This window comes from Bartonella sp. P0282, assembly GCF_048452985.1.
Classification (GTDB): domain Bacteria; phylum Pseudomonadota; class Alphaproteobacteria; order Rhizobiales; family Rhizobiaceae; genus Bartonella; species Bartonella choladocola.
Map to the genome: position 1 here is coordinate 230687 of NZ_WTFO01000003.1, position 57671 is coordinate 288357.

Consider the following 57671-nt stretch of genomic DNA (forward strand, 5'->3'; position numbering starts at 1 on the left):
CTTAATGTCATCCTTGGGCTTTGAGGCTGGGTCACTCCATTTATCGGATCCGGTAAAAGCTGTCTGGTTGTTTGGTTTGTAATTGGCCGGATCACGCACCATGTTGGCTATTTCGACTTCGCGACCAAGTCCAATAATATCCTGCACACTTTCAATCGACGTTTTGGCAAGATCAATGCCCGGAACCTTTCCTGCATCTTCCTGCAACTCGTACGGCACCTGTGCCTCAAGCGATTCCTGGCGCAAAGAAACCGGATCACTTTCATAGCCGAATTGAATACGGCGTGTTTGTGAACCGGGGGCGCGACGCGTGTCAATGTAACGGCGAAACGCATCCTTTCCAAAACGGATTACCTTCATGGAGCGGTTGGCAATATCGACATAGGGCAAAAGCTGCGTGCCGATAAACTCGTCATTGGTATAGCCCCGCGCATGATTGCTCAAAATCGGATCAATTGCCTGTGCCTGTCGGCTTGTCATCTGTCCCATAAAAAAGACCTTTCAAATTGGATTTCATGAATTAACGGATAAGAACGCTTACTCGGCCGCCAACAGCGGCGTCATTCAGCGCTATGCCAAAACTGGCGGCACCGGCGGCAATGGCGACGGGTTTTGCCGTGTCATTGGCGGCAAGCTTTTGCCCCTTGGCAATGGTGGCACCGGCAACCAGATCAACCAAACCGGAAGCAGTAATGCGCAAGGCTTCGCCCTTCTTCGCATCATGCATTGCCACGCCTTGCACTTCGTCTGTGCTTTTGGCCGCTGCATCGGCAAAGTTGACAAGCTGCCCTTCTTGTATGTCGGCGGCGGCGGCAATGGTATAAGTCAAAACGGCGACAGTGGATTTCAGCATGTTGGTGTCTCCTTTATTCACCGCGCTCAATGGCTGCGGCGGCTTCAATGTAGGTGAGATTGGGGTTGGCACGCATCCGCGCCATTGCCTTTGCATGAAGGGCGAGGCGATCAGGATCAACGCTATAGCCATCCGGCGCGGCAAAACTGACGCTTTTATCTAGCCCGCCATCTTTAGTAACAGAGTCACCTAACGGAACGACGGGCGGCTGTTTCATGAGTGCTTCGCGCAAGGACTTGGCCGGATCGCTTCCATCCGAGAAGCTGATAGAGGCGGCATCAATATCAATTGCATCAAGAATGCCGACAAGTGCCTGGCGCGACACCGGCAACCACTTGCCTTCCTTGATAAGATTATCGGCAAAACTGACGTTGGCATCATGCGCTATTGCGCGCTCGCGCTCACGAATGGTTGCCTCCCGCTTTGCCAGTTCTTTTTCTTTCTCGAGAACAGCAAAAGCGGCATCAGGCCTTTTTTTCTTCTTCGCGTCTCCACCATCGACACCGTTCGATGCTTCATCTGTCTTTTCTGTGGCATCCGGTTTTTCTTCCGGCGCAATCGTGGCGGCTGGCTTACCTGTTTTCACATTGCTGTCGACCTCTTCGCCAAAAAGCTTGTCGGCTTCTTCGTCGCTCATGAGCGACTTAGCTTCATCAGCGCCGAATTTATCGGCAAGCCACGCCATAATGCGGGCGCGTAAAGTTTGGGTTTCTTGTGGCATATCTGCAAAATCCATCGTTTCCAAAGTGATTGATTGTTGATCGTCATCCCCGGCAAAGCTAACAGACTTCAAGCCTGTAACCGCCGGGGATGCTGCACCCAAAAATCCCACGTGCCGTAAATAGTAATGTCCGGGTTTTGGGTTTGCGGGATGCTCCGGCGTAAAGAGGCGCACGGATATTTTTTTGTAGCGCTTTGATTTCACGTCATCGGCAAAGGCGGCATCAAGATCACCGACCTTGGCAACAAGACGATTGGTTTGCTCGTTAAATTCTAGCGATTTCACCCAGCCCTTGGCCGGATCATCGGTACGGGGATGCCCGACAACAATCGGCGCATCTGCAAAATCGGCATCATAGATTCGCGCTATGTCGCGCAAAGTCTCTTTTGTAAAAAAGAGAGGAGCATTTCCACCTAACGGACGAAAAGTACCGGGCCGGAAAACCTCTATATCAATTGTGGGCGCATCTTTTTTCATGCCGCCAGATTAGCGACAGCACATATCGACCGGCACGGGAACCTTGCCCGTGTTGTGCATTTTTTTCGAAAATTTTTAGATGGGGGGGGTATCGGATTTATGCCATTATAAGACGTTTAACGTCAACCGTGCCAAAGATTTATTTTTACAATCGAATCTAACGCCTATCTAACGCGCATACACGCGCTTTAACAGTGCAACCCGTGAGATTGTGCGCTATGGGATTAAAAAACGCATTGGCGGGCAAATTTAAAGTTTCTTACTCAGGGTCGCTTTCCACATCAAACCAATCCTCAATTGCATCCATGGCCGCTTGTTCGTCTTTTACACCAAAGCCGATATAAGGGCGGGCTGGAATCTTCGCACTTTTTGCAAAGATTGCTTTGTTACCAGCCGGAATGCGCAAGGCCTTTTTATCTTTAGGAACAATGGTTGCACCGAATTGGTGAACCGCCGCATCAACCGTGTTCGGTCCCAATTGTAAAACATCGCCATTGACCTGATAGACAATAGAACCTTTCAAGCGCCCCGTGCGGTTCAATATTGGCCCGGCCGAACCGCGCAATTTTTTTGTGAGTTCACTTAACGGCTGCCATTTATTGCCTTGCGGGTCTGTCTGTGTCTGGAAACGCTCGAATGTGGTTTCCAGTAATGCCTCACCGACATTTGCCAAGGCGCCACTCACATCCTTGGCTTTTTCCAACAAGTGATCAAGGACACGATCGACACGTTGCTGTTCGCCGTCGGTTAAAACCAGCTTGATCTCGACTGCCATTTGATTTTCCGTCCATTTTATATTATCTTAAAAGGTGGAAAGGCCATGCTGCGTAACCGGCCACCAAGGCCAGACCTTAAGGGCAATTGTTACGAATTGCCCTTTTTTGTTGGCCGCCGGTAAAGTAACTGGCCGTGTCGTTGATTTTCTATGTATTTTTCACGCTTGCCTGATGAGACGTCATCGATGGGAAAAAGCGTAGTGCCCGACCACCCGTCCTGGCCCCATTCAAAAACACCGACTGCCGGTGTCTTTTCCTCAAAACGCAAATAACGGCGGCGCAAAACTTGCCTGCCCGTTGTCTTCATATTCTCAAAGTCAACCCAAATTTCATCCGGATCTATTAACGCTTGAAAAGCCTTCAAGAGGTTCTGCGCGCGGCCTCTTTTTAATGACTTCCATTTACCTGTCGCTGTCTTAAACATCGCTTCGCCGACAGGAATGGCATATCCAGCTTTGTCACGTATCAGAACAGCGCCATTCTCTCCACGTTTTGCGCCAACAAGTGCAAGGATCGCATCAACATAATATTCCGCTGGCTTTCCATCTGGCAGCGAGCCAACATTTGACGGCTGTGCAATATCACGGAGCGGGCGGCGTTGCAGGGGATCCGATGCACTGCGCAATGGATTGAGTTCGTCTTGCAATTCCGGCGGTACGAGCCCTGAAGACCAATCCGCACCGGGGGCATGATCCCATCCGAAACTGATGCCATTCGGTACTTCAAGCGTTTCACCTGTTTTTGGATCTTTTACTTTTCGATACGTCAACACCGGCGTTTCATCTGGCACTGTCTTGCCCAAGCGTTCAAGCTGACGGCGTGATAGCGGCTGCACACCGCACGAACACCCCCAGCCGTTTGGCGGGTAAATGACCCGCCAAATCGGATTGTTCCAGTCAAGCACTATCCCGTCGAGCGCAACATGGTCTTGGCGTGGCATCTTTGGAGATCTTAAAAAGCCATGCTTATATTGCCAAAAAGGCCGCACCTTTACCATTTTCGGATCAGTCATTTGTTTCCAACGGCCGGCAGCATATGCAGTGCGAATATTTGTTTCAAAAATCACACGGGCGCGCCATGCACGGCCTTTCGGTGTTTTTTCGCCAGTCCAGCCGGTCCAGCCGTGTTTGGCTACAATGGCTTCAAATTGATTGGCAAATTCTTCCAACCTTTTTCCGTTTTTTAATGCATCAATAAGTGCGTCCTTCATGTCGTTCAAAAATGCATCTTTTGTAGCACCGGCTATAACAAATGCACGGTCATGCGCACGGCCTTCGAGATCACGCCAATGTTTTGTCGGCTGCCTGACCTTTTGGCGGAAATAGTCAATGGCTTCTTTGAAGGGCGTTAGAAAACTCATTCGTCTGCGCTTTCTTCTAACAAATCCGCCCGGCCTTTTGCATCGGCGGCAAGCATGGCTTGCCCCAGAACGTCGGCAAAAGGCGTTAAGGCAAATTCAGGGTAAAGCGTTAAAAGCCGTTGCGCAAACGCCGCAAGATCTTCGCCGGCGTCAACCGACTTTTTCAATTCCTTTTTTATAAGATCAATCCAGCCGGTAAAAATCGGTTGTGCGGCTTCTTCCAGTTGATCAACCAATGCCGTCAAGCCATGATCGTCATGGGGGTGATCTGAGTTATCGGGTGCGGCGAAGCTTGTGTCCGTTTGCCCCTCATTATTTGAAGCAATAGGAGTTGCAATCATTTCCCTATCGAAAATCTCGCTATAGGTTTTTGCTATGCCGACAGCCGGAACAAAGCCCGCTTGTTTAGCTGCTTGCAAATTATCCATCTCGGCCTTTTGACGTTCAGCGCGCTTCTTTTTCAATTCTTCGATTGCCGTCTCGTTTTTGGTACGCGGACGCCAAACAGTGGGGTATGGCGCCCCCGGCAAATTATAGTCAATAATCCATTTAACAATTGTAGCGTTCAAAGTCTCGCAAAGTGCATCGGCGTCACTGTCTGCCACACCGTCAGACACTTCCATATGCCCCTCGACAGCGGCGCGGCTACCCACACCATCAAGGGCGGTTGATAAGGTTTCTCCCAGAACTGTGACGCTTGTTTCCTCATTCCAGAACCGGCACCATTTTTCATAAGACGTCGTATCGCTTTTATTGACCTCCATAAAGTCAACTTCGGTACCGATTGGAACAACAATGACACCGGCCTGCACCATATCGGCCAACAATGTGGTTAATCGGTTTACCTCGTCCGGAGGTGTGCCGTATGGATATTTCCCAATAGGTGTTGGGGCGGCAAATTTTTCAAGAAAATGTGCCCAAAGCGCTACGCCTTCTCTTTTAAAAAGGACATTCCAGAACAATATGCGACCAAGGCCACGGCCATAGGGATCGGAACCGTCATCATCATGGCGATAGACAATGAATTTGCGTTCAGGAAGCTCTATCCCCTCAAACGGAGCTTCGGGTGTCAAAAGCCGCAATTTCCAATCACGATCAAAAGCAAAACGCGCCTGCCTTTGTTTCTTGATTGTCTCCGGCAAAATTAAACCGGAGCGAACATGCCAGACAATCTCGCCGACGCTATAACCGAACAACGTTCCGCTTAAGGCATCCTTGCAAGCACGGTCAAAAGAAAATCGCTTCAAAGCATATTCGACCAGCTCAGCCGCCTCTTGTGCCTGCGGATCATCATCTTCGGCAGGCATTACCACCCACTCACGTGATATAACTTTTGCAATCCGCTTTTCCAGAACCGACTTGGCGTGTCCGTCGCGTTCAACTTCCTCATAAAGCCGAATACCTTTGCCGCCACCTTTTGCGATCAATGTTTCATCTTGCGGGCGCAAAACAGTTGTATAGTTCGGCACAGTTATATCATTGGAAACTGTTGCAATAAGCCGCATGGTTTCCTTGCTTAATGTTATTTGCTGACTGGCTGTTGTGGTCTGTCTTTTATTCTTGCGCTTTGTCATAGGCGCCACCCTTTCGTCAGATCGTTATAATGGCCCGTCGCCGCAACATGAATGTCATCAAGATTAGTAACGGCACCACGGCCTATTGCCTCTTTAAAAAGCATCTCCAAAGCATCCGGTCCGTCATCATGATCGGCGGCTGGCCAATGCGTCAATTGCTCAATCAATGTCGTTTGGCTGGAATGGAATAGAATGGAACCGTTTGTTATGGCAGGCTCCAGACTTTCAATACGCATTTTCTTGTCGCTTGTGTGATTGATGGCAATTGCGGAAATATAGACGCCTTCTGCAAGGCCCTGTTCCATCGCTACCGTTCGAAAAAATTCCTGAAACTGCACGGCCTCGAAAAACCAAAGCTGGCATTTATATTGTTTTTGAAAACGTATGACATCGGCAATAATAAGGCTTGGCAAACGCTTTTTGATTGAGGCTTCGACAACGTAAAGCTTCGGCGCACGCCCAGAACGGTCTAACGCACCAATCAAAATAGCCGATGGGTCACGACTTTTACCCGCTTTTCCCAGGCTTGGGTCAACTGCACCAAAATAGAGAAGCCCCTCCGGCAAATGTGCCCAATAGGTTAAATCTTTGAAGGGCGCGTCTTCGCTCACCGGCTCGCCTTGTTGTTCACTCGCAAAGGCAATCCGGCTTTCAGCGCGTTGCATCATTAACTGCTCAAGTGACTGCATAGCAGGCCAATTTAAAACCGCACCTTCGTCCATTGCGGCCTTGTGCTGCAAATAAAAACGATGCGCGGCGGCTTGGTCTTCATTGCGAAAGACTTCTTCCCACCTATCCCAAAGCGCCAAATCATCCGGAAACTGCATCAATGCTTTAAACCGCGTCACATGCCAACCGGGTTTTTTTGACATGCGGATAATGACGGCATCGTGATGCAACACAGTACCTATGTAAAACAGCTTCATAGATCCGTCAGCTTGACCCAATTTCGAGACAGCCTTTAAAATCCATTGTTCGAGTTTGTCGCGTTGCTCCGGTGAGCGCACATTCTCGTCGTTTTCAATGTCATCCAGCACCACAAAATCCGGTCGTTTTGCGCCATGGCGGCGACCACGTAATTTCATGCCCGCGCCAACAGATTCTATACGCACGCCATTACGTAAAGTGATCTCGCCTTCTCGCCACAATCGGCCCTTGCCAACCAGATCGGGAAAGTCATAGGCAAGGCGCGGATTTTCTTCCAATTCCGCCTTTATTGCTTCCAGCGCAAGCGCGGCCTGCGCATAAGCATCCATCGCAATAATCGTATAACCGGTCAGCCCAACCAATGCTAACCAGATCGGCGCTGCCATCGAGATCAGTGTCGACTTTGCCGAGCCACGCGGGGCGATTAACAGCTCTTTTGCTCCCTTTGTTTGCTGTGCAACTTGCGGTACCAGCTTGAAAATTTCATTATGCAAAAGGCTTGGGGCTTTCGTCAGATAATGAGGAAAGTAAGTTTCGGCAAAAAATTTAAAACCTGTTTCGAGATCGAGTGCTTTTTTTATGCGCTGCGCCTTGGCCTGTTCATCCGGATCAAAACCCGCCACTTCCACCTCAATGCGCGCGCGCATTGCCTCGGCCAGTTTTTCAAGTTCATCCTTGAAACCTTTGGCGCTGAATTTACGCGTGCTATTGGGCAAAAGATTATCGGCCATCATAGACCTCGGCCAAATAGTCACCAAACGGCCCCAATATTTCAAGAATGACGTCGGCTTGTTCCGGATTTTTCCGAGAAACAAATTCTGCCAAACGCTTTAGAACATCATAGGCAACGCCCAGCTCTGACAGTTTCGGCGCGCTGCGGCTGGCGGCTGCAACCGTTTTGTTGAAAGCGTCTGATAGCGTCGCCATCAGTTTGACGCGCTCACTTGCTGATAGATCACGATCATCTTTCAATGCTTCCATCGTGCTTTGGAATTGAAGCGCAAATTCTTCCAAACTAGCAGCAATCAAAACGGCATAGCCATCACCCGTAACCAATGCGTTGGCACGCACCTTGTCCCAATCATCGCCGTCCTCTTTAGCTTCGCGCTTCCATCTGTTTATGGTTGGCAAAGAAACGCCGGTCAGCGCGGCAATATTGGTCAAAGCCAAACGCTTATGAACAAAGAGATTGCGGGCTTCACGTTTGGTGGCATCATCATGCGCCATGGTTCAAAACTCCGGACGCGGAATTTTGACCCCGTCGAGAAAAGCTTTTCGCTCTATATGATCGAAACCAGCGCGGGTCAGTGTGGCAACAAGAACGTTTCCCGGTTCATCCAGAGTAACCGCGCCCATCTCGGCAAGCCACTTCAATTGCTGGCGTACCCATTCGCGCGACCGGTTATGACCGCAACGTTGCAAGGCTTCATCAAGCAAGGTTTCATTCAATTGGCCGCTAGGCTGCATATTCAAGGCTTCAAGAATGTTAAGGCGGGCATCCTCATTGACGATTTGTGCGAAACGCGATTTATCAAGACTCATAGGTTTTTCCTCGCTTGATCCAGCAATAGTTCATTCAATCGGTTGGTGGTCGAAGAGATTGGTTTTAGGCGTTCGTCCAGAACACCTATCTGGCTACCCATCTTTTCAAGTGCAATTTCTATCCGGTGGACGGCATCACGATCAGGCAAATTTGCTAAGGCATTTTCCAGATAGTCGACCCGCTTTACCAGTTCGTTTTCTTGCGTTTGTAAAAGCTGGATTTCTTTTTCATTTTTGCGGCTTCCAGAGGTCAATAAATTATATATTGTCGTGCCGAGGCTTAATGCCGCGACACCAATGGCAAACCATACCTGAATTTCCGAGGGTTCCATCTCACTGCCTTGCACTGTTATTTATAAGAGCGGCAATGTCATCAGGCATTCCCTTTTCTTGAAGCTTGGCCGCCAGCATATCGGCAACATCGACCGGCCTTAGTTTGAAGTGGGCTAGGGCATCCGGTACGCGGGCTTGAACATAAGAAAGGCCAGTTTTTATAAGCAATGACCGCACATCAATGGTTGTTGCACCTTTTACACGAATATGTTCGCGTAAATTGTCAAACGCATAATTTACCCCGCGTTCAACCGCCCCCATCACAACTGCCCGTTGTGCGTCGTCGATTTTTATACCGACAAAATTCCGCAAACCATTGGTGATACGAGTGACAGCCCAACCAATGATGCCTGCTACCGCAACAGCGGCATAGTCAATCAATGTATTGGTTATTGGTGCCAGCGATAGAGTCGTGTCAGCGGCAAAAGCTGCGGCTGGAAACAGCAAAACCAAAAGGAAAATGAAAAAACGCATATTAAGCTCCATGTTTTTCGGCTTGACGGGCAACTGATTTTGTTGCCCACATGATTGCTGTCTCGAGATTTGTTAACGCGACCGCTGTTTCGCGGCTTTCCCCAAGGTCTTTGATTTGCCCCCACAGAACGGTTGCCGTGCGCTTGATCTTTGCAATCTTGGCAAAATCGTCGCTTGACAATGAAATACTATTCATTCCCATCACATTGCCATTTTGGGCGGTAACAATATTAGCAGCCAAGGTCATGACAGCATCAATCGGTAGGTCTGGCAAAGGCTGTACTTGTTCGGATTGTTCAGTTCCCGGTTTATTTTCCTGGCCGATAGTCGGGTCAGCCTTGAGACGTTCAGTCTGCAAAGCAATCTGCACCTCATTGCGCATCGCGCTATCATAAACGCCATCATTCGGAAGGCCGTACAGTGCTTTAAAACGGTTCACTGCTTTTTCAGTCGCGTCTCCGAATACACCATCAACATTGATATTTTCGCCAAGTTCTACAAGTTGCGCTTGTAAAAGCGCCACATCCAGCCCTTTAGAACCATGTTCCAACAATCTTATTTTCATACGACCGGGGGCAAGAATTTCAAAAGCACGTTCAGTGGCAATCTCGCGCTCTTCTAGGCCATTGGTACCGCCATTGACTGCAATCGTCACTGTTTCAACACTGGCCGTCTCAGCAGACTTTCCAATATGGCGCTGAAAATATGAGAGCGCGGTCAAAAACGCCATATCGGGCTTTGCAACTTCGTCAGGGTTGCCGATCAGGTCAACCCCTAAGGCCTTGCCTTCAGCTTCATAATTGTCATGACCTGTTAGCTGTTTCAGCCCGCGACCGCGATAACGCCAGCCATCGCCTTCCTTGGTGTTGCCCATACGCCCGCCATATACTTTATTCGCAAGCGCTTGCGGATTGTTGGCATAGGGCTGTGCGTCTTCCAGTGTTTTAAAACGTTTTGGCCACACCTGGCATAGTCTTTTCGCGGTATAGTTCAGATTTTCCAACAGCCGCGTTAAACCAGCACTCTCAACTTTAATCTGCCCCATAAATTTTGCTTGAGCAATCGGGCTTGTAATGCCAAAGCGTTCCCAAAGTCCTTTATAACCGCCTGCGACCATTGCATCGACAATGTGGGCTTTGGCATTTGGGCAAATTGCTAGAATATCAGCTTTGTATAGCATGGTTGCGACCTTTCGTTTGGTCGATCATGCCAAAAGCTAGTTCTTATGAGCACGGGCAACATGCCCGTGTCAGGCCGATTTTTTTAGATAATCTTCAAGGTCAATTTGTCGTGGGTCTTTTGTTACAATCTTTTGACCCAACCGCGCGTTGTTCAGCATGGGTTGCGTTTTAATACATCGCACCGCACGCATTGTTATATTCAAAGCCTGCGCAATTTCTCGCTGCGACTTGCCTGTCTTTATCAACTTATTTACAAGCTTATGCAAGCCCCAACTTGTAAAAGGACGAATTGGTATACTGAGTTCATCCCCGCCCAGCCGCGCAATCAAAAGCTTGGCGTTGGCTTCGCCTATGACATTCAGATCATGATCTTCACGCCATTTTTGTGGCACCCAAAACCGGCAGCCGCCAAAGTATTCAACCAGCCGCAAAGCCGTTTCCATATCGCAAATTGATGCCACTTCCTCGACAGAGGGCGCAAGACAATCCAGCGGTATGTCAAGGCTGCGGTCAATCATATCTTCACCGTAAAGCTAGTATTAATACCAACATAATCAACGAATAGGGTTTGTTGCTTTATTGTAAGACGAGTCAAAACGGATTTTTCTTCAATCAATGTCTCATCTTTTTTTACATAAAAAAATCTGCAAGAAATGCCGTTATCTTTTCTCACCCAAAACCGTGTTTTCTTTGCAGCAAAAGAAAAACCGTCTGCCACGAGATCCTTGTGAATTTTATCAAGCAACATCGCATGTTTTCGGATAATCCAATCATGATCATCATCGCTAACACTTGGGCGCGTATTTTTCTTTTTCCTTGCCATCACGCCGCCGCCTTTTGTTTCTCGCGCACCAACACGCCCAGCCGCGCAATTTCAGCATTCAGATCACCATTGGTTGTAAAGTGCGCATCAAGTCCGAGCTTGCGCCGTTGCGCGGCAATAATACGTACTTGCAAGAAAGAAAGTTCGGTCATGCCGTCTCGTGCTGGATAGCTGGATGGATTAAGATCAAGACCGGCACGCACCATCATTGTCTTGATCGCATCTATGACCTTAGCTGCATCACTGCCATGCGTTAGAAATTGTGTATGATCTACGCCCGTCTGACGCTTGGCAAATTTAATCAATGCACGATCGTCGGGATTCTTGATTACGCCAAGGTGATAGGCCGACAGCCACATAGCTTGCAGTTTTTTACCATATTTTCCGCTGACAGACGCACTGCGTGGCCGCTTTGCCGTACGATTGCCCGGTAAACGCTTCATTGCAAGAATAACCTTTTGTGCTTCTGCCTCAGTCATGTTTTTGCTGGATTGTTGGCCGACCTCTCGCAACATAAACGACCGGCGCATATCCTCATCCATGCCGATTCTACGGGCCTCGGCATGGATCGCTCTAATTTGTTGTGCGTTCGCGCTCATCATGCCGCTCTCGGAAAATTATCAAGGAAGCGCGATTGGCCGGGGAACGCCCACCGATGCCAAATCCTAAAGCCGCTTAAGTCACCCTCCGGCAGACCAGGGCAAAGATAAGTGCGGCCGTTATAAGCCAATCGACACCTCGTTTCTACAGTGTTCTTAAAGGTCCGTCCTTCACCTTCTGCAAAAATTAAAGCACCCTCGGGAACCGTTGACAGCATTTGGCTAAATCCGACAACGCCGTCTCGAAAACAATATGCATAATAATGTGCCATTCACACTGCTCCTTTTTTCAGTTCGAGTGGTTCAATTATAAAATCTTCGCCACCCGATTTGATTGTAACGCCGGGCACGGTCATCGCCTTGTCCGGCTCGGCTAGCATGGCATCCTTGTTGACTTCTTCCTTGACGCGAATAAACTTTTCCAAACCAGCAAGTTTACAACCCTCAATGATTGCCTCCACACGGCGTAGGCTCACACTTGGCGGCCGCGTGCGCCACGATACTGTGCCGGTTGAAAAGCTCGCAAATTTTACTTTCCCATTATTGGTGAGCTCATTCCGGTGCGCTTCGCAATATGCCTGCACGCCAGCGGTCAAACTTGCGAGCTCTTCATTCAGGGGCGCCGCTAGTTCGTCAAAGGATTTGCCGATTTCCCGCACGCGCTCGTCATGCTGCGCTTTAATTACATCCCGTTGACTGTGCAGATCCCCAATTCTCGCGATTTTAGCGACCACGTCATCACGACTTTGCGGCACGGCGATCAAAGCCGCGTTTTTTGTTTTCTTTGCCATCGTTCAAACTCCTTTAAGCTTTAAGCGGCTTCATTGCCGAACGCATTGGCATTGGCAGGTGTTGCTTGGTTAAGTGGGAAAGGAAGCGGTACAACCTTTTCATTTGGGTTCATTGCCATTTCATAGATCAACTGGATTGCTATACGTCTGCAATCGCTGGACGTCAGAAACACGCCGCCATGGCGGGCAAGTTCAAGAAACTCGTCATGCAATTTCATCAATCCGTCTGGCACTCTGTAATCTGTGTTTAAATGTTTCATGATGCTTTCCTCTCATTTTTGGCAGGGTTGAATTCGCAAATCTGGCAGGCTTGCCAATGTTTTACCTCGGCGCGGCTGCTCGTTGGTATCGGCCGGTTGCGGTATTGGTTGCAATCAGCTGCGGTCAGTTCTTTTTGAAGGTATGGACAGGCAACAAGGCCGGTCAGGTTTTCCATAATGGCAATGCGCAACTTGTGTGTATCGCCGGGATATTTACCGGCTCGTGCCAACGAAAGACTGGACCGTTTATAACCGATCTTATCCGCAACGGCCTTGATTGACCCCAAGCGATCAATCGCTGTTTCCAAAAGTGCAGTAGCATGGGCATCAAGCTGCGAATAAGTCATTGTTCCCCCTCCGTTTGCTTATTGCGGTCAATCATCTTGCCTTTCGACCAGATTGGCGCAAACGGCCCTGTATTCTTTATCAGCCGATAAACTTTGAAGCCGTTGGACGTTTCGGCCGTACCTTTCTCTCGAGAGCCGAGCTCTACAAGATAACAAGCGTTAAGCAGCAATCGAAAATAGGTTTGCAGATTGTGTTCCGGAGCTTTGTCCTTGGCGGTCTTTGCAACCATACTAATGCTTGGCACTGTAAAGCGACCTTGAAAGCGCATGGCATTCCATGCTCTTTGGCGCAATGTATTTGACGGCTGCTTTGCCAACATATGACGAGGCTTATTCGGCCCACTTGTGATGCTGCGCCCCTCATTCAAAAAGTCACGCCCCTCGCCCGTTAGCTGAAACCGGCCGCGCTCGAGGCGTTCAATCAATAATTTTTCAATCAATTTGCTGGCGGCCTTGCTGATTTCCGATCGGACAATCGGCAAGTGTGTGTCCAATTCATCAAGGGTTTTAAAGCCCTTTCCGATCGCGCCCAGTATGGCGATTTGTGTTGTTCCTTGACCTGCCATCATACAATCTCCGGCACAAAAATTGGCTTGCCGGTGCGGCGGTCATTAACCAGCAACTTACCAGCCATATCAGACAGCGTCATCGGATTATCCTTGCTAAATTCACCGCGTTTCCCGGCGCGTTCAATATTGGCAATCGCTTCCTTGACCTCACGGTTAAAACCACGCGTGACTTGATGGACAAAATTGACAAGATTGTCTGCCACTGGCACTTCGCAAATGGTATCCATGAATAAACGCACGTCACGCGGGCTTGACACATCAAAACTGACATATTGCGCGATGCGGCTTGCAACCTGTGGCAACGCCGTCAGATTGTCACGCAACTTGCCCATCCCCACCAGAATGAAAACAATGTCACCAAGATCGCTAAAATCACGGATGCTTTCCATAATGCGGGAATTGCGCGATATGTGGTCAGCTTCATCAATAACAACTGCAAAAGTCTGCCGTTGTTGTGCCATGAATGACTGGCGTTGCAACATGGCTTCCATTGCTTGGCTAAAACGCTTTGCATAAGAGTGCATTGGTGTCACATTCATTTCACCCAAAAGATCATTCAAAAACCAGCCGGGCGTCCATTCCTTTTTGGCGCGCACATAGATTGCATCATTCTGGATTGCCCAGCGATGCAGGGCTGTCGTTTTCCCAAGTCCCGGCAAGCCATCGACCGCCATCAAGCAAGCCTCTTGTGCGCCGCGCCGTTCCAATGCCGACAAGGCACTGTAAAAACGCTGTATATTTTCGGTTTCGACAAATTCGTTTTTCATTTATAGTCTTTCTGTCTCTATGACTTCCGGCGTCAGGCGGCAGATCGGGCAAGCTTTACGAGGGCATCCAGATCAACGCCTTGGCGACCGAGAAAATCAGCATTGTGTTTTGTTGCCAAAAGATCATCACGAATATTCGATTGATCTTGCGGCGTCACTTTTTCAGGGTTATCCAAAAGCCAACGCGCATACTCGGCGTCGTCCCTGAAATTCGGACGCTTGCTGGCTGTGGTGGAATTGTTTTGCTGCACTATTGGCGCATCATTGCTTGCGACCAGAACGGGGCGCGGCGCTTCAATCGGTTGCATTGGCATAACGGGGTCGCTATAAGCGTCCAAAGTGATTGCGTGCAATTCTGCATCAATCGCATCAACTTTGCGCATGGCGCGAGCCTTGCGGCCCTTGTGGCGTTTTTCCATTGCCGCTTGTTCTGCACTATAGGGCACAAAGCGGGTCTTGTGACCTTCAAATTGCGCAACGGCGATCAGCTTACCGGGCTTGCGTTCACCGTCGATCAAGACAATCTCGCGCACAACGACCTTTTGTGCGTCGTGTATGTCATAAGCAACGATCACCTCTTTCCCGTGATACTTTTCCAGTTCAATTGCAAAATAACTATTGCCCAACCATTCGACCAAAGCACGGCGGGTCTTACGAATGACCCAAGGCTGCAAGAGATCACGAGCCTCCTCGTCATCAATGAGATCAGGCGTGAAACCATTGGCAACAGACCGCGCCCAGACTTCATTCGGTGTCATATGGCGCCGCTTGCCACTGACTGGATCAATCATCTTGTCCAGACCTCTATGTGGCCGGTCATTATACCGATCAATCAAATTCTGGCAGGCTTCCAAAAATTCGGACCATGACGGCAACAAAGATGAAATACCGCTTGTTTGAATATCTTTTCGTGTTGTCTTGTGAACAACTTTTGAAGCCTCTCGATCCATATCGCGGCCAATGTAGGTTGGAAACTCACGAGCTAAGACCGTCCAACGCTTGTTAAAGTTTTCAATGACACCTTTGGCTTGGCTATTGTACGCAATGGCATGCGTCGGCGTTGTGCCTAGCCGTGACAAAAAGCCGGTCAAGTCATCTTCCATTTTTTTATTTTTGTATCCACGCCCATTGTCCGAATAGAACAAGGCGGGAATTGCGCAAGTGCGTGCAGCCATCAAAAGTGCGTCAATGACGGCATTGGCATTTTCATCCAGCGCAGCCGACCAGCCTACAATCTTGCGGCTATGCGCATCAATGATTGTGGTGATTTCCGGCTTGAATGGTTGGCCATGCAACGGGTGTGCGATTTCCGCGTCGAACGTTTTTCCGTCGGCCACATAAACCGACGCGGCCAAAAGATCAGACACATCGCGGCTCTTGTATGCTTTTAGTGTTTTTAATTCATGCGGTCCCATCCGGCCGCGCTGTTTTTCAATTTCTGGCAGCTTATCGAGCGCGTGTCGCACTTGCCGCAAGCTGGGCATTGTCTGGCCCTGGTTATCCAAGCACCAGCGTTCGTAGGACTGCGCAACGCTTGGCTTTTGTGGATGGCGATAATACTTCAAGAAAGCTTTGAGCCAAACCGGCACGGATTGTTTCTCGCGGGTTTTTTTGGGTGCAAGTGCTATCAACCCGCCATCTTCGCGCATTGCAAACCAACGCGCAATTGTGCCACGTGATAGGCCACGCCCTTTATCATTGGCATGTATAGCTAGCGCCGCTAATTCTGGAGCTAGCCGACCGGCTTGCAGATCAGCCAAGAATGCCAAGATTGCACTGCGCTGAGAGTCACCCTTATCAAACATACGCATACTGATATGATGCAAGACACCAGCGCGCGCATTCATCACGTCCTTTTGTCGAGCTGTCAGATCAGTCATTTGCACTTGATCGGCCTTGACCAGATCACGACTTTTTTGTTTCGCAACCTCATTGCGACGGAACGGCATTGTGTATTCAACCATCAACGCTGTTTGCAATGCTACAGGAAGCAAAGAAACATGATATTCCATTCCACCCGAACGTCCGCATCTTTTACGGGCTAAAGGTGAATTGTCCCAGCCTTCACGGTTTATAGCAATCTGGACGCCGCGCTTGGTGCCGGGCATTACTTTCAGCCCATGACGGACAATTGCGTCTGCGATTTCTTGCGGCGAATAAAATGATTGAAACATTCAACGCCCCTTCACTTTTGCCAGAAGCTGGTCACGGCGACGGCTGATTTTCTCTAATTGCTGTTCGGCTTGCCAGACTTCAATAATATCCGCATAGCGTTCCGGCACCGCCACAAACCCCACAAATTGGCATATAAAGGCCAATAAACCGGCGCATTCAGTTGCATCTAACAGCGCTATGAACCGTTCTAATGTTATTTTATGGTTTTCACGCGCTGGGCTCGCATAAGCATCCAGCATATTGACTGTGATTGTTTGATCCAAAAACTCCGACATTTCTTGAGCTATTTTTTCGCGTGTTTTGCCCGATTGTTGGCACGCATGGGCAACCACGCGCGCAATTTTTACGTTTAAAGTCCCCCCTTTTGTAATTTCAGACGCAAGCTTGGCCGCGACTTCTTCCGGTTGATAGTCACGGAAAAGATCAAGCGTGTTTATGTCGCGGCGCTTGCTCATTATGCCAGCCCCTTGGCTTTCACCCACGCAACAATTCTTTCAGCTTGCGGGGTCAGCACAACGTCAAGTTCATCATCTTTCAGTTTTGAAAGGCCTGTTGATAACGCTTTAAATTTGCGCTCGATGGCGGACGGAAGACAGCCATTGGTGAGAAGCATCAAAGCTTCCGTAACATTAGAGGCCTTGGGCGGTGTCGCCAAAATCAGATTGAGTATGGCCTCTTGTTGTTTCGCTGTTTGCTCGGATAATATTTTCAGATTAGCCATATGATCGGCTAGCCATGTGCCAACCAAACGGCGCCGGCTTTTGTCTGATAGGCCTTTCCAAACAGACACGGCCAGTTCAATCGAACGTTTGGATATGCCCAAAACTTCAGCCGTCTTTTGTGCAAACGAAAAAATTTCGTTTGCAGAACCGTGGCGTGCTTTTGCACCAGCCACACCCGCCTTTGTTTCGGGATGCAACTGCTCATAAGCAAGCTTCATTTCATAAAGATGTTGGCAGCGATCAAGTCCCTTAGGCTCGTTACGTATAAGGTTTTCAGTGACTTCTTCAAGCCGCGCCTCATGCTCATTCTTTGCGGTCGAAAGCAACGCCGGAATGCGTTCTTCACCGTTAAGAATAAAGGCTTCAAGGCGATGACGGCCGGATACAAGCACCGGCTTGCCTTCCTGTTCACGCACCTTGATCGGATATTGCAAGCCTTGTTCTCTAATCGAACCGGCCAACGCATCAACATAGGCTGGGTTCACATGCCTAGCACGATTTTCTGGCACCACAATTTTTTTGATTTCCAGATCAAGCACGAGGCGATCAGATAGAACCTTGTCAGGCTCTATTGATTTTGTTGACATAGGGGCGTTCATGCGGCCTTCTCCATGTCAATCAAAGCGTTAGATTTTTTACTTTCTAAAATCGCTTTATATCTGTTAGATAGAACACGAGGTTTTTTAATGAGGTAACGATCTGGCCAAAGGAGGCAGGGATCTTGGTCTATACAAGCCGCAATTATTGATTGTGCTTTATAGTGACACTTGTTTTTCACCTGAACGAACGTAGACGGGTGATAGCCGTTTTCACGGGCAAGTTCGGATAAACTAAAGCCCCGCCGTTTTATTTCGGCAATAATGCCTGGCCAGTCTAACTTAGGCTTACTCATTACTTAATCTCCCAAAAAGCGGTTGTAGCAGCACCCGCTTTTTTTCTGGTAGTTGGATTATAAATACAGACCGTAATCACGGTTTATAATAAAGGAGGTTAAGGCAAATTTTGGGTTTTGTAAACCTATTTTTTGCTTTTTGACATGGCGCGCCCAGAACGAATAAAAACTGTTTTAGGTCAACGGCTTAGATTAATTCGTCAACGAAACGGTAATCTAGACAGAGATGTATTTGCTAAAAATTTGGGTATAAATGCAAAAACTCTCGCAAATTATGAAAGGGGTGATTCTGCGCCGGACGCTCCAACCTTGGCACAATATCAAAAATTATATGGAATAAATATCAACTGGCTTTTGTCTGGTGCCGGCGACATGACGTTAAATGGTGCTGATACAATGATTGATAACGAACGCTTAACTATGGCTATTTCAGCGGTCGAGGAAGGATTGCAAAGAGTAAAAAAGACGTTACAGCCCAATTCCAAAGCAGAATTAATAGCGATTGCTTATAAAATTCTTGGAAGCGGTGAAAAATATGATGCTACAGATGCCGATAATATTATTCGGCTTATAGCCGCAAAATAAAACAATTCTTGACCAAATGATATCATGATTTCCCAGATTAAAGTAGGGAGACCAAAAATGAACGGTTGGGATGAATTACACGAGAAACTCGCAAAAGCTTTTGAACACCACACTGATGAGACGAATAATGAAACTGTAACTGGAACTGTGATTCAAATCATTGTCGGCAATATTAATACCTTCAATATTAATAAAAATGAAGAAAATTTGAAAAGAGATACCAGAGAGAAATAAATAGGAAACTGAGGGATAAAATGCGTGGAGTGAGAATTTTTATAGCAATATCTATTTTGACTGTAGGCATAGCTTCAGCCGATGAACTCAAAACGATGTCTGCTTTTGATTATCTTCTGGAATGTGAAAATTTGATCGGTCAGTCTGTCCAGATCGACGATTGTGAAGCAAGCAACGTTTCGATTGATGGCTTTCTTTGCCGTGTTAAAACAGAGACAGGGAATGCTGGGGCTATTACCATATTGCCGAACAAACTTCCAAAAAAAGAAATGTCTTATGGTTTACAAAAGTGCGGCAATTCCCGTCCGAAAGATAATTGCGTGGCTGTCATAAATGGCATCGCAAAAAAAAGCGCATCAGGTATGGCTCAAATTGAAGCTACCGAAATTATCTGGCAAGCTGAAAAAAAGTGAATTCTTCTGTTCCCACCTCAATAAAATCGAGGCATTAAAGATTTTCACCTTAACGCCTTGTTATTATTGTATATATTTTAGGTGGGAACAACGTCGCGTAACTTCATTCAAAATTTCCCACCTTAAACAGTTATTTGTCTCAAATATCGTGTCACATTCTAACGGCGTAATCAGTGCAAGGCCTTGCTACACTTGACGTTCCGTTTGATAGCACTTTGATTGAAAATGATATTAAAATGATAGCGAATTGATCGAAAATGATAGTCTGTCAGATCATGACGATTTTTTCCGCGTTTTCAGCCGCAATCGGGTTTTTATAATATTTTTCAAGCAATTGCGGTTTTTTTCGGTCAGTTCTTCATGACTCAAATATTCTGGAAATCTGTCTCAAATAACACAGTCCCCTACAGCGCCCGTTCGGAATGGCCGTGCTTGACCGCTTTTTCTAGTCTGATAAACTGTAACGCGTAAACTAGTGATTGACACTTTGTTGCGGCTTGACCGCATTTTTTAATCTGTCGTGTTCAGGCTGCAATATTGGCTTTATTGACCAAGCTTGCAGCCTGATCGCGTTTTATAGGCTGATATAATTGGCCAAGTTCTGATCTCTGAAATCGTTTGTTGCGGCTTGACCGCATTTTCTAATCTGTTACAACTCCGGTGTGTGGTCAACACTGCTCGATGAAGCAAAGGAAAAATCCAAACACTTATCACGTGAAGAAGCGGTAAAAATAGGCGTTCTACTAACACTTTTCACCGGTAGGCGTGTTGTCGAGATTTTTTGCCAAGGAGATTTTTCTCCAGCACAATTGATTGTCGATAAGAAACCTGTACAAAATGCATATGATTCTTGGCATGTAAATTTATACGGCCAAGCCAAGACGCGGGGTGCGGACGGGACGAATTTCGACAAAACTTATGTAATCCCGACACTGACGCAGTCGAAAAATGTCATTTACGCACACTGGCTTATGCGTAATAGCTCGTTTGGCAAAGAATGGGCGGAAATGACACCGGACGAATTTAAAAACGATCTTTTGCGAACACCTTCTCCAAAGTGTATTGCTTCAATCATTAGAAACCAGCTTTTTAGTGAATCTTGGCCAGAAGGCCTAAAAATAAAATTTTCCGATATAAGGACAATCTATGTAGAAATTACAAATGCTTTCTTCCGTCCGAATAATCTGACAAAAGCTGGATTTATTACTAAAATACTCGGACATTCGACCGAATATCTACAGACGGAAAATAGCTATATGAAATTTTATCTGCCAGACGTGACAAAGGCCGGTGTTTCTCAAGGCATAAAAACACGTTTTTTACATCGGTTGAAAAATTACTACAGCGAGATGAAAGAAAAATATCCAAATTCCTACGCTTGAGTATTAAGGTTCTGGATAGAAAACCAAACAAACAAAAGCCCCTATCAAAAGGGGCTTTAATTTTTTGCTGAATTTAAAAAATATTAGCAATCAGGAATATGTGTGGCTAACAGCTTATTATACCGATTGGTATCACCAGAACTAATAGCTTGATTAAGGCAATATCTGTACCTTTCTTCCTTCCACTCTTCCAACTCTGCCCACTTTTCAAGCCGCTCTTCAACTGTCCATTTTACTGCCAGTGCAATCATTGAAGTAAGTTTCATTTTGGTGCCTCTTGTAACTCTTGCCAAAATTCTCTCTTAAGAAGAAGATATGAAACATTTTTATTATTGTAAATTATTTTTATTATAAATTTAATATTTTTTATTGTTAATGAATAATTTTCTCAACTGTAACGCCCGTTTTACGCTTTACGTCTACAATGGCCGCAGTAAAGTTTCTTGCTTGTTTTCTATTTTCTGTTTTTTGTTCAAGCCATGAATTTATCAAATCGCGTGTGCATTCAAGATGATATTCTTTCATCCAATCTGATGAGTACTCATTAGAAATACCGTTTGATACCAATTTGATAATATCGCGTTTGATGTCTTCATCTTCCGCACATTGCCACGTGATGCGGGACATGCTTTGAACGAAAAGGGCAAACAATCCACGGCACAACACTGATGAAACCAAAACATATTCTACAGCCGCTTGACCGCATTTTCTAATCTGTTACAACGAGGCAGCATATTACAGGCTGCTCGCGGGTGTTGCGGCTTGACCGCATTTTCTAATCTGTTACAACTCATTCGACCCGCGCTTTCCGGAAGATTTGGTTGCGGCTTGACCGCATTTTCTAATCTGTTACAACAGTTGCAAAAAACAAATGAAGATTATGTAAGTTGCGGCTTGACCGCATTTTCTAATCTGTTACAACCGATGTCCACTTAACTCCTTGTTTTATAAGGTTTAAGTGGACATTTTTTTAAAAAAAATGCTGTTTTTCGTTAAAATAACACCAGTTGAGCGGGATTTTTTTGACGTTTCCTACGTGCTTGATCGGAAAATCTTACGATATTTTCATATTGCTTGTCGGTAAATTGGAAAATATAGACGTTTCCTCGTTCAGGCAAGGAGCATTCGATCTTCGTGACATAAGATTCAAATTGTTCTTTTCCGTTACAGAAACGCAGATAGTTCGAGAACTCGCTCATCTCGAAGCCAATATCCAACAAAAATTGTCTGAATTTCGTTGCGTCGTGGCGCTGTTTTCTTGTGTCTACCGGTAAGTCGAAAGTAACTCATATCCACATTAATCGATACCCGCTTAAATGTTTAGGACCCGATGTTGCACGTTCAAGATAGGCTGTCATAATTGTCATCTTCTCCCCACGCCTCATCAATTTGAACCGAACTGTTTTCCAAAGAAAAAATTGAACGCTCATCAGGTAAAGCCAACTTGACCTTGCCCTTTTCAAAACTTTCCGCAACCGAATGTACAAAGTATTGAACTTGCTGGTTGACAGGCGAAGTTCCAACATGACTTTTCAAATCAAGTGTTGAAAGTGAAGCAAGATAAGTTTTTACCCCGGCATCAACTTTTGTTTTTCCTTGAGTAAGCAGGTGGAAGACCATGCGATCAACAAAAGGACGATAAGGTTCCATCAAATCATCAGCAAGCGCGAAGGCATTGGCACGATGTGAATGAAAAACGCCCAATGTTGGATGACCGCACAAATGGCGCGTGAAACAAGTGCACGTAGAACGATGTAACCATAATTTAAAAGGCTGTTGACACCTCCTTGTGCTATGTCACGCTTGAAGGCGGTTCCGAATAATGCTTTCCAATATTTTCGGGCGGCCTGTGCTTCCTTATTTTCCGGGTCACCGCTACGCACCTGACGGGCAATGGAGACCGAAACCTTGCGCTCGTTCGCCAGCCAGGACAGAAATGCCTCGACTTCGCTGCTGCCCAAGGTTGCCGGGTGACGCACACCGTGGAAACGGATGAAGGCACGAACCCAGTGGACATAAGCCTGTTCGGTTGGTAAGCTGTAATGCAAGTAGCGTATGCGCTCACGCAACTGGTCCAGAACCTTGACCGAACGCAGCGGTGGTAACGGCGCAGTGGCGGTTTTCATGGCTTGTTATGACTGTTTTTTTGTACAGTCTATGCCTCGGGCATCCAAGCAGCAAGCGCGTTACGCCGTGGGTCGATGTTTGATGTTATGGAGCAGCAACGATGTTACGCAGCAGGGTGACGGTGTTCGGCATTCTGAATCTCACCGAGGACTCCTTCTTCGATGAGAGCCGGCGGCTAGACCCCGCCGGCGCTGTCACCGCGGCGATCGAAATGCTGCGAGTCGGATCAGACGTCGTGGATGTCGGACCGGCCGCCAGCCATCCGGACGCGAGGCCTGTATCGCCGGCCGATGAGATCAGACGTATTGCGCCGCTCTTAGACGCCCTGTCCGATCAGATGCACCGTGTTTCAATCGACAGCTTCCAACCGGAAACCCAGCGCTATGCGCTCAAGCGCGGCGTGGGCTACCTGAACGATATCCAAGGATTTCCTGACCCTGCGCTCTATCCCGATATTGCTGAGGCGGACTGCAGGCTGGTGGTTATGCACTCAGCGCAGCGGGATGGCATCGCCACCCGCACCGGTCACCTTCGACCCGAAGACGCGCTCGACGAGATTGTGCGGTTCTTCGAGGCGCGGGTTTCCGCCTTGCGACGGAGCGGGGTCGCTGCCGACCGGCTCATCCTCGATCCGGGGATGGACCGGCGATTGGTCCATGGCGAAACGGCCGACCTTGCGCCGACCGGCTTCGGGCAACAGGTCCGCGAAGCCATGGACCAGCGCCGCGAGCATCATATCGAACAGCGCGACGCCACGCGCAACAGGGACGGCCGAATCTTCTACCGGCGCAATCTTCTCGCCACCCTGCGCGAGCGGGAAGTTGCGCGCGCCGGTGCGGAGATGGCCGAGGGCAAGGCGCTGCCGTTCCGCGCCGCCAAGGATGGTGAGAGTGTCAGCGGCAAGTTCACCGGGACTGTCCAGCTAACGAGCGGCAAGTTCGCCATCGTGGAAAAGAGCCACGAGTTCACCCTTGTCCCGTGGCGGCCGATCATCGACCGCCAGCTCGGCCGCGAGGTCGCGGGTATCATGCAGGGCGGTTCGGTGTCGTGGCAGTTAGGGCGGCAGCGGGGGTTGGGGCTATAGGAGCCAACGATACCGCATTGCAACGCAACAACTAATTCGATAAGAGCTGCTATTCAATTTCGTAATCGTGGAGCCATCAGCATGGGAAATTCCAAGTCAGCAGACAAGTAAGCCGCAACATCAGAATTGTTGTTGCGGCGCTCTGTAAGACCAATCCCATCTGATTGCTGACGAGCAGACGCTGCCCGGTATCCTTAATCGAGAGGTTGATTCGTCATGACCACCACACGCCCCGCGTGGGCCTATACGCTGCCGGCAGCCTTGCTGCTTATGGCTCCCTTCGACATCCTCGCCTCGCTGGCGATGGATATTTATCTTCCAGTCGTTCCGGCGATGCCGGGCGTCCTGAACACGACTCCATCCATAATCCAACTCACGTTGAGCCTCTACATGGTGATGCTCGGTGTGGGCCAAGTGATCTTTGGGCCACTCTCCGATCGCGTCGGGCGACGGCCGATCCTGCTTGTAGGCGCAACGGCTTTCGTTGCTGCGTCTCTGGGAGCGGCTTGTTCTTCAACTGCATTAGCCTTTGTTGCGTTTCGTCTGGTTCAGGCTGTTGGAGCATCGGCCATGCTGGTGGCCACCTTCGCGACCGTGCGCGACGTATATGCCAATCGTCCCGAAGGTGCCGTCATCTACGGCCTTTTCAGTTCGATGCTGGCGTTCGTGCCTGCGCTCGGCCCTATAGCCGGTGCGCTGATCGGCGAGTTTTGGGGATGGCAGGCGATCTTCATCACACTGGCTGCACTGGCTTCGCTCGCACTCTTAAACGCCAGTTTCAGGTGGCATGAAACCCGACCGTTGGATCAGGCCAGAACGCAACGATCTGTTTTGCCGATCTTCGCGAGTCCGGCCTTTTGGGTTTACACGGTCGGATTTAGTGCCGGCATGGGCACATTCTTCGTTTTCTTCTCGACAGCCCCCCGTGTTCTCATAGGCCAAGCCGGCTATTCCGAGATCGGATTTAGCTTGGCCTTCGCGACTGTCGCGCTGGTCATGGTCACGACAACCCGCTTCGCAAAGTCCTTCGTTGCCAAATGGGGTATCGCGGGATGCGTAGCGCGCGGGATGGCGTTGCTCGTTTCCGGCGCGATCCTGTTGGGGATCGGCCAACTTTTCGGATCGCCGTCATTTTTCAGCTTCATCCTGCCGATGTGGGTTGTCGCGGTCGGCATTGTCTTCACGGTGTCCGTTACCGCCAACGGCGCACTTGCGCAGTTCGACGACATCGCTGGATCAGCGGTTGCGTTCTACTTCTGCATCCAAAGCCTGATAGTCAGTATCGTCGGGACATTGGCGGTGACGCTGTTAAACGGCGATACAGCGTGGCCCGTGATTTGTTACGCCACGGCAATGGCAGTGCTGGTGTCGTTGGGGCTGGCGCTCCTTCGATCCCGTGATGCTGCCACCGAGAAGTCGCCAGTCGTCTAGCCGACGACTGGAAGCAAGCCCGCTCCGATGCGGCGCAATAATCTTCGAAACCTCGTGAATGGCGGTATCCTGTCTGGCAAGATACCGCTCATTTCCCTTGTCCCGTGGCGGCCGGTCATCGACCGCCAGCTCGGCCGTGAGGTCATGGGCATCGTGCAAAGCGGATCGGTGTCGTGGCAGTTGGGGCGGCAAAGGGGCATAAGCCTCTAATCTGTTGTAGATGAACGCAGCCGCTCGAAACCAGCGATGAGGCTGTCGAGTCCGAAGTTGAACGCAGCATCCATGCCGTCTGTTTCCAACTCGTGAAACAGATCGTGCAGGAAGGACGACGGTGCTTGCTCGGACACATCTGGCCTGTCCGGAACTCTCTCATCGGCATCAGATGCCTGCTGCTCGAGAACGGAACCGACCACATAGTGACTGACCGCCCGGAGCGCCCAAACGGCGCGCTTCGGACAAAAGCCCTCCGCGCAGAGAAAGCGTATTTGCGTCTCGGCGGTGCCAAAATTCGGTTCTGTCGGTCGAGTGCCGGCATGGATACGCGCGCCGTCCCGATAAGAGAGCAACGCCGTTCTGAAGCTCAGGGCATTCTCTTTCAGGAACACCCGCCAGTCCTCATTCTCTTCGGGTAGCGAGCGGGTATGGCGTTCCGCCAGCATCGCCTCGGCGAGCGCATCAAGCAGCGCTCGCTTGTTCTGGAAATGCCAGTAAAGCGCAGGCTGCTGAACCTTGAGGCGTTCAGCGAGCTTCCGCGTCGTCAGGCTGTCCATGCCAACCTCGTTCAACAGCTCTAGCGCCGCCGCGATCACGGTGCCCTTGTCCAGTTTGGTCATTCACGTTCCTTCGCCAGTGCTTGACAATTTATCACCGATAAGTTATATTTCCATCTCCTTATCGTTGATAAAGTCGCTCCATTGAGCGGCGCTGGAGTTTCAGGTGCGCAGCTCTGCCATCATTGCCCTGCTGATCGTGGGTCTTGACGCCATGGGTCTCGGCCTCATCATGCCCGTCCTTCCGACGCTTCTGCGTGAGCTTGTGCCAGCAGAGCAGGTCGCTGGACACTATGGTGCCTTGCTGTCGCTCTATGCATTGATGCAGGTCGTCTTCGCGCCCATGCTTGGACAGCTTTCGGATTCTTACGGTCGGCGTCCGGTACTTCTGGCTTCTCTTGCAGGAGCCGCAGTCGATTACACGATTATGGCATCAGCGCCGGTCTTATGGGTGCTCTATATCGGCCGACTCGTGTCCGGCGTCACGGGCGCAACCGGAGCTGTAGCAGCCTCAACCATTGCCGATTCGACGGGGGAAGGTTCTCGCGCACGCTGGTTCGGCTACATGGGGGCCTGTTATGGGGCGGGCATGATTGCCGGGCCAGCACTTGGTGGCATGCTCGGTGGTATCTCTGCTCATGCCCCGTTTATCGCCGCCGCCCTTCTCAACGGGTTCGCGTTCCTGCTTGCCTGCATTTTCCTCAAGGAGACTCATCACAGCCATGGCGGGACCGGAAAGCCGGTTCGCATCAAACCATTCGTTCTGTTACGGCTGGATGATGCATTGCGCGGGCTAGGTGCGCTTTTCGCAGTTTTCTTCATTATTCAACTGATCGGCCAAGTGCCTGCAGCCCTATGGGTCATATATGGCGAGGACCGTTTTCAGTGGAACACCGCGACCGTTGGTTTGTCGCTCGCGGCGTTTGGGGCAACACATGCGATCTTCCAAGCGTTTGTTACCGGCCCGCTTTCAAGCCGGCTTGGAGAGCGGCGCACGCTGCTGTTTGGCATGGCTGCGGATGCGACTGGCTTCGTTCTTCTGGCTTTTGCCACGCAGGGATGGATGGTGTTCCCGATTCTGTTGCTGCTTGCCGCCGGGGGTGTTGGCATGCCGGCCTTGCAGGCAATGCTCTCAAACAATGTCAGCAGTAACAAGCAAGGGGCTTTGCAAGGAACGCTAACGAGCCTCACCAATCTAAGCTCTATCGCAGGACCGCTTGGCTTCACAGCACTCTATTCTGCCACCGCCGGGGCATGGAACGGTTGGGTTTGGATTGTCGGCGCGATCCTCTATTTAATATGTCTGCCAATACTACGCAGACCATTCGCAACTTCATTGTGATTTAGTCATGGCGATTTGGCATGCGTAGACTTAGGAGAAATGACGGATTAAATCTGTTGAGCAATCATCTCCTTTCGGGGCGAGTGCCAATGATGACCTTAGTTCACACTCTCGCTGTCGCCGAATATCTCAACTTCCGTCACGCCGCCTTACCGCCAACGGGTCACCACTTTGCGGATCCCGACCATCGCTAAAAATACGTGCGCCGGCATTGAGAATTTTTACCGCTTCCCGCTTGTCGTTTAATTGAAAAACGGCCCAGCCGATAGAATTCGTACCAATATCGAAAGAAAAACGAACATTGGAATAATTTTCTGCAGTCATAACCGCTCCCCTCACGCAAAATTATTGAAAAATTTAAACAAGAGGAAAAAATAAGCAAGAATAAAAAAATATTGACAACTGGTTATTTTCATATAATTTAATGTTCACAGATTAGAAAATGCGGTCTGGCTGTTAACAAGCTAGATATGCACCAAATAAGACAGCTCCTCAGGGGGCTGTTTTTTATTGTACTTTCATTTATTTTTCGCACATTTTTTCTCGCACGGGTTTCGTGGTTGTTTACATATTATTTATTTAGCGGACTTGTCATCATTCCGGCCACTTTGTGCTTGGTGGAAAAAAAGAATGCTATCTTTTAAAGGCGGAATAGCTTTTGCCCAAAAATAGCGGCGGGAAATATTCGGCTTGTTTTTGCGTTTTTCCTGTTAAAAGAGCGGATAATAACTATTTTCGATAGATGACGACATTCTTTCGAGAGGAACGACGATTTTTGAAGCCGGAGCTTGAAGGCGATTAGCACATGAAAAATTCAACCGACATGTCTATTGCGACAATCCGTTTTTTGCGGGTTCAAATATGCCGCTTGATGGCGGTTTTCATTGTCGTTTTGCTGTTGAGTTTGTCTATATCAAAGCCGGAGGCGATAGCCGGTGAGGATTTTTCTGATTACACATTGGACAAGGTGGTGGTTTTGATGCGCCATGGTGTGCGCCCGCAAAACGACACCGCAAAACTCGATCAAGCAACCGGCAAGAATTGGCCGCGATGGAGTGTCCCCGACGGCAATCTGAGCGGCCATGGCTATGCGGGAATTGTTGACCAATCCCGCTATATGTTTGAAAACTGGAAAAGCGAAGGCCTTGCACTCTCCGACCCTTGCCCGAAAAAAAATGAAGCCTTCATCTGGGCAAGCCCTATCGAGCGGACTGTTGCAACAGCGCAAGCTTTAACCGACGGTATGTTTCCCGGATGCGGTATAACGCCAAGCCATTTGCCGCTTCAAAAAAAAGACCCGCTTTTTCAATCTGTGGAAATGGGGCTGGCGCAACCCGACCCGAAAAAGGTTGACAATGAAGTGATGAAAGCCATGGGCGGCTTGCCTGAAAAAGCCGCACAAAAATATGCCGGTGATGTGGCGCTATTGCGCCAAACCGTGTGTGGCACAGACCCGAAAGATTGCCAATTTCTGGATGAAAAATGGAGCCTCAAAAAAACAAAATCCGGAAAATACAAATTGACCGGCCCGGTCTCGGCTGCCAGTGCAATTTCGGAAACAATCCGCTTGCAATATAGTGAAGGATTGCCCCTTCAAGAGGTTGCATTCGGGCACGTAAAAAATGCGGGCGATGTGTTGAAACTCATGAGCCTCCATGCGGCAAAATATGATCTTCTCGACAATACAATGGAAATTGCAAGAACCGGCGGCAATATTTTAATGCATGAAATAACCGATAGCCTTACTGCCGGTAGCGTGGCGGAAAACAAAGAGAGCTTTCCGGAACTCAGTTTCCCCCTTGTTATATTTGTCGGCCATGACACCAATATTTCACAAATCAAAACCATATTGGATTTTCATTGGAAACTTGCTTCCTATCCGGCAGACGATATTCCCCCCGGTGGCATGTTGATATTCAAGCGTTATAAAAATAACAAAACCGGCCGCTTAGCCGTGCAATTGTCATTTGCTGCCCGAACACTTGATGAATGGCGGTTCCTAACGCCGCTTTCAGAGAAAAACCCGATTGCCCGCGAAATTTATACCAATCCGGAATGCAGTTTATCCGGAAAAGATGAAAAAGACAGAATGGAAGAGAGGCAAGAAAAAGCCAAAACACCCGAAAAACAGGATAACGCTAATCCAGCGGGACAAAAGGAAAGCGCGAAAAGTGGTGCTTCCGATCTTGGAACGCTTTGTGACCTTGAAACTTTTATAAGTCTCTATCGTGATAAACTCGATGATATTCCCGATAACCTTCCGCTGTTCAAATGAGGTTTTATTTCATTGAAGATAATGTTGCAATCTGATGAAGAGAATTTCAACTTCCCGATTGCTTGAAAATTGTAGCGATAGAGCAATTATTTTCGCCGGATAATTCGGAACAGTAAGGATTTTGAAACTCGTTTGCGGAGCCGGAAACGGGAAACAGGAGTGCCTTTGACGATGCTCTTGAAGTGTTATATAGCTCGACTATATAACGAATTAAAATCACGGTGTCTATCTTGAAAAATATCGGTTTTATCTCCTTCGGCCGATGGAACGAGCAGGATACATCTTCGACCAGATCTCAACGCGATGCATTTCTTCAAACGATAGAAATGGCTGTTGCTGCCGAGGAAATTGGCGTTGACAGTGCATTTTTCCGGATTCACCATTTCTCCAACTCTTTTTCTTCCCCCTTCCCGCTTTTGGCGGCAATCGGTACCAGAACAACCAGAATTGAAATTGGCACGGCTGTTGTTGATCTTCGCTATGAAAATCCCTTTTATATGGCAGAAACTGCCGGTGCTACCGACCTTATTTGCGGGGAGCGTTTACAGCTCGGACTTGGGAGAGGCGCGCCCTGGTCGGCGATAGAAGGGTGGAGCCATTTCGGCTATCAACCGGAAGCTGGCCAGAATGAAACCGACATGGCTATCAAACGTGCCGAAATTTTTCTTGATCTGTTGAATGGCGAAAAGAATATCAAATTGGAAAACCCTTTTCCTGATGATCCAAGCGATTACAGAATGGCACGTGTCGAACCTTTTTCGCCAAGTTTGAAGCAACGTATCTGGTGGGCTTCCGGTTCTCTTAGTAGTGCCGAATGGGCTGCCAAACACGGTTTGAATTTGCAAAGTGCCGGAAATAGCGGGCCGAAAACTGACAAAGCCATGACGGAGAAAAACGCCATGACGGAAAAGAAGGCAATTCCGGAAAAGAAGGCTGGCACTTTTGCTAAAACCGGTGAAACACAAAATGGAAGTGCAGCCTCGTCGTCAACAGCAGGCCAGACCGGAAAAATGGTCAAATTTGCCAATCAACCGGACCATATCAAACATTATCTGCAAGCCTGGAAGGAAGCCGGACACAAACGGAAACCGCGCGTGGCCATTATTCGCGAATTGGTGCCGCTTGATAATGAAGCAGAGAAAAAACAATTCCACGATGTGAGTGCAAAGCTTGCCGATTTATGGCCGAACCACAGAAAAGCCCGCACGGTTTTTGAAGGTGGCTATTGTGGAAGTTCAGAAGAAATCGTCGAGCTTATGAAAAAGGATGAAGCCGTCAGGCTTGCTGACACAATCATGATACCGGTTGCCAATGAAATCGGCCTTGATTTCAATTTGCGGCTCTTGGAAAAAATTGTCAAAAATATCAAGCCTTATCTCGAAGATGACCGGCAATAGCTGGACGGTGATTGGCTTAATCGCCAAAACCTGTTTTTTAATCGCGGATATAGGTGATTTTTTTGCCCCTAATATCGGCAATGGCTATATCTGCATTATAAAGGCGTGAAAGATTGGTTTCATCGACGACCCGTCCGGTATCACCATAATCCATAACATGGCCATGTTTTATCAAAAGCGAGCGATCGGAAAAATAGAAGGCCTGATCGGGATGATGGGTTGTGAAGATAATGCTTTGGCCGGCCTTTTTCAGATTTGCGAGCAGGCGCATCAATTTGTCCTGATTTGAAAAGTCGAGACTGGCTGTCGGTTCGTCGAGAATGATGAGGCCGGCATTTTGTACCAATGCACGCGCGATAAGAACCATCTGGCGTTGGCCGCCGCTGATAAGCGGATAATATTTATGAGCAAGATCACCGATTTCGAGTTTTTCCAGAATGGCTAAGGCGGATTCCCGCATGGCTTTTGTCGGTTTTGAAAACAACGATATTTGCGAAGCTTTTCCCATCAACACCATTTCAAGCACAGTGAAGGTAAAATTGCCCGCGCTATTTTGTGGCACGTAGCTTACGCATTTTGCCCTTTCGGCAATTGTGAGGGTGGATATGTCCTTATTGCCATAGCAAATTCTTCCCGCTTTTTTAGGCAGAATTCCGAGAATTGTTTTGAGCAAAGTGGTTTTACCTTCGCCATTTGCTCCCAGAATGCAGATGGCTTCACCACCGGCAAGATGAAAGCTCACATCATTGGTGATAATTTTGTTACGATAGGCGGTCGTGAGGTTTTGAACCGATAGAAGCTTATCTTCTGTCATGTGCGCCCTTTCACCAGAAGGAAGATGAATATCGGCGCGCCAATCAGGGCTGTCAGAATGCCGAGCGGAATTTCAACCAGCGTCAATGTGCGGGCAATCGTATCGACAAACAGAAGAAACAGCCCGCCAACGCAGGATGACATAAGCCCCAGGCGGGCAAAAGAAGGACCGACCATCATGCGCGTCATATGCGGGACAACGAGACCGACCCAGCCGATAATTCCGCTTATCGACACGGCTGCCGAGGTGAGAAGCGTTGCCGAAGCAATAACGAGCAAGCGGGTGCGGACGACATTCAAACCGAGAGTTTCCGCCTCTTCTTCGCCGACAGTCATGACATCAATCCGGAAATGCATGGCGATGATAAGACCCATTGCGATGATAAAAACCGGAACCAGAGGAAATATTTCATAATTCTGGATGCGCGAAAGGCTGCCGAGTAACCAGAATGTCAATAATGGGAGTTGTTCATAAGGGTCGGCCAGAATTTTTACCAGTGAAACGCCCGCGCCCAACAGGGAGCTGACAACAATACCGGCAAGGACGAGAGACAGGATTCTATCGCGATGACGGGCAAGCGAGGCAATGGCGATAACAACACAAACAGCCGCCACGCCCCCCAGAAATGCACCGAATTGCAAAAAAACGAAACTCAGTGAAAACAGAATGGAGAGAGATGCTCCAAGTGCTGCCCCCGAAGAGACTGCAAGTAAATCGGGAGAGACGAGCGGATTGCGAAACAGGCTTTGATAAGCCGCACCTGCACAGGAAAGCCCGGCACCGATAACCAGAGCGGCAATAATACGTGGAGCGCGAATATTTTCGATAATGACTCTTACATTTTCATCAACTGTTAAAGCAGCGCCGGAACGCCATAAAAGCCAGCCATATAAGTCATGGAAAGAAACCGGATAGGCTCCCACGCACAAATTGAGCACAATCATCGCCATGATTGCCATGATTGCAAGCCCCCAATAGATTGCCCCCTGTCCTATTGAATATTTCATTGTTCGGCCTTTGCAAGGCCGAGAACTGCATCAATTTTACTGTCATCAAGATCAACATGATAAAAAAGCGCGTAAAACTCTTTCAAATCGGCCTTGAAATCTCCCTCATAGCGATCGGGATAGAGTTGATGGGCAAGCCACATCACACCGATCACACGATTGACGGAAGGTGGAAGATCGATAAAACTGAAAGGTAAAGAAGGCGCTGTAAGCACATGTCCGGTTTTGACTGCCCTTAAATTTTTCCAAACCTGATCATTTTTGGCCATATCGGCAAAACGGTTATCCGAAGCGACAATAATATCCGGATCAAGTGCCAAGATCCGGTCGCCTGAAACTTGCAATATGCCGGTATTGCCGCCAACTTCGCCGATTATATTACGCCCGCCGCCTAGCTCGATTGTTTCGGCGTGGATGGATTTTGTGCCACCGCTTTCAAGCCCGTTCATGCCGCGCGCATAATATATTCCGGGACGTTTGCTATAAGGAATGGCTGCGATGATCCTGTCGATTTTTGCCAAGTGATTTTCTATAAAGGCAGCGCGTTTTTCCCCTTCATCCTTCCTGCCGATGAGCTCGCCGACTTCACGATAGGCATGGGGCAGTTGATCTATACTGCCATCATAAAGAACAAACGGTATGTTTGTGCGGTTCCTTACTCTTTCGGCAATAGACAGATTGGTCTTACCGTGATTGCCAAGATCAATAATAATGTCGGGTTTACTGGCAATAAGATATTCAAGATTGCTTTCAGCGCCGCTTTTTCCCCCGATCGAACCGATGATTTTCATGGTTGTGGCAGGTTCGCCCAGAAACTCTATCGAGCGGGGATTCCACCGGTTGGGCCAGCCAAGCATCAAATCGGGAGCGAGCGAATAAAGAAAAATCGACGCGGGAGGACCGGCGGCGGCAATCCGTTCGATCTTGTCGGGAACTGTTATTGTGACACCGCTGACATCACGAAGCTCGCGCGCCAATGAATGATTTGGCAAAAAAGCGATTAAAAGAATGACAAAAACTATAAAGACTGCTTGCCAATATCTCTTCGCCGTAAAACGCGAAAAAACGGGATAAGTTTCTGCCATGATCGTGAGCACCTTTACATCTATGGTTGAGGGCTTTATGAATGGGATTCGTTATATATCTTAACTATATAACGTTATACGCTATATTGTTTACCTATATAACGACACAACAGAAATGAGAACAGAATTTTTCGCCCCGTTTGTTTAATCGCTAAAGATGAGCAATCGCTTCTTTAGTGCAATTTCCGGAAACCACGCTCATGACTCTCCATTGTCGAAAAAAGTTTCTTCTTGCCACTTTTTCCTCTTTTGTGCTGCTTCATCCGGCAATTGCACAAAACGCCTCCCCCACAACGACAGAAGAAAATTCTTCAAACCCGATAAACAATAAAACCTCCAACACACAGCAAAACACCAATTCGGACAACCAGAAAAACACGAAAACGCCTGATACGACCAAGAGCACAAAAGCCGCTTCTGATAATGGAAGCGGTGCAGCTAGCGGGGCTTATGAACTAGGCAAGGTTGTTGTTTTTGCCAATAACCGTGAATGGGGGCAGACCGCCGGTGAAACGATTTCCCAAAGCACTGTTTCTTCCGAAGACATACGCGTTTACAACCGTAATTCGCTCGACGATGCCTTGAAAATTGTACCGGGTGTGACCATCCAGAACACCGGTGCGATGCGCAATGAACAAAAATATTATATTCGCGGTTTCGACATGGATCAGGCGCCATTGTTGATTGATGGCATACAGGTTTATCTCCCTTATGATAACGGGCTTGATACCGGTCGTTTTCTGACACCCGATCTGGCCGAAATACAGGTGCAGAAGGGTTATGTTTCTGTTCTTAACGGCCCCGGAGGGATGGGCGGTGAAGTCAATCTGGTAACGCGCAAACCGACAAAAGCACTTGAAGGCGAGTTAAGGCCGACAATCGACATTGGTAATACCGGTTCGAGAAGCGCTTATCTGACATCCGGCTATGTCGGAACCAAACAAGACGGCTATTATTTGATGGCAAGCGGTGCTTATCGCGATAGCGACGGCTTTTTCATGTCGCGCCATTATAACCCGCTCGAAGTGGCGGGAGCCGTGATCGAAGATGGCGGGCGACGTGACAATTCCGGTGTTCGCGATTGGCGCGGCAATTTCAAAGTGGGCTTTACGCCCAATGAAACCGATGAATACACAATCAATTATACCAAACAGGAAGGCCGCAAGGATTTGATTTATGCCGTCGACAAGCCGGTAGACGGCCTTTCGACAGGGGGCAAACCTTCCGACAACCAGCGCAACTGGAAATGGCCTGACTGGAATGTCGAAACCGTTTCTGGCGCCACACATACAGAAATCGGTTCTCAATCCTATGTCAATACGCGCCTTTATTATGCGGCTTTTGACAATACAATCGACAGCTATGACGATTACCATTTCGACACGCAAATGAAGCCGAAATCCTTCACCTCGACCTATCATGACAAGGGATGGGGCGGTTCGATAGAAGGGGGAACCGAACTTATCCCCATGAACACCTTGAAGGCTGCGCTGCATTATCGCCGTGACGAGCATCAGGAATATAATTTCAAAAGACCCGACCTCAAAAATGCAATTGCCGACCCCATTACCGAAGACCATGAAGATGTTATGTCGGCCGCTTTGGAAAATACTTTTCATGCCACGGACACACTCGATCTTGTCGGCGGGGTGAGTTACGACTATCGCGATTTGAAACGCGCCGATTATGTTGTTTCCGGAACACGCAATATCGACCAATATAAACTCACAAATGATGATGCTGTGAACTGGCAATTTGCTGCCATTAACCACATTACGCCGACAGGTGAAATCCACGCCAGTGTTTCAAGCCGCACACGTTTTCCAACTTTGAAAGACAGGTTTTCAGCGCGTTTCGGTTCGGCTGTTCCCAATCCGAACCTGAAAGCCGAACGCGCCACCAATTATGAAATCGGCTGGTCCGACCTTGTCACCGCCGATCTGAAATTGGGAGCTGCGCTCTTTTATAACGATATTGATGACATGATTGATGGTGTCTATCTCGGCATCTATAATGATGACGGCAAAGAAATGGCGCAAAATCGCAATGTTGGTAGCGCAAATTACAAGGGCGTGGAGCTCAATTTTGAATGGCAGGCCACAGAAAGCGCTGCAATTGGCGGCAATTACACCTTTATGCACGGCCATATCGACTCCCCCTCCGGCGATGACACCAAAGTCACCAATAAACCGGAAAATAAAGCTTTCATTTATGGAAAAATGCGGGTGATCGAAAAACTCAACATCATTCCGAGCCTTGAATATAATTCCTCGCGCTATAATCAGGGGGCGTTCCAGAAAGAATATCGGAAAACCGACGCTTTTGTTCTTGGCAATATTTCTGTCGAATATGAAATCAACAAAAATTCCAGCATTACCGGCGGTGTGCGCAATATCAGCGACGAAAATTATCAGGTTCAAGCGGGTTTTCCGGAAGCCGGACGAACCTATTTCATTAGCGGGCGTGTAACATTCTGAAATCGCAATATGGCAGACAGGCGTTCCGCCGAACGCCCGTTTTGCCGGTCGAATTGCCCGTGCTCGTCTCCTTGAATTGGTGTTTTACCCGCTTGGGTTAGTGCTTGATTTGCCGGTCGAATTGCCCGTACTCGTCCCATTGAATTGGTGTTTTACCCGCTTGAAGAAACGGTCGCCTTGTTGCGCAAACTCCATATCCTGTTTTGAGCCGGATTGGGCGTGATGCACCATTAAAAGCCGGATTAATAAACAAAAAGAAAGCCGCTCGCCCGCGCATGAGAGAGCTTATTCAGCCGCTTTCGGGAGCGCCGTTTTTGTTTTTTCAAGTTCTTGTTTTAACCGCTCTATTTCATTTAGCGCTTTTTCAAGCTTTTCATTGACCGTTTCTATGCCCTTATTGGTTTTTTCAAGCCGGTTTTTAAGGGCAGAGCGTGCGGCAACAACATCAATATTTGCTTTAATGACCTCTTCAAGCTTGCTGCCTTCCGAATAATTTGCCGGTAAGACACATTGGACACGGCCATCCGCTATATATTTCGACGCCGTTTCGTGTGCGCCATTTTTATTGGCTTTATAAACCGCAATTGAAAGCCCGCCCTGATCTTTGACAAGGCGAAAACAGGGAACATCTGTTGTTCCGTCGCCAATATAGACCATATTTTCAAAGGGAACGGGACGGTCTGCCTTGTTCACATATTGATTGACCTTGACATCGTCGCTCAGATCGAACGCGCCTTTATTGATGCGAAAAAGATATTGTGTTTTGGTTGTGTAATTGACGGCCAAGGCCGGTGAAAAAGCAACACCATTTGCGTCGAACAAGAATTTGGATGCGTAAATTTCAGTAAACTCTTTTGCGATCGCCGTTCCGGCAATAATTTCATAATTCCCTGAAGAAAGCAGATAATGTTTGACCTCCACACCTTTTGATTTTCCGTAAACATTGATGCGTTGAAACCAGCTTTCGACACCTTTGAACAATTTGACTGCTTCGCCAAGTTTCTTGAAATCTTCACGTCGCACCGGAACTTCGGCGGCATCGGCTTTGCGGAGCATCCGGCTCATATAGATGAGCACATTATCGCCCTGATTTTCCTTTGCCAATTGATTGACCTCTTCCCAGAAGTCTTTCGGCTTCATACCGATATTGGGCAAAAATTGCGCTTCTTGCATGTTACCGTCGGCCAATGTGCCATCAAAGTCATAGGCGATTGCCATTTCCGGTTTGTTATTTGTCATCAATTTTGCCTTTCAGATTGCCTTTATGGCTAGCATTTTCAAAGCTTTTTCAAAAGCCCGCCACGGTGCGCACCGTTTAATAAAATCTCTCACCGGAAAAAAAGCAAGTAAAGCCAATGTTTCCATTGTATTTCTTTATTCAACAACGTTTCCACAACTCGAAATTATAGAATTGCGCTTCTATAGCTCAGGATAAAGACCGGATATTTTAATACCGGTCATAAACTCTCGCGTCCCATTGTTAAAAAACAAAATGACAATTTTAAAAAACAAAATGAATTGAGTGGAACGAATTTTTTGGCCTACCAAATGAAGGGATTGAAACTTTTTTCAGATAAGCTGTTCTACATAATTATCGCCGAAATGCCGGATTTACTTGCGCCGATTGAAAGCAGGTCTGACCGGCGAAGAACTCTGAGCGTGTCACCGTTAAGGCGCTTTTTTTAAAAAAAAGCGGTTCCGGTTTTGTGACCTCGCGCTCCAAGCAAAATTTTGAAAAGCTCGTTTTAATCTATCACTTTCTGCATGAAACCGCTTTCCGCACGAAACCATTTTCCGCCATAAAACCGCTTTCCGCATGAAAACATTTTCCGCCATAAAACCATATGGCGGAAAGGAATGCGTGTCGTTCAGGCCTTTTTTTCTGCCGCAACAAGCGGTTGTTTCAAAATGCCAAGCACAATCGTGGTAACAATTGTACCAATGATAAGAGCTGCAAAATAGCCGATATAATTGATAACGACACCCGGAATAAAAGCAAGGAATATGCCGCCATGGGGTGCGCGGAGGCCCGTACCGAGCCCCAAAGCGACAGCACCGGCAACAGCCGAGCCTACAACAAGCGCGGGAATGACACGGAACGGGTCGCGTGCGGCGAAAGGAATGGATCCTTCGCTGATGAAAGCAAGCCCCAGAATGAAGGTTGATACTTTCGAGGAGCGTTCGTCGGTTGTAAAGCGGTTGGGGAAAATCCATGCGGCAAGTGCCAAAGCCATGGGCGGAGTCATACCGGCAATCATGGTTGCAGCAATCGGCCCGTAAACGCCAGATGAAATGAGGGCAACCGAAGTTGCATAGGCTGCCTTGTTGACCGGCCCGCCCATATCAACCGCCATCATGCCGCCGATAATGGCGCCGAGGAGATAGGCATTGGTGCCTTGCAAGCCTTTGAGCCATTCGGTCAAGAAATTAAGAAGCGCTGCGACCGGCGTTCCGATAGCAAACATCATCAACAGGCCGGTTATCAATGTGGCAATGAGTGGCAAGACCAGAACCGGCATCAAGCCTTGCAAGCTTTTGGGCAATTTTATCCATTTGATTGCAAGGCGAACCGAATAACCGGCAATGAAACCGGCAAAAATGCCGCCAATGAAACCGGCGCCGATATTTTGCGACAGTAACCCGCCGATCATTCCCGGTGCAATGCCCGGCCGGTCGGCAATGGAATAGGCAATAAAGCCGGCAAGTGCGGGCACCATCAAGGCAAAACCGCCCTTGGAGCCGATGACAAAAAGTGCATTGGCAAATGTGCCTTCCTGACTGGTGACACCGACGCCGCCAATGGCAAAGGACAATGCAATCAACAGGCCACCGGCAACAACAAAGGGAAGCATGTAGGAGACACCGGTCATCAAATGCTTGTAGACACCACCGGCCGTTTCACTGCTTTCAGCGCTTTCCCCTTCCTGAACCGCTTTCTGCTTTTGCACTTCGGCGCTTTCAATAGCCTTTTTTATTAAAGCTTGACCATTATTGATAGCCGGTTTTGTCGGGCAGGAATAAACGCGTTTTCCCGCAAAACGGGTGCGGTCAACCTCCCGGTCGGCGGCAATAATAACAAGATCGGCTGCGGCTATTTCGGCCGCCGTCAAAGGTGTACCGGCACCAACCGACCCTTGCGTTTCAACCCTGATTTCATGGCCCAAAGCTTTGGCCGCTTCTGTCAGCCCCTCGGCTGCCATGAATGTGTGGGCAATACCTGTCGGGCAGGATGTCACAGCAACAATTTTAAGACTGCGATTGGCGCCATTCAAATCCTGACGACGATCATCGGAACCGGCTGTTTTTTCTGTTCCGTTTTTTGCCCGACCATTTTCGCTTGAACCCCCGAAAATAATGGCAGAAGGTTTTTTGAAAAGCTCTTCAAATGTGACCCTTTGCAATTGCCCTTTGAAGCTTTTGATATGATCGCTTTGCCAATCATGATTGTTGCTGACAAGCAGCAATGTATCGGAACCGGCATCTTTGGGAATGCGCGGCAAAGTTCCCGTCTCGACGATTTCAAGGCTTAAAACTGCGCCCCTTTCGCTTGCGGCTTTTTGAAGAACTTCGCGAGCAAGCAAACTATGCACACCACCGCCCGCACCATCTATCAAGGCTATCAAAGTCATGTTCTTCTCCTCGTTCAAATGCGGCGATCAACCGACCTGCCGACATTCTACCTTTTGAGCCAAATTTTCGATTATCGTCTTTTCCGGCAAAGCCGGTCCGAATTTTTGAAGTTTGCCAACCGCAAAGGCTGTGCCAAGGCGTGCAATATCTTCAAGTTTTGCATTGTCGGAAATGCTTTTTGCAATGCCTGCAACCATGGCATCGCCCGCCCCGACTGTGCTTTTGACGCCCGAAAGCAAATATTGCGCGTGGATTGCCCCTTCACGGGAAACAAAAAGCCCGCCTTTTTCGCCCATAGAGACAGCAACAAGCTTCATTCCACGGTCAATCAACGAGCGGGCAATGTTTAAAACCTCGCCTTCATTTTCAAGCTTTTGACCGCAAAAGGCCGAAAGCTCGTCAATATTGGGTTTGATAGCAAGGGGAAGTTTTTCTGCTTTCAACAATTCCTGAAGCGCTTTTCCGCTGCAATCGACAATGATTTTTGCGCCACTTTCCGCCCTTTCAACCTCGTTTCTATAAAAACGCGGATCCATTTTCGGGGGAAGGCTGCCACTCATGACAATAAGTGCACCTTCGGCAATAAAATCATCGACAATATTTTGCAATTTTGCGATTTCTTCCACCGTCGGGCTTACGCCTTGTAAATTGATGTCGGTGGTTTCGCCCTCGTCAACGATTTTGATATTGGTGCGCGTTTCCCCCTCATAGCGGATAAAGCGGTCTTCGATATGGTGACTTTGAAAAAGTTCTTCAAAAAGCCGGCTATTGGCTCTTCCAAGAAAACCGGTGACCGCCGTTTTAACAGAAAAATCGGCAAGGCAGGCTGCCACATTAATCCCCTTGCCGCCCGCATTGAAACGCGCCTCTTCGGCACGGTGGACATGCCCGCGTTCAAGCTTTTTCAAATGGATTGTTTCATCAATTGCCGGATTGACGGTGAGTGTTGCAATTTTCATGACTTGGCCTCGTCAAGGGCACGAACCTCTTCGGCGGTTTCACATTGCAAAGCCTTGTTGGCAAGTTTGCGCATATCGGCAAGGCTTTTTGCCCTGAGCCTTGCCTTGACGGTTGCAATATCACGCGGGGTCATCGACAATTCATTGACACCAAGGCCCGAAAGCAACATCGCCCCGAACGGGTCACCGGCAATGCCGCCGCAAACGCCTACCCATTTGCCTGCTTTTTCTGCCCCTGCAACCGTTCTTTCCACCATGCGCAAAACCGCCGGATCAAGGCTGTCGGCTTCGGCCGCAAGATCGGGATTTTGCCGGTCAACCGCCATGGTATATTGGGTGAGATCATTGGTGCCGATCGAAAAGAAATCGACATGGGGGGCAAAAATATCGGCCATAATGGCAGCCGCCGGTACTTCGATCATAATGCCGATTTTCAACACCGGTGCGGCAAGATCTTTGCGGATTTCTTCGGCAAGCGTTTTCAACTCTTTAATTTCGTTCACCGACATAATCATCGGAAACATAATCCACGGATCGCCACCTTCTTTGGCGGCGCGATAAATTGCGCGCAATTGCGGCACCAGCAGGTCTTTTCTGCGTAATAAAAGCCGCGCGCCCCTCACGCCCAAAAACGGATTATCTTCTTTCGGTAAATCAAGATGGGCAACCTGTTTATCGCCACCAATGTCGAGCGCCCTGATAATAAGCGATTTACCGCCCAATGCCGAAAGCATATCGCGATAGACCTTATATTGTGTCTCCTCGTCGGGCGTTTCGGTGCTTTCCAGAAACAAAAATTCCGTGCGCATCAGCCCCACACCTTCAGCCCCTTCATCCAATGCAAAGGCAACCTGATCGGGGCGGTTGATATTGGCTGCAATGTCGATTACATGGCCGTCGGTGGTTTTTGCGGGCTTGGCGCGTTCGGCAACTTCTTTTTCACGCTCTTCTGCCAATTTGACGATTTGCTTTTGTGCAGCCTCGACATCTTCCTTTGTGGGCGAAAGATATAAAATGCCGTTATAGCCGTCGACAATCGCGCTCTCGCCATTCTTTGCTTCAAAAACCTTGTTTCCCGCCGCAACCAGCGCAGGGATTCCCAAAGTGCGCGCAAGAATGGCGGTGTGAGAGGTTGGCCCGCCCGATGCCGTGATGAGACCGTGGACTTTTTCAGGGTTGAGATTGGCCGTATCAGAAGGTGTTAAATCTTCCGCAACAATAATTGCCCCTTCACCGATATTCTCGAACGAGCCTTTGGCATAAAGCGGGTCGATCTCGGCAAGGACACGCCCGCCGACATCGCGCAAATCCACCGCGCGGGCGGCAAGCAAAGGATTATCCATATGTTGAAGGGCATTGGCCGCCTCTTCGACCGCCTTGTTCCAGCTCCATGCCACGCCATGGCCTTCCGCCATCAAATGGCAGGCAGAAGAGATAAGATTATCATCATCAAGAAGGGTGGCCTGTGCCTTGAAAATGGCAGCATCCGACGCGCCGATACGACGGGTCACATCATCGACAATCGCTTTCATCTTGTCTTTGGTGCGCCCCAAAGCGTTTTCAAGCCGTGCGGCATCTTCAGAAAGTTTGCCGGGCTTATCTTCGACCTCACCCGCCCCGTTTTCCAGAATGAAAATTGTACCGACAGAAAGACCGGGGCTTGCCGAAAGGCCGTCAATGCCCGCTTTTCCTGAAGGTGGCCGGAAGCCATAAATTTTCTTCGGTTTCACTTCCGCTTTTTCGGCCGCCTCCTTTTCGCTCAGGGTGATTTTTCTTGCCATTAAAACCGCTTCCCCCAGAAGCTCTTCACCATTTTCCGCGTCGGTTGAAAAAACAAGCGTGTCACCATTTTTCCCGCCCAGTTGCAAAAGACCGGCAAGGCTTGTCATATCGGCCTGACTATTGCCATTGCGGACGAGAATTTTTTGCCCGCTTTTTTTGGCAAATTCCACCCAGATCGACGCCGGACGCGCATGAAGACCCGACGGATAATCAAGAACCCATTCCTTGGTCACTCGAAGATCGGCGGCCTCACTTTCCGGTGCATCGTCATTTTCGACAAGGGCTGCCATAATGGCCGATTTGTCGCCCGTCGTTTCAAGTTTTTGCAGCGCGTCGGGATGGCTGAGAAGGCGGGTGAGCCGCTTTAAAATTTCGATATGACCATCGGAATTGGCGGCGATAGCAAAAATCAGTTTTGCCTTTTCGCCATTTTGCCAGTCCACCCCGTTTGGAACCTGAATAACCGAAATCGCATCACGGTTGACAAGGTTACGGTCTTCCACCATGCCATGGGGAATGACAACGCCAGAACCAAGCCACGTATTGGCAACTTTTTCACGCGCCAACATGCTTTTTCCATAAGCCGGTTCAATCGCGCCTTCATCAACAAGAAGTTGAGCTGCGGCAAGAATGGCCGACTCCTTGTCGGAAAAATCCGCATTCAACAAAATTGCATTTTCGGAAAGAATTGCTGTCTTTTCAGATGCTGCTGCCACGGGTTTCCTCCCTTGGGCTTTTCAAAATGAATTGAAAACGTTTTCTTGAAAAATATCAAGCAACTGTTTAATTCTGTCATATAATTCTACAGCAAATTCTGGAAACGTTTTCAAGGAAAAAACGTCTCGTTCATGTGCGAGTGCACCAAGAAAGAAAGAAAAATCGAATGGCTGCCACAATCAAGGATGTTGCAAAACTTGCCGGTGTTTCGGTTGCCACTGTTTCGCGTGCGATTTCCGGCAAAGTTGTGAGCCATGAATTGAAAAGCAAAGTGGAAGAGGCAATCCTTGCCACCGGTTACCGGCCGAACCTTGCCGCCCGCCGTTTGCGGGCGCGAACCGACGACACAATCGGCCTTATCATTGCCGACATCAGAAACCCGTTTTTTACCCGCTTTGCCCGCGCGATCGACGATATTGCCAAAACCCGCAACCAGCATGTGATCTTATGCAATACGGATGAAAATCCGGAGCAGGAAAAGGCCTATCTCGACTTGATGGAGGAAGAAAATGTTGCCGGTATTATTCTTGCCCCTACACTTTTAACAAGCCACAAACACATAACAAGCCGCAAAACGAGACCGGCAAAACTCCAACGCCCGCTTGTTCTTGTCGATCGCAGGCCTGATGAAATGATTTATGATGCCGTGCTTATCGACAATCTTGCTGCCGCCAAAAAACTTGTGCATCACCTTTATGAAAATGGCAGAAAACACATTCTTTGCCTTTACGGAGCTGATAGCCGAACCGGTTTTGAACGGCAAAAAGGCTTTGATGAAGCAATCAAGGCACTTCACCTTGCAGGTGAAAGCGTGGCTGTTAAACACGGAAAAGATAATCTGGCGAAATCTTTAAAAAATGCGCTTGCAAAAAATCCTCAAATTGATGCGCTCATCGTCACCAACGGGGTTCTCGCTTTAAAAGCAGCGGCATTTTTAAACAAAGCCGGTATTGTTGTGCCCGATCAACTGGCTTTGGCAGCCTTTGATGACGAACCGTGGATGGAACTTGTCTTTAACGGTGTCACAACCATTGCCCAGCCGGTTGGCGACATTGCCCGCGAAGCCTATCATTGTTTGATGGAAAGGCTCGAAAACCCGTTAAAACCGGTGCTGCAAACCGTTTTGAAAAGCAAATTGATTGTTCGCGGTTCGACCTTGAAAGCCTGCCCGACCACAATATGAAAGAAATGAAATAAGGCAGGAGCTTTCTTCTTTTGGCACATTTGGCGGTTCGGGAATTTGGTTCACACCATGATGATTCACTTTCGCCCACGCTTTTGATGAAACTTCAAGTGACAGAAATTGAAATGCTTCAATAAAGCCGCGCGACTTTAACGGTTGATATAAAAGTTAGACCGGCGAGTAACGCCGCCGCTTGCAAGAAAGGTTCACGCTTTCTTTTTTGAAACAATCCTGCCCGATGGTCATTGGCGGTTACAAAACATTGGCGCCACGACCACATGATCGCCAACAACGCTTTTGATGAAACTTTATGTGGCAGAAATTGAAATGCTTCAATAAAGCCGCACGGCTTTAACCGGTTGATATAAAAGTTGGACCGGCGAGTAACACCGCCGCTTGCAAGAAAGGTTCAAGCAAAGCAGGCGGCTTGTTATTTGACAGGCGCGATGAAAGCTTGGCGCAATCACCGCAATGCCCCCCCGCAAACAATTATAACCGATAAACGGCTGCTAAAGAATTATTGCGGCAGCCGCTTGATAAGACTGGAGGTATCAAGATTATTGCGGGAGCCGCTTGATAAGGCTTGACGTATCAAGCCGGCCGCCATTTTCTGCCTGAATATCGGCATAAAACTGGTCGATCAAAGCGGTGACGGGTAAAACCGCGCCATTACTGCGCGCTTCATCAAGGCAGATGCCGAGATCTTTTCTCATCCAGTCGACAGCAAAGCCGAAATCGAACTTGCCTTCAACCATGGTGCTGCCGCGGTTCGACATTTGCCATGAACCGGCAGCCCCCTTGGAAATGACATCGAGAACCTCGTTCATATCAAGGCCGGCTTTTTTACCGAAAGCAAGCCCTTCGGCAAGGCCTTGAACAGCACCGGCAAGGCAAATCTGGTTTATCATTTTGCACAATTGCCCGCTGCCGCTTTTTCCAAGCCGCTTTACCGAAATACCATAGGCTTTCATGACATCGGCGGTTTTTTCAAATATGTCCTTCTCACCACCGCACATAATGGTGAGTTTGCCATTCTCGGCACCGGCCTGACCACCCGAAACCGGCGCGTCGATAAAACCGATACCGCATTTTTTGGCTTCACCTTCAAGCTCGCGGGCAACTTTTGCCGAATCCGTCGTGTGGTCGACAAAAACACTTCCCTTTGCCATTGTTTTGAACGCGCCATCCTTGCCGGTTGTGACTTCTCTTATATCATTGTCATTGCCGACACAGGCAAAAACAATATCCTGCCCCTTTGCCGCTTCGGCCGGTGTATCGGCTTTTTTACCGTGAAACTCCTCTACCCATTGTTCAGCCTTTTTGGCCGTGCGGTTATAAACCGTCACATCATGACCGGCTTTTTTCAAATGCCCTGCCATAGGATAGCCCATTACACCCAAACCGATAAAAGCCACTTTTGCCATTTTGCCACTCCCTGTTTTGCTGCTTTCCGTATTGCTGCTTTCCGTATTGCTGCTTTCCGTATTGCTGCTTTCCGTATTGCTGCCCGATTATTTTCGATTAGTCTGCTTTTATGAAAAATATTCATAAGGCCAATGATCCTGATAGAGTTTATCAAACTCGTCTTGAAGAATATAGTTGTTATCAACAGGAAAAAGAATTGAACCCGAAACAACCGGAAATAGAATGGAGGTTTTCTATTTGCGGTTAAATTGTTTCATTCTTGACCGTGATTTTCCGGGGAAGACCGGAATTTTAAGAAGGCCGGATTTTTTAAAAAGACCTAAAATTTTTTAAACAAGACCCGATTTTTTAAACAAGAATTACGTGTTTTAAAACCGGTAAAAAAAGAAAATGACTGTTTGGGCAAGAAAAAAGGAAGAAACCGGATGATTTCAATTCTAAATGAAATACCATCGCTCACGCTTTAAACAACCGGAGAATTAAAAACAATATTAAACACCGGAAATTAAAAAAGCAAAATGAAGCAAAACCGATAGTAAAACAAATATTCAAAAGGAAATTCCCTATATGTTTACATGTGATGCATTTGCCGTTGACGCGGCTGACCAGACCTTCCACCCTTTCACATTCGAGCGGCGTGACCCGCTCGACCATGATGTGGATATTGAAATTCTCTATTGTGGCGTTTGCCATTCCGACCTTCATACCGCACGCAGTGACTGGGCGGGCACAATTTATCCTTGTGTGCCAGGTCATGAAATTGTCGGCAAGGTGCGCCGCGTGGGCAAAAAAGTAACCCGTTTCAAAGAAGGTGACACGGTGGGCGTGGGCTGCATGGTCAATTCCTGCGGAACTTGCGATTGCTGCCGTGCGGGACTTGAACAATATTGCGAAAAGGGCAATACCTTGACTTATAACAGCCCCGACCCTGAAACCGGAAAAGACCGTTATACGTTTGGCGGCTATTCCAAACGCATTGTGGTGAACGACAATTTTGTTCTCGCAGTGCCGGAAAATCTTGATCTTGCAGGAGCAGCACCGCTTCTTTGCGCGGGCATTACCACCTATTCGCCATTGCGCCACTGGAAAGCCGGTAAAGGTATGAAAGTGGGTGTTGCCGGTCTTGGTGGTTTGGGACATATGGCGGTGAAACTTGCCCACGCTATGGGAGCCGATGTGACGATGCTTACCACCTCGCCTTCCAAAGAAGCCGATGCGCGTCGTCTTGGTGCCCATCATGTGGTTTTGACACGCGACAGCGAAAACCTCGCAAAAGCGGCAAAAACGCTTGATTTGATTATCGACACCATTGCGGCCAAGCACAATATCGACGCTTACCTCAACCTTCTTAAAGTCAATGGCACATTGGTGCAGGTTGGTGCACCGGCCGAACCTTTGCCGGTTGGCGTTTTCAACCTCATTACAGCACGTCGTTCACTTGCCGGTTCGGCCATTGGCAGCATTGCCGAAACACAGGAAATGCTGGATTTTTGTGGCAAACACAACATTACCGCCGATATAGAACTTATCAAGGCACAGGAAATCGACAAGGCTTATGAACGCATGCTCAAAAGCGATGTGAAATATCGCTTTGTCATCGACATGGCGTCATTCTGAAAAACGCTTGCGTTCTAAAAATTTAATTCCGGAAAACGGTTTTCAGTCGAGAAAGCGGGGCGAGCAACAAGCCCCGCTGGCAACAAGCCCTGTTGACGCCCGATTTCAGCGAGCGGGCAATGTTCATGTGCTTTCAACCGGCAAAGCCCATGTGCTTTCAACCGGCAAAGCCCATGTGCTTTCAAACAATAAAGTTCATGTGCTTTGAAAATATGTTTGGAAGACTATTTTTGTTGGCAGCGCATTGAAACATTTATTCAAAAACAAAACCGGAATTGATAACGAAACCCCATTTCAAGGAAATGAAACAATGGAAATCAAAAGAAGTGGCAGCCGCCCTTCCGGCAAAGTTCCGGAAGAATTTTTTACCGGTCGGGTGAGACTTGATCCGGCAATCGACCCGCATGAGGGTTCAAACCTTCTTGCCGGTCATGTCACCTTCGAGCCGGGAGCACGCACGCATTGGCACACGCACCCGAAGGGACAGGCTTTGATTATCACCTTCGGGCGCGGGTTTATCGGCCGTGAAGGTGGCGAAGTGAAAGAAGTTTTCGCCGGTGATATTGTCTGGTTTGAACCGAATGAAAAACATTGGCATGGTGCTTCCCCCGATACAGCAATGTCACATTATGCCATACAGGAAACGGTAGATGGCAAAAGTGCCGACTGGATGGAAGAAGTGACCGACAAGCAATATAAGGGACAATGAAAACAAACTAAAATTTCAAAACTCTACATTTCATCAAAACTTTTACTTCATAAAATACGACAAAACCGGCAAGAAACTTGATTGCCCCCCTTTGGGGGCAGATGCTGCGCAAGTTTTCTTGAAAAGTGTGACAAAGTTTCTTGTTTTTTTGGAAACTGTTACAAAGTTTCTTGCCGGAAAGAAAAATTGACATTCTGAAAGCCCCTCGCCCTCAATGCGTGTTGCATCAATTCAAAGTCGTTTTTTTAAAACGCTGGTTTTTTGAACATTCAAAACTTTGAAAAGCCGCTTCATATTTTGCTTTTCCGCCCGCCTGTTTTTCCAAAGCCGATCCGTAACCAATCCAATCAATTGTCATGTTGCAAACTTGCGGCGGGCAAAGCCCCGATTTTTTAACAGACAAGAACGGGAAACAACAGATAATGCCGGATGAAAGAGGCTCGATTTCTTCGGCTCTTTTCACGGATTTTCTTTCAATCCGGCTCTGATTTTTCGCCGTTTTTCGCTAATTTTCTTCATTATTGTTCATAATATTTCAACAAAATAACAGTCATTCTGTTCAATAAATTTCGCGTCTTATCTCGAATAGAACGGCGATTCCCGTTTCGATTCGCAAATATATTTTATTTCACCCATATAAATAAATAGTATAACGATAGTTTAAAAACTTTCCACATGCCTGAAGTTGCATTCAATATATTATAATTTTATTTTTTTTCGCTTCTAAGTGATTATTATTAAATGTTTTTTACAGTATATTTGAACTATTCTAAAACTTGAGTATTGACATTAGGTTTTAATGTCTTTCTAAACTGTTTGTTAATTCTATACTTTTTTATTCAACTTTAAATTCGAGGGATTGTTTATGTCGATCGGACGCAGTGAAGGAGAACATTTTTCAAACGATCAGGAGTTCGTGGCGTGTCAGAATTCGGTGACGGAGAAGAAAATTCTGGATGGCCAAAGGGACATGGCTGCCCAAAGTTTCAGAGCGGAAAACGAAACGGATTGGGGGCAAAAATCCGGCGCGGGTAAAAGCTTCTCGGAGAGAAAAGGTTTCGGTGCGGGTCAAAGCTTCAGTGAGAGAAAAGGTTTCGGCGCAAGCCGGAAAATGTTGGTTGCACTTAGCTGCAGCACAATTTTTTCAATGAGCCTATTTTTTGATGGCACAGCTTTTGCCGAGACAGTCAATGACGAAGTGAAAATCGCCAATAATGGCAAACAGAGCAAGCCTGTCAGTGCACAAAACAAACAGAAAGCTGTTAAAGACAATGCGGCAGAAGAAAACGGCGGGGCGACTGTTGAAGCTTCTTCTTCTGCCTCTCCTGCGGCTTCTTCCGGTAATGCGCCACTTGCCAATGAAGGCACAATGTTACGCCAAGTGGTGGTGAGTGCGACCGGCTTCGAGCAGAATGTGAAAGATGCGCCTGCCAGTATTTCGGTTATTCCGCGGGAGGAAATCGAAAAAGGGTCGTTCCGCGATTTGACCGACGCATTGAAGAATGTTCAGGGCGTTGCCGTGACGGGGACAGCCGCCGAACAGGATATATTCATTCGCGGTCTTCCCGGTGCTTATACGCTTATTCTGGTTGATGGCAAGCGCCAGAGCACGCGTGAAGCACGCACCAATGGCAATTCCGGTTTCGAGCAGAGTTTCATTCCACCGGCGGCGGCAATCGAGCGGATTGAAGTTGTGCGCGGGCCGATGTCTTCGCTTTACGGGTCGGATGCGATGGGTGGTGTTATCAATATCATCACCCGCAAAGTGCCGCATAAATGGACCGGTTCTTTTACCCTTGACGGTACGGCAAACCAGTACAGCAAATTCGGCAATACAGCCCAAGGAAGCTATTATGTTGGCGGCCCTCTGGCGCCCGATGTTGTGGGAATGCAGCTTTGGGGAAGAGGCTTGGGACGCGAGGAAGATGATATTATTTCCGGTTCGCCGAAGAAAAAGGAAATCGACATTACCGGCAAGGTTACTGTAACGCCGAACGAAAACAATGACCTCACCTTTGAGGCCGGTCACACAAGGTTGCGCCGCTATAGTTCGGTGGGGCACAATATCGAAAGAACCGAAAATATCAGCCGCAAACCGGTTGATACCTATAACAAGAATGATCGTGACCATTGGGTTGTCGGCTATACCGGCCGTTACGGCTTTACCACTGCCGATTTTTCCGTGTTGCAGGAAACCGCAAACCGTACCAATTACACATGGGACAGCCCGACCCACGATTATGTTGCCAATTTGCGTTCGCCGGAAATAAGAAACACCGTGGTGGATGGCAAATTTACCACCCCGTTCGACATTTTCGGCCGCCACACATTGGTAACCGGCGGGCAATTCAACCGTGGGGCATTGACCGACCAGAACCCCGGTATGCGCACCGGACTTGATGAAGAATTCACCATCGAGCAATGGGCGGGTTTTGCCGAAGATGAATGGTGGCTGACCGATACATTCTCGCTAACCGGCGGGGTGCGTATGGACCACCACCAGATTTATGGCGAACATTGGAGCCCGCGCGGTTATGCTGTTTGGCATGCGACCGACAATCTTGTTTTCAAAGGCGGTGTTTCAACCGGCTTCAAAGCACCGGAAATTCGTGAAATTGCCCCCGGTTATGCTTATACAACCGGTGGCGGTAACTGTTTTTACGGGCGCAATCCCCCGAAAGGGCGCAACCGCTGCGGTGTGATTATCGGTGCCGACAATCTGGAAGCGGAAAAAAGTACCTCTTATGAATTTTCCACCATTTGGGATAATCTTGATAATCTCGAATTGGGGGCAACCTATTTCTACACCGATTTCAAAGACAAAATCACCAACCGGCAGGTTCTCGATGCCAATGGCAAGCAGGTTGAATGGTCGGTTGACCCGAACTATGTGCTTTATGAAAACCTCAATATCGATGATGCTGTGATGCAGGGGGTGGAGCTTACCGGTTCATGGAAACCGATTGATGTTTTGACCTTCCGTTCCAACTACACCTACACCCATTCGGAACAGAAGAGCGGCGATTATGAGGGGCTGCCTTTGGCAAGAACGCCCAAACACATGGCGAATGTCCGTGCCGAATGGCAAACACCGATTGAAAAGCTCGAAAGTTTTGCTGCCGCAACCTATCACGGCAAGGAAACCAATGCGGGTTTCAGAACCGGTACGGCCGGTAAGGCGGTTTACAAAGATGGTAAAGTTGTTGGCCGTGAATATGACGATTATTTCACCTTCGATATTGGCGGTTCTTACGCTTTTTCCGAAAATGTCAAACTGAATGCCGCAATCTACAACCTGTTTGACAAGCGTGTGGGTGTTGACCAGTTCAATGATGTGGTGGAAGGCCGCCGCCTCTGGTTGAGCATGAACTCGCAATTTTAAGGGTCGGGATGAACTCTTGAAGGACAGAATTAATTTTGAAAGTTCATGGCTGATGAAAAACATCAAAAATATCATGCGCCGGTTTTTTAAAAACCGGCCTTCCCTGTTTCCGGCAAATGCTCTTTTTACAAAGAATGTTTTTGCTTCGGCAAATTCTTTAACTCCGGAAAACGCTCTTTTTCCGGAAAATGTTTTTGTTCGTGAAAAATCTTTGGCTTTGGCAAAACTTGAAAGTTTGGCGGAAGCCGGAAGTTTGGAACGCTGCCTCTCCGGAACGCGCCGGTTTATTTCAAGCCCCCGCTTTGTGTGGGAAAAACAGGGGGTAAATGTTCGGGTAGAAAGAATGGGAATTGTTCCGGCTGAAAAGACGGGAATTGTTACGGCTGAAAGGACGGAAATTGTTACGGCTGAACGGGCAAAAAATGTTCCGGTTGAAAGGACGGGAATTGTTACGGCTGAAAAGGCAGGAGATATTCGGGCAGAACGGGCGGGCGCTTGCGGCTTGCAAGCCTTGCCATTTTCCCGCGTTCCATTTTCGCGCGTTCCATTGTCCGGTTTGTCATTTTCCAGCTTTCCATTGTCCTGCTTGTCATTTTTCCGCTTGAAGATGTCTGCTCTTTTTGTTGCCAGTCTTTTCTTTGGCCTTTCCTGTAGTTTTGCGAATGCGGAAAACGACAATACAGAAAAAATGCGCATTCACACCAAAGATATAGAAGTTTCTTTTGTGGATGGACATATTGCTTTGTTACCACCTGAAGAGGCAAAAATTCCGGCCGCTAACAAACAAGATGAAAAGGAAAACAACACAGAAAGCCTGACAAAAACCGGCGGGGAAAAGTCGGACGAGCTCAAAACAAGCGACGGGTTTAATGGCGCCGACAGTCACGCTTCGGGCGGCGTGGTTCCTGAAAATGCTCATGAAAAAAGTGTTCAAGGGACAAACACCGCACAGGCAACAAATGAAGAAACAAACAAGGCCGGAAAGAGCAGCGAAAACGACGGGATAAGGCACTATCGCCTGTTTATTGCTGTGCCGGAAAAGCAAGCACCAAGAGAGGGCTTTCCGCTTGTTTTACTCCTTGATGGCAACACAACATTCAAGCCCGCAATCGAGGAAGCGCCCGATGCCGTAATTGTGGCGATCGGTTATCCGACAGACGAGAAAAAAGAGATTGTGAAACGCCGTTTTTATGACCTCACCTCTTATGCACCGGCCGATAAAATTCCGCTGCGTGAAGGCATGGAAGCGCCAAAAACCGGCGGTGAAAAAGAATTTCGCAGCATTATTGAAAAAAAGATTTTGCCGGAAATATTGATAGAATTGCCGGTCAATCGCGACAATGTCACGTTCTTTGGTCATTCGCTTGGCGGGCTTTTTGTGATGAAGAGTTTTTTATCGGCGGGCAATCACGGTTTTTCCACCTATTGCGCTGCCGACCCGTCTATCTGGTGGAACGGGCATGAATTTATGGAAAAACTTGCCGCTTATAACAAGCCGGAGGGGTTAAAAACGCGGCTATTGATTGAAACATCGGGAATTAAAACCCATCATAAGAGTGTGACTGAGCCGGATAAAAAGCCGGTTAAGGATTTACATTCCGGCCCGAATGGCAAAGATGTTTCAGAGATTTTGAGAAAGACAAAGGCAGTTGACAACACGTTTTACAGCTTTTCCGATAAAAACCACGGCACAATGCTTGCGCCTGCGATCAAAGATTGTCTGCAATTCGCGTTGAATGCGAAAAATTTCAAACCACAAAGGTCACCCGCAAACTCCCTTCAACCAGTCGAAAAGAAATGAGGTAAAAATGATTAATAGACGCAATACTCTCGCCGCACTGCTCTTTGGTGCACTGGCTTCCGTTCTGTCATTCCAATCACCGGCAAGTGCCGATGTTGTCATCAAACATGCCGCCGGTGAAACCTCTATTCCCGATAGTCCGAAACGTGTTGTGGTGTTCGACCTTGCCACGCTCGACAATATGAATCGGTTAAAAATCGACAATATTGTGGGTGTACCGGAAGGGATAAAGCCGAAATATCTTGAGCAATATAATGATGCAAAATACACCAAGGTCGGAACCTTGTTTGAACCCAATTACGAGACAGTGGCAAGCCTGCGCCCCGATCTTATTATTATTGCCGGCCGTTCGGCTCCGAAATTCAACGATCTTGCAAAGATTGCCCCGACAATCGATTTGTCAGTCAACAATAATCACTATCTTGCCGATGTTGATCGCAATGTGACAATTTTAGGCCAGATTTTTAATAAACAGAAAGAAGCCAAAGACGAAATTGACAGTCTTAACAAAAAGCTTGAAGGGTCAAGGAAGCTTGCGGCTGACAAAGGAACAGGTCTCCTTATTCTGACCACCGGTGGCAAAATTTCAGCTTTCGGCCCCGGCTCGCGTTTCGGCCTGTTGCATTCCGGTTTCGGTGTCAAACCGGCCAATGACAAACTGGAAGTGGGAAATCACGGGCAGATGATTTCACCAGAATTTATTTTGGAAACCAATCCCGACTGGTTGTTTGTGATCGACCGTGATGCAGCCATTGGCCGCGAAGGGGAATCGGCTGCAAAATTGCTCGATAATGCCCTTATCAACAAAACCAAAGCGGCAGAGAACAAGCATATCGTTTATCTCGACCCGCAAAACTGGTATCTTATCGGCGGCGGGCTTTCGGGTCTTCATGAGACAGCCGATCAACTTGATGACGTATTTTCCAAAGCAAAATAAGCATTTAGCCTGTTGTTGACTGAAAAAGTCATGAAACGGGTTGATTGTTTCAAGCTTTAACGCTTAAACATCGGAAGCAGCAGATTGGTCTGCCGGCTTCTGATGTTTTTTAATCGGGTAAAGATTGACGTGCGCTCTCTTATTATTGGCATAACGGTTATTATCGTCCTGTCGATTATCAGTATGTTTCTGGGATTTTCCAGTGTCACCCTCTCCGGCCTTCTTGCCGGTGACGAGCACAGCTTTCTTGTATTTTTTCAAACCCGCGTTCCGCGCACCATTGCACTTATTCTTTCGGGCGCTTCCCTTGCCCTTGCCGGCATGATTATGCAAATGCTGACAAGGAACCGTTTTGTTGAACCTTCGACAGCGAGAACCGTTGAATCGGCCTCGCTCGGTATCCTTGTGGTGATGATATTTGCCCCCGGTCTCGATGTGATTTTGAAAATGCTGGTGGCAGCCCTGTTTGCGCTTTTCGGCTCGCTCATTTTCATGTTTTTATTGCGGCAAATACCGCTTAAATCTGTGCTGATTGTGCCGCTAACGGGTATCATGCTCGGCTATGTGATTGGCGCGCTCACAAATGGCATTGCCGATCAGGAAATGCTGTTGCCATCGCTGCAATCCTACCTTTTTGGCAGTTTTTCCATGGTGGTTGAAGGCAAATATGAACTATTATGGCTGTCGCTGCCGCTTTGCCTTGTTGCCTATCTTGCGGCCGACCGTTTTACCGTTGCCGGTTTCGGCGAGGATTTTTCCAGTAATCTCGGCCTTGATTATAAAAAAGTTATGCTTTTCGGGCTTGTCATTATTTCCATGATAACGGCAACCGTTATCTGCACCGTCGGGCGGATCCCCTTTATCGGCCTTGTCGTGCCCAATATCGTCTCTATTGTCATGGGCGACAATATGCGCCGCACAGCACCTTTTGTCATGATAACCGGTGCGGGACTAGTTTTGACATGCGACATTCTTGGACGGTTGATGAGCAGATCGGCCGAAATACCGGTTGGAACCATTATGGGTGTGCTTGGCAGTGTGCTTTTCATTGCACTTCTCTTGAAATGGAGAAAGCGCCTTGGCTAGAAAAATACCGGAAAATAAAAAGCCCGCTTTAAAAGGCGAGAGGCCACAGACTGACGGAAAAGACGTTGCCGGAACAAATCCGGTGAAGTCCGGCATGTCCACGCCCGACCTTCTTGAAAGAGATCATATCGAAACAGCAATTGGTGAGGATAATTTTACAAAAACAGAAATTATCGAAACGGATACCAGCGCACCGGATAATCAAAGAAATGAGATTGTCGAAGCCGATATTGTCGAAGCGGAAATTGACGAAAAAGATATTGGCGAAGCCGGAATTGGCGAGGCAGGCCTTGACGAAGTAAAAATCCCGAACAAGAAAGCGGACAGGGATTTGGGTAAGGAAGCGGAAAGGGACGCAAGCGGGGAAGCAGGCAAAGAAGCAGGCGGGGAAGCAAACGAGGACGCAGGCAGAGAAGCAAACGGGGACGCAGGCAGAGAAAAAGGCAAGAAAGCAAGCGAGGAAAATGCCGCAGCTTTATCCGGCTTTATCAGCACGGATGAAGCAAATTCTTCCAAAACGGCTATTACCGGCAGTGGTTCCGCAGATTTGAGCTTCAGCAAAACCGGACATTCAAGAAAAATCCGCTCGACACTGCCGCTTCTCATCGGTCTTGGTGTTGTTGCTGCCATTTTTATTGCGCTTTACCTTTCATGGAATATGTCGGTTGTGATCTGGCCGTTCCGTTTGGGTAAACTCGTTTCGCTTATTCTGATTGCCTATACCATTGCTGTTTCAACAGTGCTTTTCCAGACGGTTTCCAACAACCGGATTCTTACCCCCTCGATTATGGGGTTTGACCAGCTTTATATTCTCATCCAGACGGTGGTGGTTTATTTTGTCGGCTCGACCGTTATTTACGGGGTGAGCGACGAAGTGCGCTTTATCGTTGTGGCGCTCATTCTGACACTGTTTTCGACAAGCCTTTTCACATGGCTCTTTTCGGGAACCATCAAGGGGCTGCATATGACGCTTTTGATCGGCGTTGTGTTTGGCGGCCTGTTTTTCAGCTTGCGCATGTTGTTGCAACTGCAACTGAACCCCGATGAAGCGGTCAATCTCACCGATGTGATGTTTGCCAATTTCAACCGCTTCAACACCAATCTGATCGGCATTGCAGTGATTATTGTTGTGATTGTTTCCCTGTTCGGCTGGCGTATGCGCTATCTTTTCGATGTGCTGGCGTTAGGGCGCGATATGGCAATCAATCTCGGTGTCGATTATAAACAGGCTGTCACGCGCATTCTCGTGCTGGTTTCGATTATGGTTGCCGTTTCAACTGCACTTGTGGGGCCGGTCACCTTTTTCGGCCTTCTGGTTGCAAGCCTTGCCTACCAGTTTACGCCGACAGCCAAACATATGAGCGTGTTACCGGTTGCCATTCTGCTTTCGATTATTTTCCTGGTCGGCGGACAATTCATTCTCGAACAGCTTTTCAATATGGCAAGCCGGTTGAGCTTTATTATCGAATTTGTCGGCGGCATTGTGTTTTTGACCCTGCTCATCAAGGGAAAATTGAGATGATTGAAATTAGCCATGTATCCAAAAGCTATGACGACAATAGCATTATCGAGGATTTGTCACTTGAAATCCCTAAAGGTGGAATGGTTTCGATTATCGGCCCCAATGGTGCGGGTAAATCCACCCTTCTAACCATGATAAGCCGCCTGTTGCCGATCACAAAGGGCACAATTACCGTTGACGGAATTGATGTGACAAAGGCCAAAGGCTCCGATTTTGCCAAACGGCTTTCTATTTTGCGACAGGAAAACACTCTCACAGCGCGCATCACCGTGGAAGATCTTGTAAGCTTCGGCCGCTACCCCTATTCACATGGTGTCTTGACAAAAGAAGACAAA

At 48.2% G+C, this 57671-nt stretch carries 57 protein-coding genes and 3 pseudogenes (2 of these 60 running past the window's edge); 21 read left to right on the plus strand and 39 right to left on the minus strand.

What is annotated here, in order from left to right:
- From GQS64_RS10075 to GQS64_RS10190, 24 genes are all read right to left on the minus strand, one after another.
- Positions 1-489, minus strand: the 5' portion of a protein-coding gene (locus tag GQS64_RS10075) for a major capsid protein (protein ID WP_198222432.1). Its footprint begins 459 nt before the window's first position; only the first 489 of its 948 coding nucleotides appear in the window; the start codon lies at positions 487-489; the stop codon falls past the left edge of the window.
- Positions 490-520: 31 nt separating this feature from the next.
- Positions 521-853, minus strand: coding sequence for a DUF2190 family protein (locus GQS64_RS10080; protein WP_198231486.1), 333 nt, complete (start codon positions 851-853; stop codon positions 521-523).
- Between the two features lie 13 nt (positions 854-866).
- On the minus strand, positions 867-2051 hold the full coding sequence (locus tag GQS64_RS10085) for a hypothetical protein (protein WP_198231487.1): 1185 nt from the start codon (positions 2049-2051) through the stop codon (positions 867-869).
- Positions 2052-2310: 259 nt separating this feature from the next.
- Entirely contained in the window at positions 2311-2826 is a 516-nt protein-coding gene (locus GQS64_RS10090; protein WP_198231488.1) for a phage virion morphogenesis protein, read from the minus strand.
- A gap of 89 nt (positions 2827-2915) precedes the next feature.
- Positions 2916-4187, minus strand: a complete 1272-nt coding sequence (locus GQS64_RS10095) for a PBECR2 nuclease fold domain-containing protein (protein WP_198231489.1) — start codon at positions 4185-4187, stop codon at positions 2916-2918.
- Entirely contained in the window at positions 4184-5761 is a 1578-nt protein-coding gene (locus tag GQS64_RS10100) for a DUF935 domain-containing protein (protein WP_198231490.1), read from the minus strand. Before GQS64_RS10100 ends, GQS64_RS10095 begins: the two co-directional genes overlap by 4 nt.
- Positions 5758-7422 carry a phage terminase large subunit gene (terL, locus tag GQS64_RS10105; RefSeq protein ID WP_198222420.1) on the minus strand — a complete coding sequence of 555 codons (1665 nt, stop codon included), beginning with the start codon at positions 7420-7422 and terminating at the stop codon, positions 5758-5760. The genes GQS64_RS10100 and terL overlap by 4 nt, the downstream gene beginning before the upstream one ends.
- On the minus strand, positions 7409-7915 hold the full coding sequence (locus GQS64_RS10110; RefSeq protein ID WP_198231491.1) for a DUF1804 family protein: 507 nt from the start codon (positions 7913-7915) through the stop codon (positions 7409-7411). Before GQS64_RS10110 ends, terL begins: the two co-directional genes overlap by 14 nt.
- Positions 7916-7918: 3 nt before the next feature.
- Entirely contained in the window at positions 7919-8230 is a 312-nt protein-coding gene (locus tag GQS64_RS10115) for a hypothetical protein (protein ID WP_198231492.1), read from the minus strand.
- Positions 8227-8562 carry a DUF2730 family protein gene (locus GQS64_RS10120; protein ID WP_198222414.1) on the minus strand — a complete coding sequence of 112 codons (336 nt, stop codon included), beginning with the start codon at positions 8560-8562 and terminating at the stop codon, positions 8227-8229. Before GQS64_RS10120 ends, GQS64_RS10115 begins: the two co-directional genes overlap by 4 nt.
- 1 nt (position 8563) lies before the next feature.
- On the minus strand, positions 8564-9037 hold the full coding sequence (locus GQS64_RS10125; protein WP_198231493.1) for a hypothetical protein: 474 nt from the start codon (positions 9035-9037) through the stop codon (positions 8564-8566).
- Between the two features lies 1 nt (position 9038).
- On the minus strand, positions 9039-10217 hold the full coding sequence (locus GQS64_RS10130; protein ID WP_198231494.1) for a DUF7681 family protein: 1179 nt from the start codon (positions 10215-10217) through the stop codon (positions 9039-9041).
- A gap of 69 nt (positions 10218-10286) precedes the next feature.
- Positions 10287-10661, minus strand: a complete 375-nt coding sequence (locus tag GQS64_RS10135) for a hypothetical protein (protein ID WP_198231495.1) — start codon at positions 10659-10661, stop codon at positions 10287-10289.
- A gap of 71 nt (positions 10662-10732) precedes the next feature.
- Positions 10733-11041: a hypothetical protein gene (locus tag GQS64_RS10140; protein ID WP_198222406.1), complete on the minus strand. Its 309-nt coding sequence runs from the start codon at positions 11039-11041 to the stop codon at positions 10733-10735.
- Positions 11041-11643 carry a regulatory protein GemA gene (locus GQS64_RS10145; RefSeq protein ID WP_198231496.1) on the minus strand — a complete coding sequence of 201 codons (603 nt, stop codon included), beginning with the start codon at positions 11641-11643 and terminating at the stop codon, positions 11041-11043. The genes GQS64_RS10140 and GQS64_RS10145 overlap by 1 nt, the downstream gene beginning before the upstream one ends.
- A gap of 269 nt (positions 11644-11912) precedes the next feature.
- Positions 11913-12431 (minus strand): host-nuclease inhibitor Gam family protein, encoded by a 519-nt coding sequence (locus tag GQS64_RS10150; protein WP_198231497.1) that lies wholly within the window; start codon positions 12429-12431, stop codon positions 11913-11915.
- A 20-nt stretch (positions 12432-12451) separates the two neighbouring features.
- Positions 12452-12691, minus strand: coding sequence for a hypothetical protein (locus GQS64_RS10155; protein WP_198222400.1), 240 nt, complete (start codon positions 12689-12691; stop codon positions 12452-12454).
- Complete coding sequence (locus GQS64_RS10160; RefSeq protein ID WP_198222398.1) at positions 12688-13038, minus strand: hypothetical protein; 351 nt, start codon at positions 13036-13038, stop codon at positions 12688-12690. Before GQS64_RS10160 ends, GQS64_RS10155 begins: the two co-directional genes overlap by 4 nt.
- A complete protein-coding gene (locus GQS64_RS10165; RefSeq protein WP_198231498.1) occupies positions 13035-13607 on the minus strand; it encodes a hypothetical protein in 573 nt (190 codons plus the stop codon). The genes GQS64_RS10160 and GQS64_RS10165 overlap by 4 nt, the downstream gene beginning before the upstream one ends.
- Positions 13604-14374, minus strand: coding sequence for an AAA family ATPase (locus GQS64_RS10170; RefSeq protein WP_198231499.1), 771 nt, complete (start codon positions 14372-14374; stop codon positions 13604-13606). The genes GQS64_RS10165 and GQS64_RS10170 overlap by 4 nt, the downstream gene beginning before the upstream one ends.
- A gap of 32 nt (positions 14375-14406) precedes the next feature.
- A complete protein-coding gene (locus GQS64_RS10175) occupies positions 14407-16548 on the minus strand; it encodes a Mu transposase C-terminal domain-containing protein (RefSeq protein ID WP_198231500.1) in 2142 nt (713 codons plus the stop codon).
- On the minus strand, positions 16549-17004 hold the full coding sequence (locus tag GQS64_RS10180) for a hypothetical protein (protein ID WP_198222390.1): 456 nt from the start codon (positions 17002-17004) through the stop codon (positions 16549-16551). It lies immediately after the preceding gene.
- Positions 17004-17858 (minus strand): ParB/RepB/Spo0J family partition protein, encoded by an 855-nt coding sequence (locus GQS64_RS10185; protein WP_198231501.1) that lies wholly within the window; start codon positions 17856-17858, stop codon positions 17004-17006. Before GQS64_RS10185 ends, GQS64_RS10180 begins: the two co-directional genes overlap by 1 nt.
- Before the next feature lie 8 nt (positions 17859-17866).
- The gene (locus GQS64_RS10190; protein ID WP_198222386.1) at positions 17867-18163 is read right to left on the minus strand and encodes a helix-turn-helix domain-containing protein; all 297 of its coding nucleotides are present in this window, start codon (positions 18161-18163) and stop codon (positions 17867-17869) included.
- A 144-nt stretch (positions 18164-18307) separates the two neighbouring features.
- Between GQS64_RS10190 and GQS64_RS10195 the strand changes: the two genes are divergently transcribed.
- The 4 genes from GQS64_RS10195 (at position 18308) to GQS64_RS10210 (ending at position 20777) form a co-directional block, all read left to right on the plus strand.
- Positions 18308-18748, plus strand: a complete 441-nt coding sequence (locus GQS64_RS10195; protein WP_198222384.1) for a helix-turn-helix domain-containing protein — start codon at positions 18308-18310, stop codon at positions 18746-18748.
- A 57-nt stretch (positions 18749-18805) separates the two neighbouring features.
- The gene (locus tag GQS64_RS10200; RefSeq protein WP_198222382.1) at positions 18806-18982 is read left to right on the plus strand and encodes a hypothetical protein; all 177 of its coding nucleotides are present in this window, start codon (positions 18806-18808) and stop codon (positions 18980-18982) included.
- 20 nt (positions 18983-19002) lie between these two features.
- Positions 19003-19395: a hypothetical protein gene (locus GQS64_RS10205; RefSeq protein ID WP_198222379.1), complete on the plus strand. Its 393-nt coding sequence runs from the start codon at positions 19003-19005 to the stop codon at positions 19393-19395.
- Between the two features lie 662 nt (positions 19396-20057).
- Positions 20058-20777 carry a protelomerase family protein gene (locus GQS64_RS10210; RefSeq protein ID WP_198231502.1) on the plus strand — a complete coding sequence of 240 codons (720 nt, stop codon included), beginning with the start codon at positions 20058-20060 and terminating at the stop codon, positions 20775-20777.
- Positions 20778-20860: 83 nt separating this feature from the next.
- Here GQS64_RS10210 and GQS64_RS10215 read toward each other — a convergent pair whose 3' ends face one another.
- The 5 genes and pseudogenes from GQS64_RS10215 to GQS64_RS10235 all read right to left on the minus strand — a co-directional run.
- Positions 20861-21043, minus strand: coding sequence for a hypothetical protein (locus tag GQS64_RS10215; protein WP_198231503.1), 183 nt, complete (start codon positions 21041-21043; stop codon positions 20861-20863).
- 106 nt (positions 21044-21149) lie between these two features.
- Positions 21150-21443 carry a hypothetical protein gene (locus GQS64_RS10220; protein ID WP_198231504.1) on the minus strand — a complete coding sequence of 98 codons (294 nt, stop codon included), beginning with the start codon at positions 21441-21443 and terminating at the stop codon, positions 21150-21152.
- Between the two features lie 326 nt (positions 21444-21769).
- Positions 21770-22051, minus strand: a pseudogene (cas2, locus tag GQS64_RS10225) (CRISPR-associated endonuclease Cas2); the annotation flags it as partial.
- Positions 22052-22118: 67 nt separating this feature from the next.
- Entirely contained in the window at positions 22119-22499 is a 381-nt protein-coding gene (locus tag GQS64_RS10230; protein WP_369805255.1) for a CRISPR-associated endonuclease Cas1, read from the minus strand.
- Positions 22500-22660: 161 nt separating this feature from the next.
- Positions 22661-22903, minus strand: a pseudogene (locus GQS64_RS10235) (phage integrase N-terminal SAM-like domain-containing protein); the annotation flags it as partial.
- Positions 22904-23004: 101 nt separating this feature from the next.
- On the opposite strand from GQS64_RS10235, the gene folP reads away from it, so the two are divergent.
- The 3 genes and pseudogenes from folP to GQS64_RS10250 all read left to right on the plus strand — a co-directional run.
- Positions 23005-23988, plus strand: coding sequence for a dihydropteroate synthase (folP, locus tag GQS64_RS10240; RefSeq protein WP_023835631.1), 984 nt, complete (start codon positions 23005-23007; stop codon positions 23986-23988).
- A gap of 216 nt (positions 23989-24204) precedes the next feature.
- On the plus strand, positions 24205-25419 hold the full coding sequence (locus tag GQS64_RS10245) for a chloramphenicol/florfenicol efflux MFS transporter FloR2 (protein WP_000214125.1): 1215 nt from the start codon (positions 24205-24207) through the stop codon (positions 25417-25419).
- Positions 25420-25512: 93 nt separating this feature from the next.
- Positions 25513-25629 (plus strand): annotated as a pseudogene (locus GQS64_RS10250) (DUF3363 domain-containing protein); the annotation flags it as partial.
- Here the strand turns inward: GQS64_RS10250 and tetR(G) are convergent.
- Positions 25626-26252 carry a tetracycline resistance transcriptional repressor TetR(G) gene (gene tetR(G), locus GQS64_RS10255; RefSeq protein WP_000163574.1) on the minus strand — a complete coding sequence of 209 codons (627 nt, stop codon included), beginning with the start codon at positions 26250-26252 and terminating at the stop codon, positions 25626-25628. The pseudogene GQS64_RS10250 and the gene tetR(G) overlap by 4 nt on opposite strands.
- A gap of 103 nt (positions 26253-26355) precedes the next feature.
- Here tetR(G) and tet(G) point away from each other — a divergent pair, with 103 nt between their 5' ends.
- Complete coding sequence (tet(G), locus tag GQS64_RS10260; RefSeq protein WP_001257840.1) at positions 26356-27531, plus strand: tetracycline efflux MFS transporter Tet(G); 1176 nt, start codon at positions 26356-26358, stop codon at positions 27529-27531.
- A gap of 129 nt (positions 27532-27660) precedes the next feature.
- On the opposite strand, the gene GQS64_RS10265 is transcribed toward tet(G), so the two are convergent.
- Complete coding sequence (locus GQS64_RS10265) at positions 27661-27855, minus strand: hypothetical protein (protein ID WP_198231505.1); 195 nt, start codon at positions 27853-27855, stop codon at positions 27661-27663.
- Positions 27856-28336: 481 nt separating this feature from the next.
- Between GQS64_RS10265 and GQS64_RS10270 the strand changes: the two genes are divergently transcribed.
- Both GQS64_RS10270 and GQS64_RS10275 read left to right on the plus strand, forming a co-directional pair.
- A complete protein-coding gene (locus GQS64_RS10270; protein WP_198231506.1) occupies positions 28337-29806 on the plus strand; it encodes a histidine-type phosphatase in 1470 nt (489 codons plus the stop codon).
- A 230-nt stretch (positions 29807-30036) separates the two neighbouring features.
- The gene (locus GQS64_RS10275) at positions 30037-31203 is read left to right on the plus strand and encodes an LLM class flavin-dependent oxidoreductase (protein WP_198231507.1); all 1167 of its coding nucleotides are present in this window, start codon (positions 30037-30039) and stop codon (positions 31201-31203) included.
- Positions 31204-31240: 37 nt separating this feature from the next.
- On the opposite strand, the gene GQS64_RS10280 is transcribed toward GQS64_RS10275, so the two are convergent.
- Genes GQS64_RS10280 through GQS64_RS10290 form a run of 3 tightly spaced genes read right to left on the minus strand, consistent with a single transcriptional unit; the run spans position 31241 to position 34109 of the window.
- A complete protein-coding gene (locus tag GQS64_RS10280; protein WP_198231508.1) occupies positions 31241-32017 on the minus strand; it encodes an ABC transporter ATP-binding protein in 777 nt (258 codons plus the stop codon).
- Complete coding sequence (locus GQS64_RS10285; protein ID WP_198231509.1) at positions 32014-33024, minus strand: FecCD family ABC transporter permease; 1011 nt, start codon at positions 33022-33024, stop codon at positions 32014-32016. The genes GQS64_RS10280 and GQS64_RS10285 overlap by 4 nt, the downstream gene beginning before the upstream one ends.
- On the minus strand, positions 33021-34109 hold the full coding sequence (locus tag GQS64_RS10290; RefSeq protein ID WP_198231510.1) for an ABC transporter substrate-binding protein: 1089 nt from the start codon (positions 34107-34109) through the stop codon (positions 33021-33023). The genes GQS64_RS10285 and GQS64_RS10290 overlap by 4 nt, the downstream gene beginning before the upstream one ends.
- A 200-nt stretch (positions 34110-34309) precedes the next feature.
- Between GQS64_RS10290 and GQS64_RS10295 the strand changes: the two genes are divergently transcribed.
- The gene (locus GQS64_RS10295) at positions 34310-36586 is read left to right on the plus strand and encodes a TonB-dependent receptor plug domain-containing protein (RefSeq protein ID WP_198231511.1); all 2277 of its coding nucleotides are present in this window, start codon (positions 34310-34312) and stop codon (positions 36584-36586) included.
- 285 nt (positions 36587-36871) lie between these two features.
- Here GQS64_RS10295 and GQS64_RS10300 read toward each other — a convergent pair whose 3' ends face one another.
- From GQS64_RS10300 to ptsP, 4 genes are all read right to left on the minus strand, one after another.
- On the minus strand, positions 36872-37825 hold the full coding sequence (locus GQS64_RS10300; protein WP_198231512.1) for an HAD family hydrolase: 954 nt from the start codon (positions 37823-37825) through the stop codon (positions 36872-36874).
- 629 nt (positions 37826-38454) lie between these two features.
- On the minus strand, positions 38455-40215 hold the full coding sequence (locus GQS64_RS10305) for a PTS fructose transporter subunit IIC (protein ID WP_198231513.1): 1761 nt from the start codon (positions 40213-40215) through the stop codon (positions 38455-38457).
- A 27-nt stretch (positions 40216-40242) separates the two neighbouring features.
- Entirely contained in the window at positions 40243-41175 is a 933-nt protein-coding gene (pfkB, locus tag GQS64_RS10310) for a 1-phosphofructokinase (RefSeq protein WP_198231514.1), read from the minus strand.
- Entirely contained in the window at positions 41172-43673 is a 2502-nt protein-coding gene (ptsP, locus tag GQS64_RS10315) for a phosphoenolpyruvate--protein phosphotransferase (protein ID WP_198231515.1), read from the minus strand. The genes pfkB and ptsP overlap by 4 nt, the downstream gene beginning before the upstream one ends.
- 167 nt (positions 43674-43840) lie before the next feature.
- Between ptsP and GQS64_RS10320 the strand changes: the two genes are divergently transcribed.
- Positions 43841-44857 (plus strand): LacI family DNA-binding transcriptional regulator, encoded by a 1017-nt coding sequence (locus tag GQS64_RS10320; protein ID WP_198231516.1) that lies wholly within the window; start codon positions 43841-43843, stop codon positions 44855-44857.
- 557 nt (positions 44858-45414) lie between these two features.
- Here the strand turns inward: GQS64_RS10320 and GQS64_RS10325 are convergent.
- Positions 45415-46281, minus strand: a complete 867-nt coding sequence (locus GQS64_RS10325; protein WP_198231517.1) for an NAD(P)-dependent oxidoreductase — start codon at positions 46279-46281, stop codon at positions 45415-45417.
- Between the two features lie 568 nt (positions 46282-46849).
- Here GQS64_RS10325 and GQS64_RS10330 point away from each other — a divergent pair.
- The 9 genes from GQS64_RS10330 to GQS64_RS10370 form a co-directional block, all read left to right on the plus strand.
- On the plus strand, positions 46850-47899 hold the full coding sequence (locus GQS64_RS10330) for an NAD(P)-dependent alcohol dehydrogenase (RefSeq protein WP_198231518.1): 1050 nt from the start codon (positions 46850-46852) through the stop codon (positions 47897-47899).
- A 7-nt stretch (positions 47900-47906) separates the two neighbouring features.
- A complete protein-coding gene (locus tag GQS64_RS10335) occupies positions 47907-48107 on the plus strand; it encodes a hypothetical protein (RefSeq protein ID WP_198231519.1) in 201 nt (66 codons plus the stop codon).
- Positions 48108-48209: 102 nt separating this feature from the next.
- Entirely contained in the window at positions 48210-48608 is a 399-nt protein-coding gene (locus GQS64_RS10340) for a cupin domain-containing protein (RefSeq protein ID WP_198231520.1), read from the plus strand.
- Positions 48609-49473: 865 nt separating this feature from the next.
- The gene (locus GQS64_RS10345) at positions 49474-51990 is read left to right on the plus strand and encodes a TonB-dependent receptor domain-containing protein (protein WP_246798548.1); all 2517 of its coding nucleotides are present in this window, start codon (positions 49474-49476) and stop codon (positions 51988-51990) included.
- Between the two features lie 52 nt (positions 51991-52042).
- Entirely contained in the window at positions 52043-53791 is a 1749-nt protein-coding gene (locus GQS64_RS10350) for an alpha/beta hydrolase (protein WP_198231521.1), read from the plus strand.
- Between the two features lie 7 nt (positions 53792-53798).
- A complete protein-coding gene (locus tag GQS64_RS10355) occupies positions 53799-54728 on the plus strand; it encodes a siderophore ABC transporter substrate-binding protein (RefSeq protein WP_198231522.1) in 930 nt (309 codons plus the stop codon).
- 102 nt (positions 54729-54830) lie between these two features.
- Positions 54831-55814: an ABC transporter permease gene (locus GQS64_RS10360; RefSeq protein WP_210329466.1), complete on the plus strand. Its 984-nt coding sequence runs from the start codon at positions 54831-54833 to the stop codon at positions 55812-55814.
- Positions 55815-56472: 658 nt separating this feature from the next.
- Positions 56473-57336, plus strand: a complete 864-nt coding sequence (locus tag GQS64_RS10365) for an iron chelate uptake ABC transporter family permease subunit (RefSeq protein WP_198231662.1) — start codon at positions 56473-56475, stop codon at positions 57334-57336.
- Positions 57333-57671, plus strand: the start of a protein-coding gene (locus GQS64_RS10370; protein ID WP_077993208.1) for an ABC transporter ATP-binding protein. The gene runs 420 nt beyond the window's last position; 339 of the gene's 759 nt are visible here — the first part of the coding sequence; it begins with the start codon at positions 57333-57335; the stop codon falls past the right edge of the window. Before GQS64_RS10365 ends, GQS64_RS10370 begins: the two co-directional genes overlap by 4 nt.

Bases quoted from the DNA above. Each gene is read 5' to 3' on its own strand.
- GQS64_RS10080 (WP_198231486.1), bottom strand. From the start codon at position 853: ATGCTGAAATCCACTGTCGCCGTTTTGACTTATACCATTGCCGCCGCC.
- GQS64_RS10085 (WP_198231487.1), bottom strand. From the start codon at position 2,051: ATGAAAAAAGATGCGCCCACAATTGATATAGAGGTTTTCCGGCCCGGT.
- GQS64_RS10090 (WP_198231488.1), bottom strand. From the start codon at position 2,826: ATGGCAGTCGAGATCAAGCTGGTTTTAACCGACGGCGAACAGCAACGT.
- GQS64_RS10095 (WP_198231489.1), bottom strand. From the start codon at position 4,187: ATGAGTTTTCTAACGCCCTTCAAAGAAGCCATTGACTATTTCCGCCAA.
- GQS64_RS10100 (WP_198231490.1), bottom strand. From the start codon at position 5,761: ATGACAAAGCGCAAGAATAAAAGACAGACCACAACAGCCAGTCAGCAA.
- terL (WP_198222420.1), bottom strand. From the start codon at position 7,422: ATGATGGCCGATAATCTTTTGCCCAATAGCACGCGTAAATTCAGCGCC.
- GQS64_RS10110 (WP_198231491.1), bottom strand. From the start codon at position 7,915: ATGGCGCATGATGATGCCACCAAACGTGAAGCCCGCAATCTCTTTGTT.
- GQS64_RS10115 (WP_198231492.1), bottom strand. From the start codon at position 8,230: ATGAGTCTTGATAAATCGCGTTTCGCACAAATCGTCAATGAGGATGCC.
- GQS64_RS10120 (WP_198222414.1), bottom strand. From the start codon at position 8,562: ATGGAACCCTCGGAAATTCAGGTATGGTTTGCCATTGGTGTCGCGGCA.
- GQS64_RS10125 (WP_198231493.1), bottom strand. From the start codon at position 9,037: ATGCGTTTTTTCATTTTCCTTTTGGTTTTGCTGTTTCCAGCCGCAGCT.
- GQS64_RS10130 (WP_198231494.1), bottom strand. From the start codon at position 10,217: ATGCTATACAAAGCTGATATTCTAGCAATTTGCCCAAATGCCAAAGCC.
- GQS64_RS10135 (WP_198231495.1), bottom strand. From the start codon at position 10,661: ATGGAAACGGCTTTGCGGCTGGTTGAATACTTTGGCGGCTGCCGGTTT.
- GQS64_RS10140 (WP_198222406.1), bottom strand. From the start codon at position 11,041: ATGGCAAGGAAAAAGAAAAATACGCGCCCAAGTGTTAGCGATGATGAT.
- GQS64_RS10145 (WP_198231496.1), bottom strand. From the start codon at position 11,643: ATGATGAGCGCGAACGCACAACAAATTAGAGCGATCCATGCCGAGGCC.
- GQS64_RS10150 (WP_198231497.1), bottom strand. From the start codon at position 12,431: ATGGCAAAGAAAACAAAAAACGCGGCTTTGATCGCCGTGCCGCAAAGT.
- GQS64_RS10155 (WP_198222400.1), bottom strand. From the start codon at position 12,691: ATGAAACATTTAAACACAGATTACAGAGTGCCAGACGGATTGATGAAA.
- GQS64_RS10160 (WP_198222398.1), bottom strand. From the start codon at position 13,038: ATGACTTATTCGCAGCTTGATGCCCATGCTACTGCACTTTTGGAAACA.
- GQS64_RS10165 (WP_198231498.1), bottom strand. From the start codon at position 13,607: ATGATGGCAGGTCAAGGAACAACACAAATCGCCATACTGGGCGCGATC.
- GQS64_RS10170 (WP_198231499.1), bottom strand. From the start codon at position 14,374: ATGAAAAACGAATTTGTCGAAACCGAAAATATACAGCGTTTTTACAGT.
- GQS64_RS10175 (WP_198231500.1), bottom strand. From the start codon at position 16,548: ATGTTTCAATCATTTTATTCGCCGCAAGAAATCGCAGACGCAATTGTC.
- GQS64_RS10180 (WP_198222390.1), bottom strand. From the start codon at position 17,004: ATGAGCAAGCGCCGCGACATAAACACGCTTGATCTTTTCCGTGACTAT.
- GQS64_RS10185 (WP_198231501.1), bottom strand. From the start codon at position 17,858: ATGTCAACAAAATCAATAGAGCCTGACAAGGTTCTATCTGATCGCCTC.
- GQS64_RS10190 (WP_198222386.1), bottom strand. From the start codon at position 18,163: ATGAGTAAGCCTAAGTTAGACTGGCCAGGCATTATTGCCGAAATAAAA.
- GQS64_RS10195 (WP_198222384.1), top strand. From the start codon at position 18,308: ATGGCGCGCCCAGAACGAATAAAAACTGTTTTAGGTCAACGGCTTAGA.
- GQS64_RS10200 (WP_198222382.1), top strand. From the start codon at position 18,806: ATGAACGGTTGGGATGAATTACACGAGAAACTCGCAAAAGCTTTTGAA.
- GQS64_RS10205 (WP_198222379.1), top strand. From the start codon at position 19,003: ATGCGTGGAGTGAGAATTTTTATAGCAATATCTATTTTGACTGTAGGC.
- GQS64_RS10215 (WP_198231503.1), bottom strand. From the start codon at position 21,043: ATGAAACTTACTTCAATGATTGCACTGGCAGTAAAATGGACAGTTGAA.
- folP (WP_023835631.1), top strand. From the start codon at position 23,005: ATGTTACGCAGCAGGGTGACGGTGTTCGGCATTCTGAATCTCACCGAG.
- GQS64_RS10245 (WP_000214125.1), top strand. From the start codon at position 24,205: ATGACCACCACACGCCCCGCGTGGGCCTATACGCTGCCGGCAGCCTTG.
- GQS64_RS10265 (WP_198231505.1), bottom strand. From the start codon at position 27,855: ATGACTGCAGAAAATTATTCCAATGTTCGTTTTTCTTTCGATATTGGT.
- GQS64_RS10270 (WP_198231506.1), top strand. From the start codon at position 28,337: ATGAAAAATTCAACCGACATGTCTATTGCGACAATCCGTTTTTTGCGG.
- GQS64_RS10280 (WP_198231508.1), bottom strand. From the start codon at position 32,017: ATGACAGAAGATAAGCTTCTATCGGTTCAAAACCTCACGACCGCCTAT.
- GQS64_RS10285 (WP_198231509.1), bottom strand. From the start codon at position 33,024: ATGAAATATTCAATAGGACAGGGGGCAATCTATTGGGGGCTTGCAATC.
- GQS64_RS10290 (WP_198231510.1), bottom strand. From the start codon at position 34,109: ATGGCAGAAACTTATCCCGTTTTTTCGCGTTTTACGGCGAAGAGATAT.
- GQS64_RS10295 (WP_198231511.1), top strand. From the start codon at position 34,310: ATGACTCTCCATTGTCGAAAAAAGTTTCTTCTTGCCACTTTTTCCTCT.
- GQS64_RS10300 (WP_198231512.1), bottom strand. From the start codon at position 37,825: ATGACAAATAACAAACCGGAAATGGCAATCGCCTATGACTTTGATGGC.
- GQS64_RS10305 (WP_198231513.1), bottom strand. From the start codon at position 40,215: ATGACTTTGATAGCCTTGATAGATGGTGCGGGCGGTGGTGTGCATAGT.
- pfkB (WP_198231514.1), bottom strand. From the start codon at position 41,175: ATGAAAATTGCAACACTCACCGTCAATCCGGCAATTGATGAAACAATC.
- GQS64_RS10320 (WP_198231516.1), top strand. From the start codon at position 43,841: ATGGCTGCCACAATCAAGGATGTTGCAAAACTTGCCGGTGTTTCGGTT.
- GQS64_RS10325 (WP_198231517.1), bottom strand. From the start codon at position 46,281: ATGGCAAAAGTGGCTTTTATCGGTTTGGGTGTAATGGGCTATCCTATG.
- GQS64_RS10330 (WP_198231518.1), top strand. From the start codon at position 46,850: ATGTTTACATGTGATGCATTTGCCGTTGACGCGGCTGACCAGACCTTC.
- GQS64_RS10340 (WP_198231520.1), top strand. From the start codon at position 48,210: ATGGAAATCAAAAGAAGTGGCAGCCGCCCTTCCGGCAAAGTTCCGGAA.
- GQS64_RS10345 (WP_246798548.1), top strand. From the start codon at position 49,474: ATGTCGATCGGACGCAGTGAAGGAGAACATTTTTCAAACGATCAGGAG.
- GQS64_RS10350 (WP_198231521.1), top strand. From the start codon at position 52,043: ATGAAAAACATCAAAAATATCATGCGCCGGTTTTTTAAAAACCGGCCT.
- GQS64_RS10355 (WP_198231522.1), top strand. From the start codon at position 53,799: ATGATTAATAGACGCAATACTCTCGCCGCACTGCTCTTTGGTGCACTG.
- GQS64_RS10360 (WP_210329466.1), top strand. From the start codon at position 54,831: ATGTTTTTTAATCGGGTAAAGATTGACGTGCGCTCTCTTATTATTGGC.
- GQS64_RS10365 (WP_198231662.1), top strand. From the start codon at position 56,473: ATGTCGGTTGTGATCTGGCCGTTCCGTTTGGGTAAACTCGTTTCGCTT.